The organism is Mesorhizobium sp. LSHC420B00, assembly GCF_000503055.1.
Taxonomy (GTDB): Bacteria; Pseudomonadota; Alphaproteobacteria; order Rhizobiales; family Rhizobiaceae; genus Mesorhizobium.
The window spans coordinates 1-55,456 of record NZ_AYVY01000008.1 but is presented as its reverse complement, the minus strand read 5'-3'; the positions used below and the strand labels follow the sequence as shown (position 1 = coordinate 55,456).

The 55,456-nt window shown below is 63.3% G+C and carries 59 protein-coding genes (1 of these 59 cut by a window edge); 31 read left to right on the top strand and 28 right to left on the bottom strand.

The features are described from left to right. Together X760_RS53475 and X760_RS53470 are read right to left on the bottom strand one after the other, a co-directional pair. Positions 1-270, bottom strand: the 5' end (the start) of a protein-coding gene (locus X760_RS53475; RefSeq protein WP_023718980.1) for a tripartite tricarboxylate transporter substrate-binding protein. 708 nt of this gene lie to the left of the window's left edge; only the first 270 of its 978 coding nucleotides appear in the window; it begins with the start codon at positions 268-270; its stop codon lies beyond the left edge, outside the window. 203 nt (positions 271-473) lie between these two features. Next, positions 474-1,013, bottom strand: coding sequence for a GNAT family N-acetyltransferase (locus tag X760_RS53470; protein ID WP_023718979.1), 540 nt, complete (start codon positions 1,011-1,013; stop codon positions 474-476). Positions 1,014-1,240: 227 nt separating this feature from the next. Between X760_RS53470 and X760_RS53465 the strand changes: the two genes are divergently transcribed. The 4 genes from X760_RS53465 (at position 1,241) to X760_RS53450 (ending at position 4,922) form a co-directional block, all read left to right on the top strand. Beyond that, a complete protein-coding gene (locus X760_RS53465) occupies positions 1,241-1,696 on the top strand; it encodes a DUF2214 family protein (protein ID WP_023718978.1) in 456 nt (151 codons plus the stop codon). Between the two features lie 183 nt (positions 1,697-1,879). Continuing rightward, positions 1,880-2,857, top strand: a complete 978-nt coding sequence (locus tag X760_RS53460; protein ID WP_023718977.1) for a tripartite tricarboxylate transporter substrate-binding protein — start codon at positions 1,880-1,882, stop codon at positions 2,855-2,857. Positions 2,858-2,933: 76 nt separating this feature from the next. Next, positions 2,934-3,401 carry a tripartite tricarboxylate transporter TctB family protein gene (locus tag X760_RS53455; protein ID WP_023718976.1) on the top strand — a complete coding sequence of 156 codons (468 nt, stop codon included), beginning with the start codon at positions 2,934-2,936 and terminating at the stop codon, positions 3,399-3,401. A gap of 9 nt (positions 3,402-3,410) precedes the next feature. After that, positions 3,411-4,922 (top strand): tripartite tricarboxylate transporter permease, encoded by a 1,512-nt coding sequence (locus tag X760_RS53450; protein ID WP_023718975.1) that lies wholly within the window; start codon positions 3,411-3,413, stop codon positions 4,920-4,922. 34 nt (positions 4,923-4,956) lie between these two features. On the opposite strand, the gene nth is transcribed toward X760_RS53450, so the two are convergent. After that, positions 4,957-5,778: an endonuclease III gene (nth, locus tag X760_RS53445; protein ID WP_023718974.1), complete on the bottom strand. Its 822-nt coding sequence runs from the start codon at positions 5,776-5,778 to the stop codon at positions 4,957-4,959. Between the two features lie 22 nt (positions 5,779-5,800). On the opposite strand from nth, the gene X760_RS53440 reads away from it, so the two are divergent. Further along, positions 5,801-6,295, top strand: coding sequence for a DUF2244 domain-containing protein (locus X760_RS53440; protein WP_023718973.1), 495 nt, complete (start codon positions 5,801-5,803; stop codon positions 6,293-6,295). 3 nt (positions 6,296-6,298) lie between these two features. Here X760_RS53440 and X760_RS53435 read toward each other — a convergent pair whose 3' ends face one another. Beyond that, positions 6,299-7,114, bottom strand: coding sequence for a class I SAM-dependent methyltransferase (locus X760_RS53435; protein ID WP_023718972.1), 816 nt, complete (start codon positions 7,112-7,114; stop codon positions 6,299-6,301). A 114-nt stretch (positions 7,115-7,228) separates the two neighbouring features. On the opposite strand from X760_RS53435, the gene X760_RS53430 reads away from it, so the two are divergent. The 6 genes from X760_RS53430 (at position 7,229) to X760_RS77205 (ending at position 12,233) form a co-directional block, all read left to right on the top strand. Next, the gene (locus X760_RS53430; RefSeq protein ID WP_023718971.1) at positions 7,229-8,122 is read left to right on the top strand and encodes a methylated-DNA--[protein]-cysteine S-methyltransferase; all 894 of its coding nucleotides are present in this window, start codon (positions 7,229-7,231) and stop codon (positions 8,120-8,122) included. Between the two features lie 112 nt (positions 8,123-8,234). Continuing rightward, positions 8,235-9,143 carry a ribokinase gene (locus X760_RS53425; protein WP_023718970.1) on the top strand — a complete coding sequence of 303 codons (909 nt, stop codon included), beginning with the start codon at positions 8,235-8,237 and terminating at the stop codon, positions 9,141-9,143. A gap of 6 nt (positions 9,144-9,149) precedes the next feature. Then, entirely contained in the window at positions 9,150-10,610 is a 1,461-nt protein-coding gene (locus tag X760_RS53420) for an amidase (RefSeq protein WP_023718969.1), read from the top strand. A 103-nt stretch (positions 10,611-10,713) separates the two neighbouring features. Next, entirely contained in the window at positions 10,714-11,328 is a 615-nt protein-coding gene (locus tag X760_RS53415) for a LysE family translocator (RefSeq protein WP_023718968.1), read from the top strand. 98 nt (positions 11,329-11,426) lie between these two features. Then, positions 11,427-11,747, top strand: a complete 321-nt coding sequence (locus X760_RS53410; protein ID WP_023718967.1) for a hypothetical protein — start codon at positions 11,427-11,429, stop codon at positions 11,745-11,747. A 249-nt stretch (positions 11,748-11,996) separates the two neighbouring features. Beyond that, the gene (locus X760_RS77205) at positions 11,997-12,233 is read left to right on the top strand and encodes a hypothetical protein (RefSeq protein ID WP_023718966.1); all 237 of its coding nucleotides are present in this window, start codon (positions 11,997-11,999) and stop codon (positions 12,231-12,233) included. A 6-nt stretch (positions 12,234-12,239) separates the two neighbouring features. On the opposite strand, the gene X760_RS53400 is transcribed toward X760_RS77205, so the two are convergent. Continuing rightward, positions 12,240-13,181 carry a nucleoside hydrolase gene (locus tag X760_RS53400; protein ID WP_023718965.1) on the bottom strand — a complete coding sequence of 314 codons (942 nt, stop codon included), beginning with the start codon at positions 13,179-13,181 and terminating at the stop codon, positions 12,240-12,242. 144 nt (positions 13,182-13,325) lie between these two features. On the opposite strand from X760_RS53400, the gene X760_RS53395 reads away from it, so the two are divergent. Together X760_RS53395 and X760_RS53390 are read left to right on the top strand one after the other, a co-directional pair. Beyond that, complete coding sequence (locus tag X760_RS53395; RefSeq protein ID WP_023718964.1) at positions 13,326-13,751, top strand: Hsp20 family protein; 426 nt, start codon at positions 13,326-13,328, stop codon at positions 13,749-13,751. A 63-nt stretch (positions 13,752-13,814) separates the two neighbouring features. Beyond that, the gene (locus X760_RS53390; protein ID WP_023718963.1) at positions 13,815-14,072 is read left to right on the top strand and encodes a DUF1150 family protein; all 258 of its coding nucleotides are present in this window, start codon (positions 13,815-13,817) and stop codon (positions 14,070-14,072) included. 71 nt (positions 14,073-14,143) lie between these two features. Here the strand turns inward: X760_RS53390 and ptsN are convergent, their stop codons facing one another. The 6 genes from ptsN to lptC all read right to left on the bottom strand — a co-directional run bounded on the left by ptsN (position 14,144) and on the right by lptC (position 19,395). Continuing rightward, on the bottom strand, positions 14,144-14,608 hold the full coding sequence (gene ptsN / locus X760_RS53385) for a PTS IIA-like nitrogen regulatory protein PtsN (protein ID WP_023718962.1): 465 nt from the start codon (positions 14,606-14,608) through the stop codon (positions 14,144-14,146). A 59-nt stretch (positions 14,609-14,667) separates the two neighbouring features. Beyond that, complete coding sequence (gene raiA, locus X760_RS53380) at positions 14,668-15,252, bottom strand: ribosome-associated translation inhibitor RaiA (protein ID WP_023718961.1); 585 nt, start codon at positions 15,250-15,252, stop codon at positions 14,668-14,670. Positions 15,253-15,541: 289 nt separating this feature from the next. Continuing rightward, a complete protein-coding gene (gene rpoN, locus X760_RS53375) occupies positions 15,542-17,068 on the bottom strand; it encodes an RNA polymerase factor sigma-54 (RefSeq protein ID WP_023718960.1) in 1,527 nt (508 codons plus the stop codon). A gap of 197 nt (positions 17,069-17,265) precedes the next feature. Then, positions 17,266-18,084 (bottom strand): LPS export ABC transporter ATP-binding protein, encoded by an 819-nt coding sequence (gene lptB / locus X760_RS53370; RefSeq protein ID WP_023718959.1) that lies wholly within the window; start codon positions 18,082-18,084, stop codon positions 17,266-17,268. Continuing rightward, complete coding sequence (locus tag X760_RS53365; RefSeq protein ID WP_023718958.1) at positions 18,084-18,695, bottom strand: LptA/OstA family protein; 612 nt, start codon at positions 18,693-18,695, stop codon at positions 18,084-18,086. Before X760_RS53365 ends, lptB begins: the two co-directional genes overlap by 1 nt. After that, complete coding sequence (lptC, locus tag X760_RS53360) at positions 18,682-19,395, bottom strand: LPS export ABC transporter periplasmic protein LptC (RefSeq protein WP_023718957.1); 714 nt, start codon at positions 19,393-19,395, stop codon at positions 18,682-18,684. Before lptC ends, X760_RS53365 begins: the two co-directional genes overlap by 14 nt. 305 nt (positions 19,396-19,700) lie before the next feature. On the opposite strand from lptC, the gene sppA reads away from it, so the two are divergent. The 4 genes from sppA (at position 19,701) to X760_RS53340 (ending at position 22,419) form a co-directional block, all read left to right on the top strand. Beyond that, the gene (sppA, locus tag X760_RS53355) at positions 19,701-20,657 is read left to right on the top strand and encodes a signal peptide peptidase SppA (protein WP_023718956.1); all 957 of its coding nucleotides are present in this window, start codon (positions 19,701-19,703) and stop codon (positions 20,655-20,657) included. A 78-nt stretch (positions 20,658-20,735) separates the two neighbouring features. After that, positions 20,736-21,020, top strand: a complete 285-nt coding sequence (locus X760_RS53350; protein ID WP_006200394.1) for an integration host factor subunit beta — start codon at positions 20,736-20,738, stop codon at positions 21,018-21,020. 49 nt (positions 21,021-21,069) lie between these two features. After that, entirely contained in the window at positions 21,070-21,402 is a 333-nt protein-coding gene (locus X760_RS53345; RefSeq protein WP_023718955.1) for a lipopolysaccharide assembly protein LapA domain-containing protein, read from the top strand. Positions 21,403-21,453: 51 nt separating this feature from the next. Continuing rightward, positions 21,454-22,419, top strand: a complete 966-nt coding sequence (locus X760_RS53340) for an ornithine cyclodeaminase family protein (RefSeq protein WP_023718954.1) — start codon at positions 21,454-21,456, stop codon at positions 22,417-22,419. Between the two features lie 98 nt (positions 22,420-22,517). Here X760_RS53340 and X760_RS0137850 read toward each other — a convergent pair whose 3' ends face one another. Both X760_RS0137850 and X760_RS53335 read right to left on the bottom strand, forming a co-directional pair. After that, a complete protein-coding gene (locus tag X760_RS0137850) occupies positions 22,518-22,886 on the bottom strand; it encodes a VOC family protein (RefSeq protein WP_031193999.1) in 369 nt (122 codons plus the stop codon). An 86-nt stretch (positions 22,887-22,972) separates the two neighbouring features. Then, on the bottom strand, positions 22,973-23,656 hold the full coding sequence (locus tag X760_RS53335; RefSeq protein ID WP_023718953.1) for a YafY family protein: 684 nt from the start codon (positions 23,654-23,656) through the stop codon (positions 22,973-22,975). A 124-nt stretch (positions 23,657-23,780) separates the two neighbouring features. On the opposite strand from X760_RS53335, the gene X760_RS53330 reads away from it, so the two are divergent. The 7 genes from X760_RS53330 (at position 23,781) to X760_RS53300 (ending at position 31,231) form a co-directional block, all read left to right on the top strand. Then, positions 23,781-24,266, top strand: a complete 486-nt coding sequence (locus X760_RS53330) for a DUF1772 domain-containing protein (RefSeq protein WP_023718952.1) — start codon at positions 23,781-23,783, stop codon at positions 24,264-24,266. 89 nt (positions 24,267-24,355) lie between these two features. Further along, positions 24,356-25,420, top strand: coding sequence for a class I SAM-dependent rRNA methyltransferase (locus tag X760_RS53325; protein ID WP_023718951.1), 1,065 nt, complete (start codon positions 24,356-24,358; stop codon positions 25,418-25,420). Next, positions 25,421-26,284, top strand: a complete 864-nt coding sequence (locus X760_RS53320; protein WP_023718950.1) for an RNA methyltransferase — start codon at positions 25,421-25,423, stop codon at positions 26,282-26,284. Between the two features lie 26 nt (positions 26,285-26,310). After that, positions 26,311-26,787 (top strand): signal peptidase II, encoded by a 477-nt coding sequence (lspA, locus tag X760_RS53315; protein ID WP_023718949.1) that lies wholly within the window; start codon positions 26,311-26,313, stop codon positions 26,785-26,787. Between the two features lie 52 nt (positions 26,788-26,839). Next, positions 26,840-27,829 carry an MDR family oxidoreductase gene (locus X760_RS53310; RefSeq protein WP_023718948.1) on the top strand — a complete coding sequence of 330 codons (990 nt, stop codon included), beginning with the start codon at positions 26,840-26,842 and terminating at the stop codon, positions 27,827-27,829. An 88-nt stretch (positions 27,830-27,917) separates the two neighbouring features. Further along, positions 27,918-30,206 carry a PAS domain-containing hybrid sensor histidine kinase/response regulator gene (locus X760_RS53305; protein WP_023718947.1) on the top strand — a complete coding sequence of 763 codons (2,289 nt, stop codon included), beginning with the start codon at positions 27,918-27,920 and terminating at the stop codon, positions 30,204-30,206. 149 nt (positions 30,207-30,355) lie between these two features. Continuing rightward, on the top strand, positions 30,356-31,231 hold the full coding sequence (locus tag X760_RS53300; protein ID WP_023675251.1) for a GNAT family N-acetyltransferase: 876 nt from the start codon (positions 30,356-30,358) through the stop codon (positions 31,229-31,231). A gap of 9 nt (positions 31,232-31,240) precedes the next feature. Here X760_RS53300 and X760_RS53295 read toward each other — a convergent pair whose 3' ends face one another. Continuing rightward, the gene (locus X760_RS53295; protein WP_023718946.1) at positions 31,241-31,873 is read right to left on the bottom strand and encodes a trimeric intracellular cation channel family protein; all 633 of its coding nucleotides are present in this window, start codon (positions 31,871-31,873) and stop codon (positions 31,241-31,243) included. Between the two features lie 75 nt (positions 31,874-31,948). Here X760_RS53295 and X760_RS73685 point away from each other — a divergent pair, with 75 nt between their 5' ends. Next, a complete protein-coding gene (locus tag X760_RS73685) occupies positions 31,949-32,599 on the top strand; it encodes a TetR/AcrR family transcriptional regulator (protein WP_084642653.1) in 651 nt (216 codons plus the stop codon). A 53-nt stretch (positions 32,600-32,652) separates the two neighbouring features. Then, the gene (locus X760_RS73680) at positions 32,653-33,432 is read left to right on the top strand and encodes a quercetin 2,3-dioxygenase (protein ID WP_023718944.1); all 780 of its coding nucleotides are present in this window, start codon (positions 32,653-32,655) and stop codon (positions 33,430-33,432) included. A 119-nt stretch (positions 33,433-33,551) separates the two neighbouring features. Here X760_RS73680 and grpE read toward each other — a convergent pair whose 3' ends face one another. Beyond that, complete coding sequence (gene grpE, locus X760_RS53285; protein ID WP_023675250.1) at positions 33,552-34,187, bottom strand: nucleotide exchange factor GrpE; 636 nt, start codon at positions 34,185-34,187, stop codon at positions 33,552-33,554. Between the two features lie 236 nt (positions 34,188-34,423). Here grpE and X760_RS53280 point away from each other — a divergent pair, with 236 nt between their 5' ends. Together X760_RS53280 and X760_RS53275 are read left to right on the top strand one after the other, a co-directional pair. Next, positions 34,424-34,627 (top strand): hypothetical protein, encoded by a 204-nt coding sequence (locus X760_RS53280; RefSeq protein ID WP_023718943.1) that lies wholly within the window; start codon positions 34,424-34,426, stop codon positions 34,625-34,627. Positions 34,628-34,748: 121 nt separating this feature from the next. After that, positions 34,749-35,771 carry a fatty acid desaturase gene (locus X760_RS53275; protein ID WP_023675248.1) on the top strand — a complete coding sequence of 341 codons (1,023 nt, stop codon included), beginning with the start codon at positions 34,749-34,751 and terminating at the stop codon, positions 35,769-35,771. Between the two features lie 146 nt (positions 35,772-35,917). Here the strand turns inward: X760_RS53275 and X760_RS53270 are convergent, their stop codons facing one another. From X760_RS53270 to cysG, 6 genes are all read right to left on the bottom strand, one after another. After that, positions 35,918-36,538, bottom strand: coding sequence for a DJ-1/PfpI family protein (locus X760_RS53270; RefSeq protein WP_023718942.1), 621 nt, complete (start codon positions 36,536-36,538; stop codon positions 35,918-35,920). 137 nt (positions 36,539-36,675) lie between these two features. Then, positions 36,676-37,212 (bottom strand): DUF934 domain-containing protein, encoded by a 537-nt coding sequence (locus X760_RS53265; RefSeq protein WP_023718941.1) that lies wholly within the window; start codon positions 37,210-37,212, stop codon positions 36,676-36,678. A gap of 215 nt (positions 37,213-37,427) precedes the next feature. Continuing rightward, positions 37,428-38,192, bottom strand: a complete 765-nt coding sequence (locus tag X760_RS53260; protein ID WP_023718940.1) for a phosphoadenylyl-sulfate reductase — start codon at positions 38,190-38,192, stop codon at positions 37,428-37,430. Then, positions 38,167-39,837: a nitrite/sulfite reductase gene (locus X760_RS53255; RefSeq protein WP_023718939.1), complete on the bottom strand. Its 1,671-nt coding sequence runs from the start codon at positions 39,835-39,837 to the stop codon at positions 38,167-38,169. Before X760_RS53255 ends, X760_RS53260 begins: the two co-directional genes overlap by 26 nt. A 73-nt stretch (positions 39,838-39,910) precedes the next feature. Beyond that, positions 39,911-40,216 (bottom strand): DUF2849 domain-containing protein, encoded by a 306-nt coding sequence (locus X760_RS53250; protein ID WP_023718938.1) that lies wholly within the window; start codon positions 40,214-40,216, stop codon positions 39,911-39,913. Next, positions 40,213-41,664 carry a siroheme synthase CysG gene (cysG, locus tag X760_RS53245; protein WP_023718937.1) on the bottom strand — a complete coding sequence of 484 codons (1,452 nt, stop codon included), beginning with the start codon at positions 41,662-41,664 and terminating at the stop codon, positions 40,213-40,215. The genes X760_RS53250 and cysG overlap by 4 nt, the downstream gene beginning before the upstream one ends. A 441-nt stretch (positions 41,665-42,105) precedes the next feature. Here cysG and X760_RS53240 point away from each other — a divergent pair, with 441 nt between their 5' ends. After that, a complete protein-coding gene (locus X760_RS53240) occupies positions 42,106-42,555 on the top strand; it encodes a host attachment family protein (RefSeq protein WP_023718936.1) in 450 nt (149 codons plus the stop codon). A gap of 420 nt (positions 42,556-42,975) precedes the next feature. Here the strand turns inward: X760_RS53240 and X760_RS53235 are convergent, their stop codons facing one another. Next, entirely contained in the window at positions 42,976-43,473 is a 498-nt protein-coding gene (locus X760_RS53235) for a GNAT family N-acetyltransferase (protein ID WP_023718935.1), read from the bottom strand. A 451-nt stretch (positions 43,474-43,924) separates the two neighbouring features. Between X760_RS53235 and X760_RS53230 the strand changes: the two genes are divergently transcribed. Beyond that, complete coding sequence (locus tag X760_RS53230) at positions 43,925-45,697, top strand: cation:proton antiporter (RefSeq protein WP_023718934.1); 1,773 nt, start codon at positions 43,925-43,927, stop codon at positions 45,695-45,697. A 114-nt stretch (positions 45,698-45,811) separates the two neighbouring features. On the opposite strand, the gene X760_RS53225 is transcribed toward X760_RS53230, so the two are convergent. From X760_RS53225 to X760_RS53200, 6 genes are all read right to left on the bottom strand, one after another. Next, complete coding sequence (locus tag X760_RS53225) at positions 45,812-46,564, bottom strand: SDR family oxidoreductase (RefSeq protein ID WP_023718933.1); 753 nt, start codon at positions 46,562-46,564, stop codon at positions 45,812-45,814. A gap of 163 nt (positions 46,565-46,727) precedes the next feature. Further along, positions 46,728-47,000: a hypothetical protein gene (locus tag X760_RS53220; RefSeq protein ID WP_023718932.1), complete on the bottom strand. Its 273-nt coding sequence runs from the start codon at positions 46,998-47,000 to the stop codon at positions 46,728-46,730. A gap of 3 nt (positions 47,001-47,003) precedes the next feature. Then, positions 47,004-49,256 carry a transglycosylase domain-containing protein gene (locus tag X760_RS53215; protein WP_023718931.1) on the bottom strand — a complete coding sequence of 751 codons (2,253 nt, stop codon included), beginning with the start codon at positions 49,254-49,256 and terminating at the stop codon, positions 47,004-47,006. A 290-nt stretch (positions 49,257-49,546) separates the two neighbouring features. Then, complete coding sequence (locus X760_RS53210) at positions 49,547-49,798, bottom strand: hypothetical protein (RefSeq protein ID WP_023718929.1); 252 nt, start codon at positions 49,796-49,798, stop codon at positions 49,547-49,549. Between the two features lie 43 nt (positions 49,799-49,841). Further along, positions 49,842-50,462, bottom strand: coding sequence for a ribonuclease D (locus X760_RS53205; protein WP_031193995.1), 621 nt, complete (start codon positions 50,460-50,462; stop codon positions 49,842-49,844). Positions 50,463-50,565: 103 nt separating this feature from the next. Further along, positions 50,566-51,951 carry a M20/M25/M40 family metallo-hydrolase gene (locus X760_RS53200; RefSeq protein WP_023718927.1) on the bottom strand — a complete coding sequence of 462 codons (1,386 nt, stop codon included), beginning with the start codon at positions 51,949-51,951 and terminating at the stop codon, positions 50,566-50,568. 445 nt (positions 51,952-52,396) lie between these two features. Here X760_RS53200 and polA point away from each other — a divergent pair, with 445 nt between their 5' ends. Next, complete coding sequence (gene polA, locus X760_RS53195) at positions 52,397-55,345, top strand: DNA polymerase I (protein ID WP_023718926.1); 2,949 nt, start codon at positions 52,397-52,399, stop codon at positions 55,343-55,345. The last annotated feature ends 111 nt before the right edge of the window (positions 55,346-55,456 follow it).

Genomic DNA, 55,456 nt, shown 5'->3' with positions numbered 1-55,456 from the left:
GCCCTTCCACTGGTTGACGAACTGCGGCAGGCCGACGGTGCCACCGGCGCCGCCGACATTGGTGATCTGCGAGCCGGAGATCAGCTTTTCACTACGCAGCACCTGGTCCATGGCGCGCGCCGTCTGGTCCCAGCCGCCGCCCGGCGCCGCCGGCACGAAAATCTGCAGCTGCGGTGCGTCCTGCGCGAAAGCGGGGATAAAATGCGATGCCGCGAGCCCGGCAGCACCTGCCGCCGCGGTGCTCATCAAGAAACTGCGTCTGTTCAGCATGGGATTCCTCCAAATCGCGACACCTCCTCCGGTGCCTGCCAGAAACGTAGCCTGAATTCAGACCCGCTCGATAAAATTCATGCAGAGTTTGCGTCATCCTGTCAAAGACAGAACACTCCCCATGCGCCACAATCGGCCCGTGCGATGTTCAGGCTGGCGAACTCGACGCCCGACGACGGCAGGCAGTGCCCAGACAGCATCCGTCAGGGCTGCCGCTGCAGCAGGATGGTCGGCTTGTCTTGATAGACGGTTCGCAGCACTTCGCCATAACCGCATTTTGCCGCGACGTTCAGCGAGCCGGTGTTTTCCGGATCGATGATGCAGACGGTCTTCGCGGCTGCAAATGCCTCATCGCCCCAGGCAAGCACCCGTGCGACGACTTCGCTGGCCAACCCCTGGCCATGCACGGCCGAAACCAGAGCCCATCCGGCCTCCGGAATGCCCTCGATCGACGGCGTCATGTCGCGTTTCAGATCGTGGAAGCCGGCCTCGCCGATGAAGCGGCTGGTCGCCTTTTCCTCGACCGCCCAGAAGCCGTAGCCCAGAAGCGACCACAGGCCGGCATGGCTCAGGAAACGCATCCAGCTTTCCTCCCGCGTGCGCGGCTTGCCGCCGATAAAACGGGTGACGACGGGATCGGCCCACATTGCGACATAGGCGTCGAAATCGTCCAGCCGGTGCGGTCGCAGGACCGTGCGAGAGGTCTCAATCACTGGGGCGACAATTGTCTGCGGACTGGTCATGGTCATGCCTCGGTTGTGTTGCCGGTGCCTAATGCCGGTCATCCAACGGTTAGGACAGCGACATGCATGAAATGGGGAATCAAAATCCGTTGCGTAAAACAAGAACCAAGGCTGTGTAGATCATCTTCCAGGCTGATGTGAATCCCGCCAAGCGGTGTTAGTTTTTCGCCAGTATTTGGTTCACTGCGTTCGGTTTCGGCGCTGCCGTCCGACAGAGGGGAAACAGCATGGACACCACCGACCTTGTGCTTGCCATCTTCCATCATCTGCTGGTGTTTTCGCTGGCAGGCATCATCGGCGCCGAATTCGTCCTGATCCGCAGCGACCTGTCCGCCGCGACGCTGAAGCGGCTTGTCGGTATCGATCGCCATTACGGCATCATTGCCATGCTGATCATCGTCGTCGGCATCGGCCGCGTCATCTATGGTCTCAAGGGCTGGGAATTCTACGTCTACAACTGGATGTTCTGGGCAAAGATGGCCGCTTTCGCAATTGTCGGCCTGTTGTCGATTATCCCGACCGTCCGATTCCTGTCCTGGAGCAGGCAGGCGAGCGCCAGTCCCGGCTTCCAGGTGCCTGCGGCGGAGCTAGCGTCCGTTCGCACCTATGTCCGCACCGAGGCATTCATCTTCCTGTTGATCCCGGTGTTCGCGGCGGCGATGGCGCGCGGCTACGGCTATTAAGATAGGTCGGAGGAAGGGCATCGCGCGGCCCGACCTTTCCACTCATTGCGCGGACAAACGTGCAGTTTGCCGTTTGAGGCGATTGTCATTTGTCGGGTTGCGCTAGTTATTGCTCCATCTACATTCGGTTTGAGAGGAACTCCGCGCAGCGGTTGGTAATTCGTATTCTGGGAGGAAATCACGATGAGAAAATTCGTCGCCGCGCTGGCTGCCGTTGCGGTCGCCATGCTTTACCCGTTGGCCGCGGGCGCGCAGACGTACCCCGAACGCACCATCACCGTTGTCGTGCCGTTTTCGGCCGGCGGCCCAACCGACACCGTCACGCGTCTTGTCGCGGAAGCCATGTCGAAGGACCTCGGCCAGCAGGTCATCGTCGAGAATGTCGGCGGCGCCGGCGGCACGCTAGGCGCCGGCCGCGTCGCGAATGCCGATCCTGACGGCTATACGCTGCTCCTGCATCACATCGGCATGGCGACCAGCGCGACGCTGTATAGGAACCTCGCCTACGACACGCTGAACGCGTTCGAATATATCGGTCTCGTCACAGAAGTGCCGATGACCATCGTCGGCCGCAAGGATCTCGAGCCGACCGATCTGAAGGGACTGGTCGACTATGCCAAGGCCAACAAGGACACCGTCACCGTCGCCAATGCCGGGATAGGCGCGGCCTCGCATCTGTGCGGCATGCTGTTCATGAGCGCCATCGGCACGCCGCTGGTCACCGTTCCCTACAAAGGCACTGGCCCGGCCATGACCGACCTTCTCGGCGGCCAGGTCGACATCATGTGCGACCAGACGACCAACACCACCAAGCAGATCCAGGGCGGCACGATCAAGGGCTATGCCGTAACCTCGGCGCAACGCCTCGACGTGCTTCCGGACGTGCCGACAACGACGGAAGCCGGCCTTCCGCAGGTGCAGGTCGGCATCTGGCACGGAATCTATGCACCCAAGGGCACGCCGGCCGAGATCACCGAGCGCCTGTCGAAATCGCTGCAGGTGGCGCTGAAGGATCAGAACGTCGTCGCCCGCTTTGCCGAACTCGGCACCAAGCCGTCGCCCGAGGCCGACGCCACGCCGGCCGCGCTCAAGGCCAAGCTGGAAAGTGAGATCGCGCGGTGGAAGCCTATCATCGAAGCGGCCGGCCAGTACGCCGACTAAAGCTTGAACGGGGCGCCACCAGCGCCCCGTTTTTACACGGCATGGGCAAGCCCGCGGCGCGGCCCGGGAGGACGTCATGAAACCGTTCGCAATCGACAGAACCAACGGCATTTGCGCAGCGCTGTTCATCTTCCTCGGCGCATTTTTCGCGCTGCAGTCGCTCGGCCTCGAAATCGGCACCGCCTTCCGTATGGGACCGGGCTATTTCCCGCTGGTGCTGGCGATCGTGCTGATCCTGCTTGGCGCCGTCATCCTCGTCCAAGCGGTGCGTTTCGAGAGCGACCCGATCGGCCACATCGCGTGGCGCGGCATGCTGTTCATTCTGCCCGCTCCGATCTTCTTCGGCCTGACGGTGCGCGGCCTCGGCTTTATCCCCTCGATCTTCCTGACGGCGCTAATCGCATCGTTCGGCAGCGGCCGTATGAAGCCGCTGACCGCGCTCGTGCTGTCGGCCGGCCTGACGCTGTTCGCATTCGTCGTCTTCAGCTACGCACTCGGCCTGCCGTTCCGGCGTTTCGGCCCGTGGCTGCCCCTATCATTGTGAGGAGATGAAATGGAACTCCTCAACAATCTCGCACTCGGCTTTTCGACGGCCACATCTTTGGCAAACCTCGGTTTCTGCCTGATCGGCGTCCTTCTCGGCACGCTGATTGGTGTCCTGCCCGGCATCGGCGCCACCGCAACCATTGCCATGCTGTTGCCGATCACCTTCCAGATCGGCGATCCGGTTTCCTCCCTCATCATGCTCGCCGGCATCTATTACGGCGCGCAGTATGGCGGTTCGACTACCGCAATCCTCATCAACATGCCCGGCGAATCTTCGTCGGCCGTCACCGCCATCGACGGCTACCAAATGGCCAGGAACGGTCGCGCCGGGGCGGCACTGGCGACCGCGGCGATAGGCTCGTTCTTTGCCGGCACGGTGTCGACCTTCCTCGTCGCCATCTTTGCCCCACCGCTGACGGCGATAGCGCTGAGATTCGGCGCAGCCGAGTATTTTTCGCTGATGATTGTCGGCCTGGTCTCGTCCGTCGCGCTCGCCCACGGCTCGATCGTCAAGGCACTGGCCATGGTCGTGCTCGGCCTGCTGCTCGGACTTGTCGGCACGGATATCTACACCGGCACGCCCCGCTTCACGCTCGGCATCCGCGAATATGCCGACGGGCTGAATTTCGTCGCAGTGGCGGTCGGTGTCTTCGGCGTCGCCGAGATACTGCGCAACCTCGAAAACGAGCATGAGCGTTCCGTGCTGATCCGAAAGATCTCCGGCCTTATGCCGACCCGCGAAGATTTTCGGCGCATGGCGGCCCCCATCGTGCGCGGAACAATCATCGGTTCGGCGCTCGGCATCCTGCCGGGAGGCGGCGCGATCCTTGCCGCCTTTGCCTCCTACACCGTCGAAAAACGTGTCTCGAAAAGTCCGGGGGAATTCGGCAAAGGCGCAATCGAAGGCGTCGCCGGACCGGAATCGGCCAACAATGCCGGCGCACAAACCTCCTTTATCCCGATGCTGACGCTCGGCATTCCGGCCAATCCGGTAATGGCGCTGATGATCGGCGCGATGATCATCCAGGGCATCGTACCCGGCCCCAATGTTGCGATCGAACAGCCTGCACTGTTTTGGGGTATCATCACCTCGATGTGGATCGGCAATCTGATGCTGATCGTCTTGAATCTGCCGCTAATCGGGCTTTGGGTGAAACTGCTTACGATCCCGTATTACGTGCTCTTCCCGATCATCATGGCGTTCTGCTCGATCGGCGTTTACAGCGTCAACACCAACGTCTACGACCTCTATGCAGTCGCACTCTTCGGCTTGCTTGGCTATCTCCTGACCAAGCTGCGCTGCGAACCCGCGCCGCTGCTGCTTGGCTTCGTGCTCGGCCCGCTGCTCGAGGAAAACCTGCGCCGCGCCATGATCCTCTCTCGCGGCGATCCGAGTACCTTCGTGACGAGACCGATCAGCGCCAGCCTGCTCCTCATCGCGCTCGCCGTGCTCGTCATCGTGTTTCTCCCCGCGGTCAGGAAGAAGCGCGAGGAGGTGTTTGTCGAAGAGAGCTCCTGAACGTGGATGGCGCCACATAGGAGGAACTTCAGAGTCACTTGGCTGGCACTGATTCAGTAGCCGCCTCTACTGGCCCGAGCGGCGCGATCTCGACCAGTGGTGCAGGCACGCTGGTCGTCTTTTCCTTGGCCTTGCAGATATCGGCGATGACGCAGGCAGGGCAATCCGGCTTACGCGCCTTGCAGACATAGCGGCCGTGCAGGATCAGCCAATGATGCGCATGTCGCATATATTCGTCCGGAATGATCTTCAGGAATCCTTGCTCGACCTGTTCCGGCGTCTTGCCCGGCGCCAGGCCGAGCCTGTTGCCGATGCGGAAGATGTGCGTGTCGACCGCCATCGTATGCTGGCCGAAGGCGACGTTGAGCACGACATTGGCGGTCTTGCGGCCGACACCCGGCAGCTCGACCAGTTGATCGCGATCATCGGGCACCTTGCCGCCGTGGTCGCGGATCAGGGCTTCCGACAACGCGATGACATTCTTGGCCTTGTTGCGCCACAGCCCGATAGTGCGGATATGGTCGCCGAGCCTGGTCTCGCCCAGCGCCAGCATTTTCTGCGGCGTGTCGGCGATCTTGAACAGCGCCCGCGTCGCCCTGTTGACGCCGGCGTCCGTCGCCTGCGCCGAAAGCACCACCGCCACCAGCAGCGTGAAGGCGTTGATATGTTCGAGTTCGCCTCTCGGGTCCGGCCGCTGAACGGAAAAGCGCCGGAAAATCTCATGCACCTCGGCCGGGCTGTAAAGCGCCCGCGACCTCGCCGGCCGCGGACGCGGCTTGGCGTTCGAGCCGTCGCGGCGGCCGGGCAACAGGTCTTTTTTTAGCGCCGAAGAGTTTTTGGACTTGGGGCTTGTCATTGCTTTCCTATAATATTCTGTAATGAGCGACACAAACGCCTCATTTCAGGCCGACGAGCCATTCTTCCAGGCGCTGCTGATACCGCACCGGTCGCTGGGCAAGACCGGCTTTGTCATCCTGATGGGCGCATTGCTGTTCGGGTGGCTGGTGACCGGAGCGTTTTTCCTGTCGCGCGGCGCCTGGCCGGTGTTCGGCTTCTTCGGCCTCGATGTTATTGCCATCTATATCGCCTTCCGCGCCAATTATCGTGCCGCTCGGGCTCGCGAGGAGGTGTCGGTGTCTCGCACCAGCCTCGATATCCGCAAGACTGCCCCGTCAGGCAAATCGGAAGCACATCGCTTCAATCCGTTCTGGGCACGCTTTTCGATCGCCCGCCACACCGAAATCGGCATCACCAGAATGGCGGTCGAGGCGCAAGGAAAAACAGTCTCGATCGGTGGCTTCCTCAACCCCGACGACCGCGAAAGTTTTGCCACCGCATTTTCGCGCGCTCTGGCGACCGCCAAGGCGCGCTGACGATCAAAACCGAAATCTCAACAGCCTGCCGACCCTCCGAAGAGCCGGAACGTGGCTCCAGAGGCGAAAGACCAGTCCGGCGAACCAGCTCACACGGGCGGCATGTTCGGGTTTGTACGCCATCGTTTCCTCGACCAACCGCAGGCCGGGCACTGACCGTTCCAAGTCGCGCGGATCGTTGATCGCCCAGTGGAGTTCGGCTCCGGTGGCGCGGAACGACCGGTTGAGGCGCACGAGCTTTAGACCCAGGTCGCTGTAGGCATCGCAGATAAATTCGCCGCTGGCCAGATGCGACACAAGCCGCGAAACCAGTCTTGGGCCCTCGTCAGCGGCAAGGTAGGGGGTCAGGCCCTCCGCCACGACCATCGCCGGGCGATCGCCGGGCACTTCATCCAACCAGCCAGGCTCCGTGACGGATGATCCGATCAGGTGGTAATGCTCGCGCATCGGGTAGAGCTTGCGCCTGAGCTCGATGACTTCGGCGTAGTCGACGTCGAACCAGTCGACGCCGGCTGGCGGGTCGATACGGAATATTCGTGTGTCCAGCCCGCAGCCGAGATGCAGTACAATGGCGTTCGGGTTGTTCGCCAGAAAAGCCGAAACCCAGTCGTCCAGCGTCTTGGCCCGGATCGCCAGACCGACGCCGAGATTGTTGTCGACCTTGAGCCGCGAGAAATCGTAGTCGATGCGGCGAACCGCCTCGTCCGCAAAGCGGTCTTTCAGCAGCGAGTTGGGAAGCCGGCTTTCCAGCGCCTTGCCGTAGACGGTGATCAGCAGCGTTTCTTTTTCCTTGGTCAGCTGCATCTTCTCGCCGGCCATGATTGTCCTCCCCATTCAAAGCCAACTCTATCTGGGTACATGCTGCGGGAAAGCAAGTTTCGGGTGGTGATCGGCGCCGCGAAGGACGATATTCGCACTCAAGGAGATACTACCATGAACGCCCAAATGCCTCTCAAAACGACAGCAATCCTTCAGAAAGACATCACGCCTGAAGGCGGCGACTACGAAATCGTCCGTCGTGCCATCGAAAAGATCAGCCTCGACTATCGCGACCAGCCTTCGTTGGAAGTGCTGGCCGAGGAGGTCGGCGAGACGCCGACCGGGCTGCAGAAGCTGTTCACCCGCTGGGCCGGCCTGTCGCCGAAGGCTTTTCTGCAGGCCGTCACCCTCGATCATGCGCGCAAACTGCTGGATTCCGGCATGCCGCTGCTGGAAACTTCGTTCGAACTCGGCATGTCCGGCCCAGGCCGGCTGCACGATCTGTTCGTCACCCATGAAGCGATGTCGCCGGGCGACTACAAGACCCGCGGCGCAGGGCTCACCATCCGCTACGGCTATCATATCTCGCCTTTCGGCATCGCTTTGATCATGGTGACGGACCGCGGCCTTGCCGGCCTCGCCTTCAACGACCCCGGCGGCGAGCGCGCGGCCTTTGCCGACATGTCCAGCCGCTGGCCGAATGCGACCTATGTCGAGGACATGGCGGCGACGGCGCCCTATGCCGCGCGCATCTTCGATCCGACGCTGTGGCGCGCCGACCAGCCGCTGCGCGTCGTCATGATCGGCACCGACTTCCAGGTCCGCGTCTGGGAGGCCTTGCTGCGCATTCCGATGGGCAAGGCCTGCACCTATTCCTCGATCGCCGCGCGCATCGGCGCACCGAGCGCCAGCCGGGCTGTCGGTGCCGCGGTCGGTGCCAATCCGATGTCCTTCGTCGTGCCGTGCCACCGGGCTCTCGGCAAGTCCGGCGCGCTCACCGGCTACCATTGGGGCCTGACGCGCAAACGCGCCATCCTCGGCTGGGAGGCGGGACAAGTCTCTTCTTGAATAGCCAACGAATGGAACGATAGGAGCGAAGGGCCCCGAGGGTGACAAGCAGCGATCTTACGGAGTAGCTTCCCGCGCAATTAGAGTGACATGCGCTAGCGGGAGGCACTTCTTGATCGTCGTCATCGGTTCCATCAATCTCGACCTCATCGCCAGTGTCGACCGCTTGCCCGGTCCCGGCGAAACGGTGCGCGGCTCCGGTTTCGCCACCGCCCCCGGCGGCAAGGGAGCCAACCAGGCGCTGGCCGCCGCCCGCGCCGGCGCCAAGGTGCGCATGGTCGGCGCGGTCGGCAAGGACAGCTTCGCCGGCGAGGCTTTGGCGCTGCTGCGCGACGGCAAGATCGACCTGTCCGGCGTCGGCGAGACCTTTGCCTCGACGGGTACCGCGTTGATCATGGTCGGCGCCGACGGCGAGAACGTGATCGCCGTCGTGGCGGGCGCCAATGATTCGGTCGTGCCGGGTGACCTTTCCAAGGCTTTCCTGAAAAACGGCGATGTCGTGCTGCTGCAGTTGGAGGTCCCGTTGCAAACGGTCGAGACAGCGCTTGACGCGGCAAGGACGGCCAACGCGGTCACCGTGCTCAACACCGCACCTTTCCACGGCGACGCGGCCGGCTTCCTCGGCAAGGCCGACTATCTCGTCGCCAACGAGACCGAGTTCGACCTCTATGGTGAGGCGCTGTCGTTGAGTGGCCGCGACCGCCCGGCACGGATGCGCGACTATGCCTCGAGAACTGGCCGCACCATCGTCGTCACGCTTGGCCCAGACGGCGTTCTCGCCGCGACGCCGGACGATCTCCTGATGGTTCCGGCGCTGAAGATCACTCCGCTCGACACGGTCGGCGCCGGCGACACGTTCTGCGGCTATTTTGCTGCCGGACTGGCGGCAGGCCTGCCGCTCGACCAGGCGCTTGCCCGCGCTGCCGCAGCCGGTTCGCTGGCCTGCCTGAAAGCCGGCGCCCAGCCTGCCATCCCGCTGGCCAGGGATGTCGACGCCGCCATGCCGACATCTGCCGGCTGAAGCGCGATGACAGCCACGCGCCCGACCACCAGGCATGCCGTGCCGCCCGCCGGCGACATCTGCCGCCTGTCCGCCGTGGAACTGGCCGACAGGATCAGGCGCCGGCAGCTTTCGGTGCGCGAAGTGATCGCTGCATTCCTGGACCGGATCGAGGCGGTGAACCCACAGGTCAACGCCATCGTTTCATTGCGTGAGCGTGCCGACATCCTGCGCGAGGCCGACGAGGCAGACGCTCATTTGGCGCGAGGAGCAGATACCGGATCGCTGTTCGGTCTGCCGATCGCGATCAAGGATCTTGCGCTGACAAAAGGCCTGAGAACCACCTTCGGCTCGCCGATCTTCGCCGATTTCGTGCCTGAGGAAGACGACTTCTTGGTCGAGCGTGTTCGGCAGGCCGGCGCCATCATCATCGGCAAGACCAACGTTCCCCAATTCGGGCTCGGCTCCAACACCTACAATACCGTGTTTGGACAGACGCTCAACGCGTTCGACCCAGCGCTGACCGCCGGCGGCTCGAGCGGCGGCGCGGCGGTCGCGCTGGCGCTCGACATGGTTCCCATTGCCGATGGCAGCGACTTCGGCGGTTCGCTGCGCAATCCCGCTGCCTACAACAATGTCTATGGCTTCCGCCCGTCGCAGGGATTGGTACCGGCCGGCCCTGATCTTGATGTGTTTCATGCGCAAATGGGCGTCGAAGGGCCGATGGGGCGTAACGTGCGCGACATCGCCCTGCTGCTCGACGTTCAGGCCGGCTATCATCCTCGCGCGCCGCTGTCGCATGATAAGCCAGGCTCGTTCCTCGAAGGGCTGGAATCGCGGGCGGCCGGCGGGCGCATCGCCTGGCTCGGCGATCTTGACGGTCATCTGCCGATTGAAGCAGGCATTCTACAGCTTTGCGAGGCAGCACTCGGCCGGTTAGCGGATCTATCCTTCGAGGCCGAGCCGCTGATGCCGGAATTCGAGTTCGAAGCGCTGTGGCAGGCCTTTGTAACGCTTCGCCAGGCGAGCAGCGGTTGTGCGCTCAAGGTGCATTACGACGATCCCTTGAAACGCCGCCTTCTCAAGCCGGAGGCCGTGTGGGAAGTGGAACATGCACTGGGCCTCACCGCACCGCAGATCCACGCCGCCACGGTGAGGCGCTCGTCATGGCACAAAACCCTGCTGTCGCTCTTCGATCGATTCGATCTCATCGCGCTGCCGACCGCGCAGGTCTTCCCTTTCGAGGTCTCCACCCACTGGCCAAGGGAAGTGGCCGGGCGTGCCATGGACAGCTATCATCGCTGGATGCAGGTTTCAGCGTTCGCCACGCTCGGCGGCTGCCCGGCGATCAATGTGCCGGTGGGCTTCGACCCCAAGGGCAGGCCGATGGGCATGCAATTGATCGGGCGGCCACGCGCTGACCTCTCGGTGCTGGGGGCGGCTGCCGCCTATGAGGCAACGCTACCATGGCAGGCCGGCGCCTGCTGAAATCAGCTCCGCATTGTCGGCGCCTCGCCGGCTTGCACGCAACTCATCGCCATGCATTGATCGCGACAGCGCGCCGCACGAGCGGCATTCTGCGGAGGGAAAAATGTCGCTGGAACTCTACGCCACCTACGTCGTCGCTTGCATCGTCATCATTCTTGTGCCGGGGCCGACGGTCACGCTGATCATCGCCAACAGCATCCGCCACGGCTCGCGCGCCGGCCTCGCCAATGTCGCCGGCACCCAGGCCGGGCTGGCCATCATCATCGCCATCGTCGGCATCGGGCTGACCTCGCTTATCGCCGGCATGGGCCACTGGTTCGAATGGGTCCGGCTGATCGGCGCCGCCTACCTGATCTGGATGGGCGTGCAGATGTTCCGCTCGAAAGGCAAGCTGAACGCCGACGGATCGGCTAAAAAGCCGCGCGGCGGCTTCTTCCTGCAGGGCCTGCTGGTGGCGATCAGCAATCCGAAGACGCTGGTGTTCTTCGGCGCCTTCTTTCCGCAGTTCATCGCCCCCGAAGGCAATTACGCGTTACAGATCGGCGTCATGGGTCTCACCGCCATGATCTTCGCCGCCGTCTCGGATTCGACCTACGCGTTGGCCGCCGGCCGCGCCGGACGCCTGCTCTCGGCCGGCCGCGTCAAGCTCTTGTCGCGAATCAGCGGCAGCTTCCTGGTGGGCGGCGGCCTGTGGCTGGCGTTTTCCAAGGCGAAGTAACAGCCGCGAGCCGGGACGCAAATAGCAATCTCCTGGAACAGGAAGCCCGATTGAAAGTCAGCCTTCTGTGCACCACATGAATCGACAGTTGGGGGTTCATGCCGGTGCCATGGACTTTTGTGGATGTGAAAAGGCACGCGATCGGCGTGATCCTGATTGTTGCTTTGTTTGCGGCGGTGTTGGCCCTCGATCCGCTCAAGTGGACGAATAACGCCAGCCCGATCCGCTCGGTGGACCCAATCGATGCAGCCGTCAAAAGTGCCCATTGGGGCAAAGGCCGAAGTGTCTACATGCTGGTCCTTGAAGACGGTTCATCTGTTTTCATCGACGACGATCGTCCGCGCCTGATCGGCTCGCACGTCGGCATCGAGCGCGTCACGCGCGACAATGGCTTTGTCTTCTACCGATTTCCAAATTGAACGGCGATCGATCAATGAAGCTGTTTTCGAAGGTAAACGAGTGACAGAGCTCTCTTCGAAGAAATCGCTCTTGAACAAAGCCCTTACGCTATTCAACTCTAAGTGATAGGGCCGACGAATCTTTCTCTTAGAAACCGCCTTCTTCTGCCTCGGGAAGAGTTTCGCGATACAGTCGTTGGCGTCGCTTTCTTTTGCTCATTCGCTCTTGTGGCCGCCGTGGCGATTGTAACAAGACAGAATAGCCCGATCATGGGCACGCAACGCATAGGAGGCATCGTCGAAGATGTTGCGACGATGCCTCTAAATCCGAAAGGTTCCGTCGGCCATGGACTTTATTATAGATATGAAGTCCGTCTCCATGACGGCAACGCACTGGTATTTATCGATGGTGAGGTGGAGACGCCCCACATGATCGGATCGGAAGTCTCGATCGAACAACAGCACCGCAATAACGGCACCAGCACCTACCGCCTGCTCAACGACTGAGCGGCGCTAAAGCCGTCCCAGCCTTTCCAGCAGCAGCGCGAAAAACGCATCATGGTCGATGTCGCGCATCACCACGGCGTTCTTCGGCCGCTTGGTCACTCCCCACCAGTCGATCACCGTCATGCCCATGGTGAGCTCCGAGGCAGTTTCCACGCTGACATTGCAGTTGCGGCCCTTGAACAGCTTCGGCTTCAACAGGTAGGCGATGACGCAAGGATCGTGCAGCGGGCCGCCATCGGTGCCGTATTTCTCCTCGTCGAAGCGTTCGAAGAATTCCAGCATGTCCGCAGTGGCCGTGCCGACCCTGGTGCCGAGCTTCCGGAAAGCCTTCGTGCGCTTGGCGGTGGTCAGCGCCTTGTGGGTAACGTCGAGCGGCATCATCACGATCGGAATGCCGGATTTGAACACGACATCGGCGGCATGCGGGTCGACATAGATGTTGAATTCGGCAGTCGGCGTGACGTTGCCGCCCTCGAAGAAGCCGCCGCCCATCAGCACGATCTCCCTGATGCGCGACGCGATCTTCGGCTCGCGGATCAGCGCCAGCGCAACATTGGTGAGCGGGCCGAGCGCGCAAAGCGTGATCGTGCCGCTCTCCTCCTTTATCAGCGTCTCGACGATGAAATCGACCGCATACTGGTCCTGCAGCTTCATCTTTGGTTCGGGCAGTTGCGGCCCGTTGAGGCCGGTCTTGCCATGCACCTCCTCGGCAGTGACCAGTTCACGCGCCAGCGGCCGGATGGCGCCTGCATAGACCTTGACATCCGGCCGGCCGGCCAACTCGCAGATCTTGCGGGCGTTTTTTTCGGTGAGTTTCAGCGGCACGTTGCCGGCCACCGCGGTGATGCCGACGATCTCCAGCTCGGCGCTGCCGAGCGCCAGCAATATGGCGACGGCATCGTCCTGGCCGGGGTCAGTGTCGATGATGATCCTGCGGGATTGGGGCATTTCAATTCCTTGTTTTGGCAAGTCTTTTTGGGCGGGACGTGTGACGGCTTGAAGTCTGCCGGGCGGCGGACCATATCAAGACCATCGGGAAAAATGCCATCCGGGTTTTTCCAGTTTATGTCGCTCTTGAGAGGACACTGTAACATGAGCCGAATGACGCCTTTTTCCAGCCCGCTTCTCCTCGGTTTCGATTCCATGGAAAAGACACTGGAGCGCTTGGCGAAGTCGGGTGACAGCTATCCTCCCTACAACATCGAGCGCCTCAGCGGTGCCGACGGCAAAACCGAAAGGCTGCGTATCACGCTCGCCGTCGCCGGTTTCGCGGAAAGCGATCTCGATGTCTCCACGGAGGAGAACCAGTTGGTCGTGCGCGGCCGTCAGAACGACGACACCGAGCGCGAATTCCTCCACCGCGGCATCGCCGCGCGCCAGTTCCAGCGCTGTTTCGTGCTGGCCGACGGCATGCGGGTGATTGCGGCGGAATTGAAGAACGGCCTTTTGTCGATCGATCTCGATCGGCCGGAGTCCGAACGGCTGGTACGAAAAATAAACATATCGGTGAAAGACTGAGTTTTGCCGATAGCTCTCATGTGGGATGGCCTTGAGCGGCGTCTCGCGGCAAGGAGGCTTGAAATGACCAGAACTGACGAAAATATCATCATGACCAGCGGCGAATTCGCTCATCTCGGCGAAGGTTCGGTCGCCTATCTCAGGAAAGTGTCGAGCGACGATCTGCGCGGCCGTTTCCCGGGCCTCGTCGAAATCGCGCCCGGGCTGGAACTGTGGGCCCTGTTTGCCGCCAACGGCCAGCCGATCCTGCTTTCGGACGCTCGCGACCGGGCGCTGGCCGGCGCCTTGGAAAACGATCTGACCCCCGTCGCTATCCACTAACAACACGGCGCGCCGATCTGGCTGAAACGGACAGGGCCGCTCACGGCGGCCCTTCAACGGGTCCAATCAACTCAGGCGGCGTGCGAGGCCTGTGTATCCGACAGCAGCGCGTGGATGGCCACGGCATCGCGCGTGCCCCTGATCTTGGCAACCGTGTCGGCATCGCGCAGCACCCGCGCGATGCGCGACAGCGCCTTGAGGTGGTCGGCGCCGGCACCTTCGGGGGCCAAAAGCAGAAACACCAGGTCGACCGGCTGATCGTCGAGGGCCTCGAAATCGACCGGTGTCTCCAGCCGGGCAAAAACTCCAGCGATCCGCTTCACCCCGGCCAGCTTGCCATGCGGAATGGCGATGCCGTTGCCGACGCCGGTCGAACCCAGCCGCTCGCGTTGCAGGATGGTGTCGAACACCTCCCGCTCCGGAATGCCGGAAATTGCCGCCGCCCTTTCAGACAGCAATTGCAGCAACTGCTTTTTGGAGTTCGCCTTCAACGCCGGCATGATTGCCGGAACGTTGACGAGATCGCTCAGATCCATGCTTGAAATCCCTTGTTCGCCTGCCGTCGCCAGTCCCCACGCTTGCGTGCGGCTGGTTTTTACCCCTGCGCGACCTTGGCCGTAGACGGGTCGATCCAGCCGATATTCCCGTCCGGCCGGCGATAGACGATGTTGAGATGGTCGTTTCCGGCATTGCGGAAGACCAGGACCGGGCTGTCCTTGGTGTCGAGCTCGATCACTGCTGACGCCACCGACATGGTCCGCAGCGTCATGGTCGATTCGGCGACGATGGCCGGCGCGAAATTCTCCGGTATCTCCTCCTCGTCATCGGCAAGCGGGGCCATCACCGTATAGGCGACGTCGGTGAGTTCGCCATTGCTATTGCCTGAATTGTGCGACTTCAGCCGGCGCTTGTAGCGCCTGAGGCGGGTTTCCAGACGGTCCGCCGCGGTATCGAAGGCAAGCGTCGGATCCTGGGCATCGCCGGTCGCCTGCAGCGAAGCACCGGAATCCAGCCGGATCATGCAATCGGCCGTGTAGCGCGATCCCGATTTGACGACTACGATTTGCCCTGAAAAGCCCCGATCGAAATATTTCCCGATCACTTCCCCGACACGGTCGTTGATGCGCGTACGGAACGCATCGCCGATATCCATGTGTTTTCCCGATATGCGCAGTGTCATCTGAAAACTGACCTTCCTTGCTCAGGCTTCAAACTGTCCCGAGTTTATACTCGTGGTCCGTGCGCACAAGCTTTGCGGCGTCACTTGCGCCGATTTTAAATCCGAACTTTCCGGTTGATCACAAGCCGCCTTCTTGGCCGTCCCGTGGCCTACGTCGTGACGGACCATCTCTCGTGCGGGCATCAGCGAACTCAAATCCACCCGCCAGCCCGTCTCATGCGGGCGGGCTTCTAGCCACTTCGTTGCCGCTTGTCAATGAACGCGAAAGCTGTGGAAATTCCGCCGGAGTTCAACGGCCGGCGCTGGCCAAAGCGCGTTTTTCGCGCCGCCGTTGCACCGAAGAGGGTATGTTCATGCCTTCCCGGTATTTGGCAACCGTGCGCCTGGCAATGTCGACGCCGCTTTCCCGCAGCATGTCCACGATGGCATCGTCGGAAAGCACATCGACGGCTTTCTCCTCGTCGATCAGCTGCTTTATGCGGTCGCGCACCGCTTCCGACGAATGCGCATCGCCGCCACCCGACGAAGCGATCGAGGCGGTAAAGAAATAGCGCAGCTCGAACACGCCGCGCGGCGTCAGCATGTATTTGTTTGCCGTGACCCGGCTGACCGTCGATTCGTGCATGCCGATAGCGTCCGCCACCGTGCGCAGGTTGAGCGGCTTCAGGTGCCGCACGCCGTGGACGAGAAAAGCGTCCTGCTGGCGCACGATCTCGGAGGCGACCTTCAGGATAGTCTTCGCCCGCTGGTCGAGGCTGCGCGTCAGCCAGTTGGCATTCTGCAGGCATTCGGCGAGGAAATCCTTTTCCGCCTGGTTTTTCGCATGCGGCGTGACCTGAGCGAAATAGATGTGATCGACCAGCACACGCGGTAGCGTCTCGGCATTGAGCTCGACCGTCCAGCTGCCGTCATTGGCTGCGCGCACCTCGACGTCGGCCACGATCGCATCGCTGGCACCGCGCGAAAACGCCATTCCCGGCCGCGGGTCGAGCGCCCGGATCTCGGCCAGCATGTCGAGCAGATCCTCCTCGTCGACACCGCAAATCCGCTTCAGCGTCTGGAAATCGCGCCGTGCCAGGAGTTCGAGATTGGCGATCAATGCCCTCATCGCCGGATCGAGCCGGTCGCGCACGGCAAGCTGCAGCGACAGGCATTCGGCGAGGTCGCGGGCGAAGATGCCGGCGGGCTCGAATGTCTGGCAAATCGCCAGCGCCCTTGCCACCGCCGTGGCGTCCGTGCCGAGGCGGGCCGCGATCTCGGCCATGTCCGCACGCATGTAGCCGGCCTCATCGACGCCGTCGGCAAGCTCGCTGGCGATCAGGCGCGCGGCCGGATCGGCGAAGGCGAGCGCCACCTGCTCGCCGACATGGTCGCGCAGCGTGATGGCAGCCGCCGCCATATCCGCGACGTCGAAGCCGTCGGAGGAAGAGGCGGAACTATTGCCGGACGCCGATTTCCATTGCGCCGTCAGGTCGGGGCCGAGCCGCTCGCTCGTTCCAGGATCGTCGGGAAACAGGTTTTCCAGCGACGTATCGAGCTTTTCCGAGATCGCCTCGGCGCTCCACGCCGTCTCCGCTTCGAACCAGTCGCCGTCGGCTGCCGGTTCCGATGCGGCGTCGCTCTTCTGCGCCTGGTCGCTGGCGGCGTCGTCCTGCGGTTCGGCGCGTTCCAGCAGGGGATTGCGTTCGATCTCGTCGTCGATGAAGCGTTCCAGCTCGAGGTGGGTGAACTGCAGCAGGCGGATCGACTGCATCAGCTGCGGCGTCATCACCAGCGACTGCGACTGTCGTAGCTGTAGTTTTGCCGCCAACGCCATGGTTCGGTTTCAACGCCCCGTCTACGCGCCCGCACTGCTGGAAAGAATTTTCCAGGCCAGCATAGAAACTGGCCCGGCTTTTGCTTGTCAAGGCGAGGTGCGGAAAAACTCGCCTGCCAGCGCGTTTTTCAGGCAGAAAATCGAAGAAAAAGCTGCCGGACTACGCCGGAAATCCCGTTCGAACCGGAATTTCGCATTTAGAGCGTAAATCCCTCGCCAAGATAAAGCCGCCGCACATCGGCATTTGCGACGATTTCGTCGGCTCGGCCATGGGTCAGCACCTGACCGGCATGGATGATGTAGGCGCGGTCGATCAGGCCAAGGGTCTCACGCACATTGTGGTCGGTGATCAGCACGCCGATGCCACGTGCCGTCAAGTGGCGCACGAGCTGCTGGATGTCGGCGACGGCGATCGGGTCGATGCCGGCGAACGGTTCGTCGAGCAGCATGTAGGCGGGGCGGGTTGCCAACGCACGGGCAATTTCGAGGCGCCGCCGCTCACCGCCGGAGAGCGACAGCGATGGAGCCTTGCGCAGATGGCTGATGTGGAATTCCTCGAGCAATTCGTCGAGCAGGCGCTCACGCTCCTTGCGGCTCTTTTCGACCACTTCGAGCACGGCCCGGATGTTTTGCTCGACGTTCAGGCCGCGAAAAATCGACGCTTCCTGCGGCAGATAGCCGATGCCGAGACGGGCGCGGCGATACATCGGCATCGACGTGACGTCGAAGCCGTCGATTTCGATGGTGCCTTCGTCGACCGGCACCAGCCCGGTCACCATGTAGAAACAGGTGGTCTTGCCGGCGCCATTGGGGCCGAGCAGCCCAACCGCCTCGCCGGCGCGCACGCCCAGCGTCACGCCGCTGACGACTTTGCGGCCCTTGTAGCTTTTGGTCAGCCCCTTGGCGATCAAGGTTCCCTTGAACTTTGCCGCTTCGACGGTGACCCTGGCCGGTGCCGCAAGTTTGCTGGCGGCGCGCCCTGGAAGACGCGCCAGCAGCGACGATATGCCGGTCATCAGGGTTTCGCTGCTCCAGACTTCGCCTGCGGCGTGATCGACATCATGACGCGGCCGCCGCAGGCGTCGACCTGGGCAAGGCCGCTCTTCATCTGCACGGTAAGCTTGCAGCCGACAAGCACGTTGTCGCCTTGCGAGAGCACGACCTTGCTGCCCGAAAGCACCAGCACCTCGGTCTTCATGTCGAAGGTGCCGCGGTCGCCGGTGGCAACCTGATTGTCCGATTTGATGTAGACCTTATCGTCGACCACGAGATGGTCGATGTTGGCGGATCCGGTCATCGCCGCGGCACCCGCCGGCTCGGCGCCTTTGGCGGCGGCTGCATCCCTGACGTAATAGACCGTCATTTTGCCGGCCTTGAGTACGGTTGGACCCTGGACGACGTTGACGTTGCCGGTGAAGACGGCGACGCTTTCCGCTTGGCGCACCTCGAGCTTGTCGCTTTCGATCTGGATCGGCTTGTCGCCCGACAGCCTGAGGCCGGACATTTGGCTGGTGGCGCTGGACTGCGCCAGCGACGAAGCCGTCCCCAGGGTGAGCCCCAATGGCAGCCCGAGGGTCAGCAACGCCGAAACCGCGGCGAGGCGCCGTGCCGAACTACTGAACCGCATTGGTCTCTCCGCTCTTTGCCTCTGCCGCCTTCAAACTGGCGGGATCGATGTCGACGCGCACCTTGTTCTCGAAAACCAGGACCTTGCCATTGTCCTGGACCGACATCGAATCCGCCCTGATCCGCGACCCGCCGCGGCTGACATCGACGGGTTCGCTTGTCTTCATAGTGCCTTCGCCCATGTCGAGATAGACTGATTTGAATTTTGCCACCACGCCATCCGTGGTCGATACCGTCACGTCGCTGGTCAGGCTGAACGTGTTGCCGTCGCGATCATAGGTGCCGCGCGCGGCATCGATGGCGGCCGTGTTGTCGGCCGCAATCGGCAGCCTGGCCTTGATGCCTTCCAGATCGATGATGCCTTGTTTGCTGACGTCCTGTATGGCGCGCAGGGCCGTCATCGAATAGGGCAGGTTCTGCTTGGTGAAGCCGTTGAGCTTGGGATTGGCCATCACCAGCTTGCCATTGGCAAAGGAGCCGCCGTCGGCCTGCACCTCGATTGCAGCGGGAGCCATGAGATAGGAATAGACCGGAAACGCGACCGCGATCAGGGCGGCGACCAGCGGCACGGCCAGCTTGAGGATCCGCACCCGGCGCGAATGACGCTGCGCGATGTCAAAGGCGTCGACCCGCGCCCGGCCTGCGGCCTTGGGAGCCAACTCCGTCTCGGTGTTGGTCGGTTCGATTGGTCCCGCTAACATGACTGCTTCTTCTAAACCCCTGCCCGCCAGGCCGCCCTATAGGTGGGGTGCCGGCACCCTCAAGCAAGCACAAGCCGAGGAAAACCGCAAAAATATGACAGCCGCCCCTATACAACGAAAATGGCCCCAGCGCAGCCTGAACCTCATACCAGATATGGGCGCACAGTGTTAGAGCCTGTGGAACGCGACAGATTGAAGCTTGCCCGAACGCCGAAGACGGCTTTGGCGAAGGCCGTCAGGAAACGGTAGCCGGGCGCGAATGGTTGCTTTAAAAGCATCTGCTCCCACCGACTACGAGGCTGACCATGGCATTGAGAGCCGACGACCTGATCGACCGCCGCCGCTTGCGCCGCAAGCTGACATTCTGGCGTGTTGCGGCGATTCTTGTCGCCGCAGCCGGGCTGATCGCCTTTTCCGCGTGGATTTATGGTGACGAATTCACCGGCGCGGCTGTCGACCACATCGCTAAGGTCAAGATCGAAGGTACCATCACCGAAGACGAAGAACTGATCAAGCGGCTGGAAGCCATCCGTCAGTCGCCGCGCGTCAAGGCTGTGATCCTGTCGATCGATTCACCCGGCGGCACCACCGTCGGTGGCGAGTCGATCTACGAGGCAGTGCGCAAGCTCGCCGCCGACAAGCCGGTGGTGGCCGAGGTCGGCACGCTCGCGGCGTCGGCGGGTTACATGATAGCCACCGCGGCCGACCATATTGTCGCACGCAAATCCTCGATCGTCGGCTCGATCGGCGTTCTGATCCAGTACCCGGACGTCAGCGGCCTCATGGACAAGCTCGGCGTCAAGCTGGAGGAGGTGAAATCCTCGCCCTTGAAGGCCTCGCCTTCCCCCTTCAAGCCGACCAATGACGATGAACGCGCCATGGTCCGCAAACTCATTCTCGACAGCTACGACTGGTTCGTCGGCATCGTCGCCGAGCGCCGCAACATGACCAAGCCGGAGGCGCTGGCGCTCGCGGACGGGTCGATCTTCACCGGCCGGCAGGCGGTCACCAACAGATTGATCGACGCGGTCGGCGGCGAGGCCGAAGCGATCGACTGGCTTGCAGGCAAGGGTGTCGATGCCAAGCTCAAGGTGGTGGAATGGAAGGACACGGAAAAACGCGGTGGTTTCCTGTTCTCCAAGGCGATGGCGCAGACCGTCGGCGCTGCGCTTGGCCTGCCTGGCCATGGCGGCGACGTCCTTCACGAAATTGGAGCGGACCGCTTGTTTCTTGACGGTCTCGTTTCCGTCTGGCACCCTTGAGGAGCCGCTTGGGAGTGAAAAAGCAAATAAAATCATTCTGATAATTTCGGCGGCACTGCTTTCACGGGGAGCCTTTTCATGATCAAATCCGAACTTGTGCAGATCATCGCCACGCGCAATCCGCATCTTTTCCTGCGCGATGTCGAAAACATTGTCGGCGCCATCTTCGATGAAATCACCGACGCGCTTGCCGAGGGCAACCGGGTCGAGTTGCGCGGCTTCGGCGCGTTTTCGGTGAAAAACCGCCCTGCCCGCACCGGCCGCAATCCGCGCACCGGCGAATCCGTAGAGGTCGAGGAGAAATGGGTGCCGTTCTTCAAGACCGGCAAGGAATTGCGTGAAAGGCTGAACGGAGGCAAATAGGCGCGGCGCCCGCCGACCCGTTGCTGCCTTTTCTTCCGAACGGAAAAACATGTTCAATCGCTTCATCCTCATCGTGGTTTTCGTGCCGCTGGCCGTCATCCTGATTGCGCTGGCCGTCGCCAACCGCGAACCGGTGGCCTTCACGCTCGATCCGTTCAATCCCGGCAATCCGGCGCTGACGCTGACCGTGCCGCTGTTCATTTTCCTGTTCCTGGCGCTGGCCATCGGCATGATCGTCGGCAGCCTGGCGACCTGGATCAAGCAGGGCCGCTACCGCAAGCTGGCGCGCCAGCGCGCCGCCGAGGCCGAGAACCTGCGTCTGGCAGTCAGCCGCGCGCCCACAGCGGCGCAGGGCCCGGCCTTGCCGAAGCCGATGAACTGAGCCGCGGCTCGGGCAGGAAGCGCAACCGGCCTATTTCTCCACGGAGCCATCATGCTGACCATTTCCGCCGCCGAGGTCGACCGCGCGCTGACCTTTCCCGGGCTGGTCGAGACATTGCGCGCCGCTTTTCGCGACGGCGCCGTGCAGCCGGTCAGGCATCATCACACGGTCGAGCGGCCCGACGGTGCCGCCTCGACGCTGCTTCTGATGCCGGCCTGGACCGACTTCAACGCCGGCACCTCGGCCGATGGCCATATCGGCGTCAAGATCGTCACCGTGTCGCCCGACAACAACGCCGTCGGCAAGCCTGCGGTGATGGGCCTCTACCTGTTGCTGGACGGCGCCACCGGCGAGCCTCAGGCCTTGATCGATGGCCAGCGGCTGACGCAGTGGCGCACCGCCTGCGCCTCGGCACTGGCCGCGTCCTATCTGGCCCGCGAAGACGCATCACGGCTGCTGGTGGTCGGCGCCGGCGCGCTGTCGCCATTCCTTGCAAAGGCGCATTCGGCGGTGCGGCCGATCAAGAACATCCGCATCTGGAACCGCACGCCGGCCAATGCCGAAAAGGTCGCGGCAAAATTGCGTGCCGAGGGTTTTGCGGCCGACGCCGCAGGCGATCTCGACGTCGAACTCGGCCAGGCCGATATCGTGTCATCGGCGACCATCACCACCGCGCCACTGATCAAAGGGGTACTCTTGAAACCGGGAACCCATGTCGATCTGGTTGGCGGCTTCACGCCGGCGATGCGCGAAAGCGACGACGACGCGATTGCACGCGCCCGCGTCTATGTCGACACCCGCGCCGGCGCCACCAAGGAAGCCGGCGACATCGTCCAGCCGCTGGCCTCCGGCGTGCTGAAGCCGCAAGCCATCGTCGCCGACCTCTATGAACTGGCACGCGGCCAGAAAAAAGGCCGGCAGGGCAATGACGAGATCACGCTGTTCAAGTCGGTCGGCGCGGCCCTCGAGGACCTGGCCGCCGGCATTGCCGTGTATCGCGCAAGCGTAGGGCAGTAGGGCAGTAGGGCAGTAGGGCAGTAGGGCAGTAGGAAACCGTGCTAATCGTGCGGCGCCGCGCCTAGTGCTACTTTGCTCTCGCCTACTGCCCTACTGCCTTACTCCTTTTGCCAATAAACCCGTAGCCGGTGGTTGTCCGGATCGAGCGCGACGAAGGTGCGGCCGAAATCCATGTCGGTCGGGCTCTGCAGGATGGTCAGCCCACGGTCGGCCCACTCGGCATGGGTGGTGTCGACAGCGCCAGGCGTATCCAACGCAAAGACGACCTCGGCGCCACCGCCTGCGGCCGCCGCGGCCGGCTCTACGGTATGACGCGACCAGAGGCCGAGTTTGAAGCCGTTGTCGAGCACGAACAACACGAAGGTCGGCGAGGTGTCGACCGGCTCGCGTCCGAGCAGCGCGCTGTAGAAGGCGCCGCTTTGCTCAGGCTTGTCGACATAGAGGATGACGAAATTGGGCGGTGTCATGAATTGCTCTCCAGATGGTTTCGACTGGAGCAGCATAGCGTGCACCACTGCCAGATTCTGGCAGCAGTCTTAACTGAGCGGCAGCCTTAGCTTGGCTTGTCGAGCGTCGCCCGCCATTCTTTGAGCAGCACCTGGCGACGGCGCGGATAACGCGTCTCGGTGGCGTTGAGGCCGGATATCCGATCGGCGCGAAAGTGCCTGAAATCCTGGCGCATCTCGCACCACGCCGCGACGACGCGCACCTTGTCGAAGAAGCCGAGTGCAAACGGCCAGACGGTGCGCTCGGAGGCAGCGCCGCCGGCATCGCGATAGACAAAGCTCAACTTGTGCTCCTCGCGGATGGCTTGCCGCACCACGCCGAGATCGATGCCTTCGGTGACCTCGGTGCGCGACCCGACCAGCAGCGTCGAGGCATCGAGCTCTTCGCGCAAATCGTCCGGCAGCACGGCGGCGATCTTGGCCAGCGCGTCGGTGGCGGCGTTGGCAAGCCGCCAGTCCGGCTGCTTGGCCACCCAGCGCGAACCGAGCACGATCGCCTCGATCTCCTCGTCGGTGAACATCAAGGGCGGCAGCATGAAGCCTGGCCTGAGCACGTAACCCAGCCCCGCCTCGCCCTCGATCGGTGCGCCCTGCCCCTGCAACGTGGCGATATCGCGATAGAGCGTGCGGATCGACACACCCATTTCGCCGGCAAGGCTGCGGCCGCTGACTGGCCGGCGATGCCGGCGCAGGATCTGGATCAAGTCGAGCAGGCGTTCGGCGCGGGACATGGATCGCAACCCGGTTTGGATGGATGCCCAATTTGGATGGACGATAGTGCGCCTGCGCTTTCGGCGGCAAGCAGGATGATCGCCGACCGGAACGTATGCGGCCTGACGCCGTTGTCTGGCCATTATGGATATACGCGGTCTTCTGTTGTTCTGGTCTGTTTTGACCGCCACCGTTGCTGCCCTAAGCCTCGGACCATCCTTCGCCCACGTACTGGAATCGGTGCCGCGGCTGACCAGATGGCCGCCTTCGCTCTGGCGAGAAACCACGGTCTTCAATGCTCAGTTCCAGTTCTTTTTGACTGTCGGCGCACCGCTGGACGTGGCGGCCGTCGCCTGTCCGGGGCTCCTCGCATGGATGCTGCGCGGCGACCGCCCGGCATTCTGGTGGGTGTTGGCCGCCACCATGCTTTATCTGATGGCGCTTGTCGCGTGGGTTGCGCTCGTCAAACCGGCAAACGATGTCCTGGCCACCTGGGTGCCTGGACCGATCCCGGGCAATTTCGAAGCTATCCGGAGCCGCTGGGAAGCCGGCCATATGGTCGTCACCGGCTTCAAGGCCGTCGGTTTCATCGCGCTCGCAGTCGGGCTGCTGTCGATCAGGCGTGGCTGATCCGTTCGCAAACGCCTGCAGCCCTTTTGTTGCGCCGGTCAATTCGCTGTGGCAGAAGCGGCGCAGCCGCCGTCCGGAGATGCGCCTTCTTGAAACCTTTTCGCGACAAACGCCGCGACAGCCGCCCGCCCGCGAAAAAAGGCGGGATAGAGCAGCCGCGGCGGCGCGACCCCAATCCAACCGCTGGTCCGGAGACGAAACCGCAGGACCGGTCCGAGCAGAAAGCAGCGCCGCGCCCACTTTCGCGCCGCGATGGCGCGCTGCCTGCCGAACATCTGCCGCTGATCCTCGAAGTCGGCGCCAATCAGGATTACGCGCTGCTCGACAGCGGCGCCGGAGAAAAGCTCGAGCAATACGGCCCCTACCGCATCGTTCGGCCGGAGGGCCAGGCGATCTGGCAAAAGGCATTGCCGGCCAGGGACTGGGAACGCGCCGATGCCATTTTCACCGGCGATACCGACGAGGAAGGCATCGGCCGCTGGCGCTTTCCGAAGACGCCGCTCGGCGAGACCTGGCCGATGAAGCATGACGGCATCGACTATCTCGGCCGCTTCACTTCGTTTCGCCATGTCGGTGTCTTTCCCGAGCAGGCCTCGCACTGGGACCACATGGCCGGGCTGATTGCGGCGGCAAAACGGCCGGTGAAGGTGCTGAACCTGTTCGGTTATACCGGTCTTGCCTCGCTGGTGGCGGCGCGTGCCGGCGCCGAGGTCACCCATGTCGATGCTTCCAAGAAGGCGATCGGCTGGGCGCGCGAAAACCAGGAGATGGCGGGCCTGTCGCAAAGGCCGATCCGCTGGATCCTCGACGATGCCGTGAAATTCGCCGAGCGCGAGGAGCGCCGCGGCAGCCGCTACGACATCATCCTGTTCGACCCGCCCGCCTATGGCCGCGGACCGAAGGGCGAGGTCTGGCATCTGTTCGAAGATTTGCCGGCGCTGACCGACATCTGCCGTGCGATCCTGACGCCGAAGCCGCTCGCTGTGGTGCTGACCGCCTATTCGATCCGCGCCTCTTTCTTCGCCATCCACGCCTTGATGCGCGACACCTTCGCCGGCATGGGCGGCACGGTCGAATCCGGCGAATTGATCATCCGCGAGAAATCCGCCGGCCGGGCGCTTTCGACCTCGCTGTTCTCGCGCTGGGTGGCCTGAATGAGTGCGTACGAACGGCACGCGGGCGCGCCAGGGCAGGTGAAGGAAGTCACCAGCCTCGCCAATCCGCTGGTCAAGGACATCAAGGCGCTCGCGCAGAAGAAATTCCGCGACCAGCAGAATGCCTTCATGGCCGAAGGCCTGAAGCTGGTCATCGACGCGCTCGATCTCGGCTGGTCTATCAGGACATTGGTTTTCGCCAAGGCCGGACGTGGCAATGCGGCGGTTGAAAAAGTTGCGGCGCGCACGGTTGCCGCCGGCGGCACCGTACTTGAAGTTTCGGAAAACGTGCTGGTCGCCATCACCCGCCGCGACAATCCGCAAATGGTCGTCGGCGTGTTCTCGCAGAAATTGCTGCCGCTGAAGGACATTCGCGCCCATGATGGCGACGTCTGGGTGGTGCTCGACCGCGTCCGCGACCCCGGCAACCTCGGCACCGTCATCCGCACGGTCGACGCCGTCGGCGCCAAAGGCGTCATCCTGGTCGGCGAGACCACCGATCCCTTTTCGGTCGAGACGGTACGCGCCACCATGGGCTCGATCTTCGCCGTGCCGGTCGCCAAGGCGTCGGCCGAGGCTTTTCTCGCCTGGCGAAAGAGCTTTCCCGGCCTCGTCGCCGGCACCCATCTTAAGGGTGCGGTCGATTACCGCTCGGTCGATTTTTCAAAAGGCCCGGTGCTTTTGATGATGGGCAACGAGCAGCAAGGCCTGCCTGACGAGCTTGCCGCAAGCTGCGACAAGCTGCTGCGGATACCGCAGGCAGGCCGCGCCGATTCGCTCAACCTTGCGGTGGCCACCGGCGTCATGCTGTTCGAGATCCGGCGCGGCGCGCTGAAGCTCGGCCCGGAGGATGCCCGATCGTGACATCCCAAACCGTGAAACTGCAAACCATGAAGTCCTGGAGCCCCTACGCTTTTCTGGTTGTCGCCGCGATAGCGCTCGACCAGTGGCTGAAATATCTGGTCGAGACCGGCCTTGCCTTCCAGGAAAGGCTCGATCTCCTGCCGTTCCTGGCGCTGTACCGCACCTACAACACCGGCATCGCGTTTTCGCTGTTTTCGTCCTTCGGCGACACCGGCCTGGTGGTCGTCGCGGTTCTGGTGGTCGCTTTCGTTCTCTATCTTGCGGCCCGCACGCCGCCCGGCCACCTGCTTGCCCGCGTCGGCTTCGCGCTGATCGTCGGCGGCGCGCTCGGCAATCTGATCGACCGCGCTGCCTATGGCCATGTCATCGACTATATTCTGTTTCACACGCCGGTCTGGTCCTTCGCGATCTTCAACCTCGCCGATGCCTTCATTTCGGTCGGTGCCGTGCTGGTCGTCTTCGATGAGCTCATTGGCTGGTGGCGCGGAACATCGAGCGATTGACCTCACTCGCCCGGCACCGCACATTTCTTATTTGCAAGCCCGAGGAGAAAAAATGCCCGAAGCCTTCAAAGCCATCCTCGTTTCGCGCGACGCCGAGAAAAACCAGTCGGTCGCGGTGACCGAGCTCACCGAGGCAGACCTGATGGAAGGCGACGTCACCGTCGCGGTGGAGGCGACGACGGTGAACTACAAGGACGGCCTTGCAATCACCGGCAAGGCGCCGGTGATCCGCCGCTGGCCGCTGGTGCCGGGCGTCGATTTCGCCGGCACCGTCATCTCGTCTTCCAATCCCGACTGGCGCGAGGGTGACAAGGTCATATTGAACGGCTGGGGCGTCGGCGAGACGCATTTCGGCGCCTTTGCCGGACGCGCCCGCGTCAAGGGCGACTGGCTGGTACCGCTGCCGGACGGCATGAGCCCGCATGATGCGATGGCGGTCGGCACCGCCGGCTACACCGCCATGCTTTGCGTCATCGCGCTGGAGCGCCACGGCATCGTGCCCGACCGCGGCCCTGTGGTGGTGACGGGCGCTGCCGGTGGCGTCGGGTCGGTCGCGGTCTCGATCCTGTCCAGCCTCGGCTATCACGTCATCGCCTCGACCGGCCGCAGTGCCGAAAGCCCCTATCTGACCGACCTCGGTGCCGCGGAAGTGATTTCACGCGACGAGCTTGCGCAGCCTGCAAAACCGCTAGCCAAGGAACGCTGGGCCGGCGGCATCGACGCTGTCGGCAGGCACACGCTGGCCAACGTCCTGTCGATGACCTCCTATGGCGGCGCCGTTGCCGCTTGCGGCCTCGCCGGCGGCATGGACCTGCCGGCAAGCGTCGCCCCGTTCATCCTGCGCGGCGTCTCGCTGCTCGGCATCGATTCGGTGATGGCGCCCAAGGCGGTCCGCATCGAGGCCTGGCGCCGCATCGGCACCGATCTCGATCACGCAAAGCTTGCCAGCCTGTCGACGAGCATCGGCTTCGACGGCATCATCGGCGCCGCGCATGACATCGTCGAGGGCAAGATCCGCGGCCGCGTGGTGGTGGACATGTGAGGCTCCAAAGGGAAAAAAAGAGCGCGACCGCTAAAATTCGAACGATCAACCACAACCTTCAATAAGCTCTGTCTGGCAGGAATTCCGTATGATTGCGGAACCCGGCATCAGAGAGGCGGAACCAGCCGAACGGGCCGACCGGGCGGCCCCCGAGGCGTCAGGGCGGCAGCTTGTCGCCGCGCCGCCGCTGGCGCCGGAATTGCCGGACGCCAACCGCCACGGCCTGCCCTTCCTGACTCTCGTCGCCATCGTCGTGCTGGCAGGCCTGTCGCATCTGACCGGAGCGCCGATCTTCATCACCATTGGCCTTTTGGCGACAGCCATCGCCGGGCTCGCCATGCATCTGCGCAACAGGCGCACCCAGCGTCGCGCGGTGGCCCTGCTCGATGCCACGACCGCCCGCAGTCGCGCCGAGATCGAGACGCTGGCCGACCGCATGTGGGAGATGCAGGAGAGCGAGGAGCGCTTTCGCGGTCTGATCGATGCACTCGGCGATCTCGTCGTCCACCGCGACCGCGACGGCCATATCGTCTACGCCAACAAGGTTTTCGCCGACCTTGTCGAAACCGACCAGCGCGACCTCGCCGGCAAGACCCTGGCGGAACTAGGCATCGATGTCGGCATCGTTCCCGACGCCGCCTTTTCCGACCATGAATGCCTGAGTTCCACTGATGTCGCCATTCGCACGCCGGACGGCCCACGCTGGTTCTCTTGGATCGAGCTGTCGGTGCGCGACAAGGACAGCGGCGCCGTTTCGCATCGCGCCATCGCCCGTGACATCACCGCCCGCAAACGCGCCGAATCCTCGCTGATCACCGCCCGCGAACGGGCCGAATATGCGAGCCAGGCCAAATCGCGCTTCCTCGCCACCGTCAGCCACGAGATACGCACGCCGATGAACGGCATCATGGGCATGGCCCGGCTTCTCGCCGACACCAGCCTTTCGCCCGAGCAGCGGACCTATGTCGGCGCCATCTCGACCTCGGCCAGCGCGCTGCTGGCGCTGATCGAGGACCTGCTCGACTATTCCAAGATCGAGGCCGGCCGCTTCGATCCCGAACCGCAACCGATGTCGGTGCGCGAGATCGCCGACAATGTCATCGAGCTTTTGGCGGCGCGGGCTTTTGCCAAGGATATCGGCCTCGGCTGCCATGTCGAACCCGACGTGCCGCAGCTGATCACCGCCGACCCCGGCAGGGTCAGGCAGGTGCTGCTCAACCTTATCGGCAATGCCGTCAAGTTCACCGACAGCGGCGGCGTCCTGGCAAGCATCGGCCGCGTCCGCACCGAAACCACCAACCGCATCCGCTTCACCATCACCGACACCGGCCCCGGTCTGCGCGAGGAGGACATGGAGCGCATCTTCGAGGACTTCGAACAGGCTGACGGCACCTCGACCCGTACGCATGGTGGTGCCGGCCTCGGTCTCGCGATTTCCAAGCGCCTGGTGACGGCGATGGGCGGCACTATCTCGGTGTCGAGCCGGCTTGGCCAGGGATCCGAATTCGTCTTCGAGATTCCCGCTATTTCCGCCGTCGAGGCGCTGCAGATCCGCCAGAACGCGCTGTTGGGCCGGCATGCGGTAATCGTGTCGAAGAACCTGGTCGAGGCCGAAGCCATCGCCCGCACCATTCGCGCCAATGGCGGAACGGTCGATCTGGCCGCCGCCGCCGCCCAGGCCGCCCCTTTCGCCGAGGGCTGCAACGTGCTTCTGGTCGATGCTGCCATGGAGCAAAGCGACGGCAGGCTGCTCAGGCGCCTGCGCCAGAGCGGATTTGTCGATTGCGAGGCGGTGACGCTGATCGCGCCGACCGACCGCGGCATGCTTGGCGAGTTCCGTGCCAACGGTTACGCCACCTTCCTGGCGAGGCCGGTGCGCGGCGAGACATTGCTGCGCGTGCTTTTGACCAGCCACGCACCGGTCATCGCCGAGCCGCAACCGCAAAAGCGCGGCGCGCAGGCTGGGCACGCCATTGGCGGCCGCCAGCAGGGCCTGTCGGTGCTGATCGCCGAGGACAACGACATCAACGCCATGCTGGCCCGCGCCACCCTCCTGAAGGCCGGGCATCGGGTGAAAGTGGTCGGCAACGGCAAGGCCGCGGTCGAGGCGGTCATCAGCACCGGCCATAAGCACCGCTACGACGTGGTGCTGATGGACCTGCATATGCCTGTCATGGACGGGCTGGACGCCATCGCCGCCATCCGCCGCCATGAGGAGGAGACCGCGGTTCCGCCGGTGCCGATCATGGTGCTGTCGGCCGACAGCCAGGAAAAGACCCGCCACGCCGTGCTCGCCCACGGTGCGAGCGGCTTCGTCACCAAGCCGCTCGACCCTGATGCCCTGGTTCATGCGGTTGAAGGGCAAGTGGCCGCTTGAGGCACAACATAGACGGTCGATAGATTACCCAGCCGACGAAGTATTGCCCGCAGAGCCGTATCACGGTACTGTCACAATCCTGTTGCACCTACACCGTATCCCCGTGCCAAGAGGGATGGCTCGAAGGAGAATCACTCGTGCATACAGTCATGCCGGAATGTGATGCTCGGCCGAACGCCAGCGGGCCTTTGCTCGTCGGCCGGAACGCCGATGCCGTCATAAAAGGCGCATCGCTCGGCCGCATCGGCAATCTCGAAGTGCGGCTCGCCCGCAACGAGGCCGAGATCGCCGCCGCGCAGGAAGTGCGCTACCGGGTGTTCTACGACGAGCTTGGTGCCAGGAAGGACCTGTTCCAGATGCAGGACCGCCGCGATGCCGACCGCTTCGATCCCCTCTGCGACCATCTGCTGGTCTTCGATACTTCGCTTTCCGGTCCCGAGCATCGCCGCATCGTCGGCACCTACCGCCTGCTGCGGCAGGAGATTGCCGCGGCGGCGGGCGGCTTCTATTCCGAAGGCGAATTCGAGTTGACCAAGCTGATCGCGCGACATCCCGGCCAGCGCTTCCTCGAGCTCGGCCGCTCCTGCGTTCTGCCGGAATACCGCTCCAAGCGCACCATCGAGGCGCTGTGGCAAGGCATCTGGGCCTATATCAATCATTACGGCATTGGCGTGATGACCGGCTGCGCGTCGTTCCACGGCACCGTGCCGGCGGCACATGCAGAGGCGCTGACCTATCTTGCCCACCACTGCCGGACGAATTCATCGTGGGACGTGCGTGCCGTCGCCGGGCGCTATTGTTCGATGGATCTGATGCCGATCGAAGCCGTTAACACCAAGGCGGCGATCGCCGCGATGCCGCCGCTGGTCAAGGGCTATCTGCGCGTCGGCGCGCGCATCGGCGACGGTTGCGTCATCGACCGTGAATTCTCGACGGTCGACGTGTTCGTGGTGATGCCGGTCAAGGAGATCGGTGCCCGCTACGTCAATTATTATGGCGGGGAAGCGCAGCGGTTTGCAGCCTGACACCTTAAATCAGGGAATATCTTCCGGACGCCGGCCAGGCTTGCTTTTGTAGGACGGAAAGGCCCAGCCGAATTTCAGCGCGCCGCCGCGTACGCAGAAAGCCGCCATGAAACCTGCCAGGCCCGACGCAAGCGGCGGCAGTCCGGCGAAATCGCCAAGTGTGTAGAGGCCGGCGCCGGCAAGCGCTGCGGTAACGTAGATTTCCGGTCTCAGGAGCACCGAAGGCTCGCCTGTCAACAGATCGCGCAGAATGCCGCCAAGGGTTGCGGTGAGCATGCCGGTGACGATCGAAACTGCAGGTGACCCGGTGATCGTCAGCCCCTTGGCCGCGCCAATCACCGAAAATGCGGCAAGACCTATGGCGTCGAGCCAGAGCAGCAATTTGTAGCGCGACTCGAAACGATGTGCGCTGAAGAAGACGACGACCGCCACCGCCGCACAGATTAGCACATAGTCGCGGTTTCCCACCCAGAACACGGGCACGTTGAGGATGACGTCGCGAAACGTTCCGCCCCCGATGCCGGCAACGCTAGCCAGAAACAGGTAACCGATAATGTCGAGCTGTTTGCGCGAGGCGGCCAGCGCACCGGTCGCCGCGAAGACGGCGACGCCGGCATAGTCGAGAAGCTCGATCGGGTTCATGGAGGGAATAATGAAATACCGAGTGGGGAATAGCGAGTGGCTCCTGCGAATCTGGATTGACTCCAGATAAATTAAATGATTGAATTGTTCATTCAATTATTTGGGTGGACGTCTATGTCCCCTCGCCGCTACAGCATGGCTTCCCGGACTGCCGCCTTCGCCAAGACGAGGCAGCGCATTCTCGACGCGACAATCAAGCTGCACACCCAGAACGGCATCTTTGGCACGACTTGGAAGGATATCGCTACGGAAGCCGATGTCGCCGTTGGCACCGTCTACAAGCATTTTCCTACTCTGGATGACCTGGTGCCGGCGTGCGGCGAATTGCTGATGGAGCGCCTGCGTCCTCCGTCGCCCGAAGCAGTGAGGGAGATAATCGGCGACGCGACCGATCCTGAAGAACGGCTACGCCGGGTCGCCAACGAGCTGTTCGCCTTCTACCAACGTGGCGGACGGCATCTCGAAAGCGACCTGCGCGAGCGCGAGCTTCCGGCCATGCGGGAATGGGAGGAATACCTGCGACACATGGTGGCCGGATTCGTGCGTGAGGCACTGGCGCACGACGGTCCGGGCGATGATGTCGTGCAGGCAATCAGCTTTCTATTCGACTTTCCGACGTTCAACGCCATGCGGATACGCGGTATGACGGTGGACCTCGCCGTCGAAACGGCAACGACAATGGCGCTCTGCTGGCTCAAAGGCAGAGGCCGGACGAGCACGTCTTGAGCGAACAGAATGCGGGAGGCGAAACAAAGGTCAGATGGCAAAGGGAGGAAGTCATGGACACGAATGTCGTTGAAATCACTGAATTTGCATTGAAGCCCGGATTCACCGAGCAGATGTTCCTGCAGACTAGGGATGAAGTGAATGACGAGGTGCGAAAGCTCAGGGGTTTCCTCAACCGTCGCCTGCTCAAATCCGCAGGCGGCTGGACGGAGATATTCGAATGGGCGGACATGGACAGCGCCAAGGCGGCTGGCGAGGTCTGGTCCTCCCTGCCCGGCATCAAAAACTATTGCTCGATGGTGAATTCCGCCTCGATCAAGGTCGGCTACCATTCTGTGGCGGCCGTGGCTGGCGGCGAAGCTGGCAGGAGCACTCCCCACGCCTTTTGCAGTCACGCCTTGGAAGGAGAGGCGCGCTGGTGGCTTGGCTCGCTAGCGGTGATCAAGGCGACAGCGGTCCAGACCGCGGGCCAGTTCACGCTGATCGAAGTGCTCGAGAGCGAAGGTGAGGCGCCGCTGCATGTGCACCATCGCGAGGACGAGTCATTCCTGGTGATTGAAGGCGAGATCGAGTTCGAGATCGGCGGTAAGGCGATTATGGCTGGACCCGGTTCGTTTCTCTTTGGGCCACGCGATGTGCCGCACCGCTATACGGTCAAGCGTGGGCCGGCCCGGATGCTGTTCTTCTTCACGCCTGGCGGTTTCGAGGAACTTCTGAGGGCGACCAGTGTGCCCACCGCCGACAGGCGCATTCCTCCGGACGGCGAAGGAATGCCGGACATGGAGACATTCCCCGACGTGGTCCGCCGCTATGGCTGTGAACTGCTGAGCTGAGGGCAGGAAAGCCTGCACGGCGAACTGTTTGATCGCCCTGAAATCGGATAGGTTGGGGGCGGTCGATCATCCCTCACGCTTTGATGGCGGTTGCTGGCTAACGGAGCCCTACTCCCAGTTCACGCATCCTTCTCAGCCTGCTCGTTCACCGGCCCCGGCTCCACCGGCGCTTCGCTTGCCACATGCTTGGGGCCGCCCTTGGCGACGCCGACCATGGCCGGCCGCAGCACGCGCTCGCCGATCGAATAGCCGGGCTGCACGACCTGGACGACCGTGTTGGCCGGCACGTCGGGATTGGGCACCTCGAACATCGCCTGGTGGAAATTCGGATCGAATTTCTCCCCCTCGGGCTCGAGCTTCTTCACGCCGTGGCGCTCCAGCGCCGACAGCATGGCGCGCTCGGTGATCTCGACGCCGTCGATCAGCGCCTTGAAGCCGGCATCACCCGACGCCTTGGCCTCCTCCGGGATGGCATCCAGCGCACGGCGCAGATTGTCTGATACCGACAGCATGTCGCGGGCAAAATTGGCGACCGCATAGGCGCGCGCATCGTGGACGTCTCGGGCGGTGCGGCGGCGCAAATTCTCCATGTCGGCCGCCACGCGCAGCGCGCGATCCTTCAGCTCTTCGTTTTCCTTCAGAAGCCGCACAAGCGCTTCATAGTCGCCGTCGACGCCGCCTTCCCTTGGCTCCGCGGCAGCCTCGGTCTTCTCGGCTTCATCGGGCGCGCGTTCGTCTTTTGCCTGGTCGCTCATCGCCGTTTCCCGTCATTTTCAAATGGTGTGGATTTGCGCCCGATATCGAGGTTTAGCGGCCAAAAATCAAGGGGCAAGCGATACTGCAGCCGCTGTTGCGGCTCGATGGCGGACGGCGCAAACCTTTCGATTTAATTCAAACTTTACCGTAACCGCCGGCTTTGCTTGCCAGGCTACTACAATGCGGGAACCATTCCTCCCTTGGAAGAGTTTCGAAGCCGACACAGGATTTTGAGATGATGCCCCGCAGGAACGGCGAAAAACGCAACGGGCTCGCCGCCGATATCCGGCGCCAGCTCGGCACCGAAGCGACCAAGCGCTTTCTGCGCACCTTGCCGGCCTTCCGCACCGAGTCCGATATTCCCGACCGTCTGAAGGAATTGCTCGACCGCCTGGACGGCGTGGAAGCCAAGGTGGTCGCAGGCGGGCGCCGTCGGTAGCGCGCCGTTGCCAGGGACGCGACCGGCAATTGTGGCCGGTTGCCATCGCGCGACGTTTACGCGCAGTAACTTTGCGTGATCTCCGTCTTGCGGCAGCGCCCTGCTCCGCCTATGTTTCATGATGAACATGATTTCCCCCGAAGCTGTGGCAAACAGCAAGCGCGCCTGGTTGAAAATCCTGTCGCGCTATAAAAAGCCCGACAGACGTCGCAGCGCTGTCGAACTCGCCATCACCCTCATCCCTTTCGCCACGTTATGGGCGCTGTCCTCGGCCGCCTATGCCTATGGCCATTGGTGGGGTCTGGTCCTCATCCTTCCGGCCGCCGGCTTTCTGGTGCGGATCTTTATGATCCAGCACGATTGCGGTCACGGCTCCTTCTTTGCCAATCGCTATGCCGACGACTGGATCGGCCGCGTCCTTGGCGTGCTGACGCTGACGCCCTACGATTGCTGGCGCCGCGCCCACGCAACCCATCACGCCAGCGCCGGCAATCTCGACGAGCGCGGCACCGGCGACATCAAGACACTGACCGTCGCCGAATACCGGCAACTGTCGTGGCGGGGCCGGCTCGCCTATCGCCTCTATCGCCATCCGCTGGTGATGTTCGGCCTTGGCCCGATATGGATTTTCATTTTCGAGCAGAGACTGCCCTTGGGCATGATGCGGGGCGGCCTCACCCCTTGGGTGTCGTCGATGTCCACCAACCTCGCCATCGCCGTCATCGCCGCTCTGCTCATCTGGTTCGTCGGCCCCGGCGCGTTCCTGGTCGTGCATCTGCCGATCGTCATTCTCGCCGGATCGGCCGGCATCTGGCTGTTCTACGTCCAGCATCAGTTCGAGGAAACGGAGTGGACAAAGGACTCCGAGTGGGAATTCCAGCACGCTGCCCTGCACGGCTCGTCCTATTACGACCTGCCGCCGGTTCTGAACTGGATCACCGGCAATATCGGCGTCCACCATGTGCACCACCTCTCGGCCAAAGTGCCGTGTTACCGGCTTCCGGAAGTGCTGAGGGACTATCCGGAGTTGCGTGAGATCGGCCGCGTCACGCTTCTCGACAGCCTGCGCTGCGTCAAGCTGGCGCTATGGGACGAGAGCCGCAGCAAGCTGGTCTCGTTCCGCGAAGCGCGGATGGCCGTGTAGACGCACCGCCGCACCTAAAGCGCGTCGCGCTCGACCGGCCTCATGCGACGCGCTTTAAGTTCTTGTTTATGCATGCCGTTATCGCAAAACCGCTGCACACTTTTGCGCGACATGCATTAGGGGCGCGGCGGCTCCAAATTCCGAGCTTAAGCCGCCTGGCGTTGGTCGCGCATCAGGATCTCTCCCTGGCGGATCTCGGTGCCCAGCACTTTCAGACATTCGCGCATGAAGGCGGCAAGGCCCGGCCAGCCCTTGGCCGACACCAGATTGCCGTCGACATGGGCACCGGTCGGCGCAACATCGATATAGATGCCCCCGGCCAGCGTGACTTCCGGCTCGCAATATTGCAGCGCCGCGACTTCCCTGCCGCGCACCACGCCGTCGACCGCGATCAGGATCTGCACGCCGTGGCAGATGGTGAAGATCGGCTTGCCGGCCTCATGGAAATGCCGCACCAGCGCCTGCACGCGCTTGTCGATGCGGATATATTCCGGCCCGCGCCCGCCCGCCGCGTAGACGGCGTCGTATTCGGCCGGGTTGACCTCGGAAAACGTCTTGTTGAGGATGTAGTCGTGGCCGAGCTTTTCCGTATAGGTCTGGTGGCCTTCGAAGTCGTGCAACGAGGTCTTCAGGATGTCGCCGGCCTTCTTGTCGGGGCAAACGACATGGACCGTATTGCCCACCGCATGCATCGCCTGTTCAAAGACGAAAATCTCGTATTCCTCGCTGAACTCGCCAACGAGCATCAATATCTTCTTGCCAGCCATACCCGGTTCCTCCCTTCTGGCCACATTTATTCGGATCGCGAAATAATGGACCTATCCTAAGACGGGGACGGGCAAAATAAAAGATCGAATCGGCAATGTGGTCTGACCAGATCGTGCTTCTGGTCCCCTGGAGCAGATCAGCTGGCGCGCACCCGCCGCCAGGAATATTTCGGGCCTTTGGCCTCCGGCTTCACCGCCGGCTGGTAGAACAGCGGCAGTCCGCCGGTGCGGCCTTGCTCGAGCCGCTTCAGCAGCACCGGGTGCGAGATCTCGAATTCGTCGAAGCCGAGGCGCAGCATGTGCGGCAGCTGGTCGATAAGCACCTGCCCGGTGGCGCGCATGGCGCCGGTGAAATGGTAACGGCTGCGCAGCAATTCGCCCTTGGAGAACGAGCGGCCGTCATTGAACGCCGGGAAGGCCAGCGCCACCAGCGACAGCTGGTCGAGCAGGCCGGCGATCTTCTCGAGCTGATCGCCGGGCTGCAGCAGCACGCCGATGCGTTCCTTCGCCGACCGCCGCACCTCCCGATCGAGGCCGAGAAACGCCTGCAGCGGCAGGATGAAGCGGCCATTGCCGACCAGCGCCTCGGCGCTTTCGGCATGAACCCACTCGTCCTCGCAAAAACCATTCGGCGTCCACAGCCGGGTGGCGTTTTCCGCTATCAATTCGCTCATCAAGAAATTCCCAAGTCCACAAGGTTCTAAAGTGCAAAACACCTCAGGGGGTGTTGAGATTCAGGTCAGGCCGAGCCGGAGCCGAAGGCGGGCGCGAAGCGACCAAACTGCGTGGCTTCCGAGAACCGGAGCGGAGCGTACTTTTGGGTACGTGAGCGCCGGAAGCGCAGGAAGCCGCCGTTTGCAGGCCGGCATCACCTGAATATCAATATATCCTAAAGTGAGGCATCGGTCAGCGACTTCTCCAGCCCCGACAAATGGATGCCGCATTCGGTCTTGGCGTGCCCGGCCCAGCGGCCACTGCGCGCGTCGTCGCCCGGCTGCACCGGCTGCGTGCAAGGGAAACAGCCGATCGACAGATAGCCATAGGCGACGAGCGGGTTTTCACGCAGCGCATGTGCGCGCATGTAGCTGGCCTGGTCTGATGTCGTCCAGTGCGCCAGCGGATTGATGCGGATGCGCGAGCCGACCGCCTCGAACACCGGAAGCGCTGCCCGGGTCGCGGCCTGGAAGCGCTTGCGTCCGGTGAACCAGGCGCGGAACGGCTCGACGCCGCGCGCCAGCGGCTCGACCTTGCGCACGTCGCAGCAGGCGTCGGTATCGGTCTCGTTCAGATTGCCGGTCGGGTCGATCCTTGCCAGCGCCGCATCGTCGGGCCTGATCACCCGGATATCGGTCAACCCGAAATCGGCGACCAGCGCGTCACGATAGCCGAGCGTTTCCTCGAAATGCTTGCCGGTGTCGAGAAAGATCACCGGCAGCGTGCGGTCGATCTCCGCGATCATGTGCAGCAGCACCGCCGAATCCGCGCCGAAGGACGAGACGGCGGCGATTTCGCCGTGAAAGAATTCCCGGGCCGACCGCTCGATAATCTCCAGCGGCTTTAGATGGCCATAGAGCGCGTCGAGACCCGCCGCTTCGGCGGCGATGCCGGCCTCGACGTCGATGATCCGGTCAAGCGGCCTTGGTTTCGCCAGCATAGAGCGCCTCCTTGAACGGCGCGGGACCGACACGGCGGTAGGCGTCGATAAATCTTTCGTTTCTGTCCAGCCGAAGCCCGAGATAGGTCTCGACGATCTGCTCGATGGCATCGGTGATCTCTTCCGAACTGAAGCCGCGGCCGATGATCTCGCCGACCGAGGTGTTCTCGTCGGCCGAGCCGCCGAGCGTCACCTGGTAGAGCTCGGCGCCTTTCTTCTCGACGCCGAGGATGCCGATATGGCCGACATGGTGATGGCCGCAGGCATTGATGCACCCGGAAATCTTCAGCTTCAATTCGCCGATCTCGCGCTGGCGCTCCAGCGAGGCGAAGCGCCGCGAGATTTCCTGTGCCACGGGAATCGAACGCGCTGTCGCCAGCGCGCAATAATCGAGGCCGGGGCAGGAGATGATGTCGCTGATCAGGTTGGAATTGGCCGTCGCCAGCCCGATATCGACAAGCGCGTCATAGACCGCCTTGAGGTCGGCACGCGCGACATGCGGCAGGATCAGGTTCTGCTCGTGACTGACGCGCAGCTCGTCGAAGGAATATTTTTCGGCAATGTCTGCGACCGCTTCCATCTGGCTGTCGGAGGCGTCGCCGGGCGTCTCGCCAATGCCCTTGAGCGAGATGGTCACCGCCGCGTAGTCGGGATGGCGATGGGTGACCACATTCTGGTCCAGCCATTCGGAAAAGCTCTTCGAGTCGAGTCGGGCAAGCTTGACCGCCTCGTCGCCTTCCGGCCGATCGACAAGCGCCGGCGGCGCGAAATAGGCGTCGATGGCGCGGATGTCTTCTTCCGGCAGCCTCAGCTCGGCGTCCTTCAACTCCTGCCATTCGGCCTCGACCTGGCGGGTGATCTCCTCGACGCCGGTCTCGTGGACCAGGATCTTGATGCGCGCCTTGAACTTGTTGTCGCGACGGCCGTAGAGGTTGTAAACGCGCAGGATCGCCGTGCAGTAGGACAACAGATCCGCTTCGGGCAGGAAGTCGCGGATCTTCTTGGCCACCATCGGCGTGCGGCCCTGGCCGCCGCCGACATAGACGGCGAAACCAAGCTCGCCGGCGGCGTTCTTCTTCAGATGCAGGCCGATGTCATGCGTCTGGATGGCGGCGCGGTCGCGCTCGGCGCCGGTCACCGCGATCTTGAATTTTCGCGGCAGGAACGAAAACTCCGGATGCACCGACGACCATTGCCGCAGGATTTCGGCATAGGGGCGCGGATCGGCAACCTCGTCGGCGGCGGCGCCGGCGAAGTGGTCGGCGGTGACGTTGCGAATGCAGTTGCCACTGGTCTGGATGGCGTGCATCTCGACGCTTGCCAGGTCCGCCAGGATCGCCGGGATGTCCGACAACGCCGGCCAGTTGAACTGGATGTTCTGGCGGGTCGTGAAATGCCCATAACCCTTGTCGTATTTGCGTGCGATGTGGCCGAGCATACGCAGTTGCTTGCTGTTCAGCGTGCCGTAGGGCACGGCGATGCGCAGCATATAGGCATGCAGCTGTAGATAGACGCCGTTCATCAGCCGAAGCGGCCGGAACTGGTCCTCGGTGATCTCGCCGGCAAGCCGCCGTGCGACCTGGTCGCTGAACTCGGCGACGCGGGCCTTGACGAAATCGTGGTCGAACTCATCGTAACGGTACATTTTCAGGTCTTTCCGGGCGCGTCCGCCCGTTATTTTCTTCGTTCGAGCACGATCGGGATCATGCTTGTGTCATCTATGCCGCGCGTGCGGCCTGCGGACGGGCCTGCTTGCCCAGATCGTGGCGGGTGGTCGGGCCGGCGGCACGGATCTTTTCGCGCAGCCGGACCGCCTCGACAGTGCCGTTGACCACAGTCACGTCGATCAGATTGACGTCGACCACCTCATTGTCGGCGGAGGCCTTGGCGCCGATCGCCTCCAGCCGGTCCTCGGCCGCCTTGTCATGGGCGATGTCGGCATGGTCGATGATCTCGGCCCAGCCGCCATTGGCGTACCAGACGGCTATGCCGTCGGCGAGACGGTTCGCGGTCAGCACTTTCATTGGTTCACTCCTTCCGCGGCAGCAGGGGCCACGCTGTCCTGCCTGTGTGCGGCCAGCGGCTCGGACCGTTCGAAATTGGCGCCGGCGACGGCGTCGCCGATGATCGTCATCACCGGGCCGCTGAGGTCGGCGCGCGCCTCCAGCGACGGCAGGTCGGCGAGCGTGCCGTGGAAACGGCGGCGGTTGGCAAGACTGGCATTCTCGACCACGGCGACGGCCGTGTCCGGCGACAGGCCGGCTTCGATCAGCCGGCCGGCGACCTCGGCGGCGACCGAGCGCCCCATATAGACGGCGACCGTCGCGCCCGAAATGGCGAGCTTTGCCCAATCGGGCAGCGAATTTCTCTTGAGGTCGTGGCCGGTGGTGAACACCATCGACGACGACACGCCGCGCAACGTCAGCGGCAGTTCGAAATCGGCGGCGGCGGCGAAGGCCGCGGTGACGCCCGGAACCACTTCGTAGGCGACGCCGGCATCGCGAAGTGCCGCCATCTCCTCGCCGGCCCGGCCGAACACCAGCGGGTCGCCGGACTTCAGCCGCACGACGCGCTTGCCGGCGTGGCCAAGCTCGACCAGCAGCGCATTGATCTCGGCCTGGCTCTTGGAATGGCAGCCCTTGCGCTTGCCGACCGGCAGGCGTTCGGCATCGCGGCGGCCCATGGCGACGATGGCCTCCGGCACCAGCGCGTCATGGACGATCACGTCGGCTTCCATCAGCAGGCGATGGGCGCGCAGCGTCAAAAGGTCCTCGGCGCCGGGACCGGCGCCTACAAGCGCGATATGGCCCGATGCCGGTTCGTTCGAAAGCAGCAGGCCGACGGCGGCATCATGCGCCTGCGAAAGCTCGCCGGCCTCCACGGCACGGGCCGGCGCGCCGCCAAAGAAATCGCTCCAGAAGCGGCGGCGGGCATTGCCCTTCGGCAGCAGCTTTTCGGCGGCGCCGCGAAACGACGCGGCAAGTGCCGCGAGCGGCCCGAGCGAGGGCGACAGCATGCGGTCGATGCGGCTGCGCAGCATCTGCGCAAGCACCGGGCCGGCACCTTCCGTGCCGATGGCAATGGCGACCGGCGCGCGGTTGACCAGTGCCGGCGTGAAGAAATCGCAGAGCTCCGGCCGGTCGACGGCATTGACCGGAATGCCCAGCCGGCGCGCATCCCCGGCAACGCGGCGGTCGAGCGCCTCATCGCCGCTGGCGGCAAACACCATCACCGCACCATTGAGATGTGCTGCATTATAGGCGTCGGCAATGTGGGTGGCGCCCGTCTCGGCGATGCAGGCCAGCAGATCGGCGCTTGCGGCATCGCTGACGATGCGCAGCACAGCGCTCGACTGAGCGAGCAGCCGCGCCTTGGCCAGCGCTTCCTCGCCGCCGCCGACGATGGCGACGGCTTCGCCCTCGACCCGCATGAAGACGGGAAAGGCATTGAGCTTAGGCTTGGCTTGCGGCATGACGAGCGGAATCCTGGAACCGTTTGCCAGTTCTACGCGGGGCCGCGAAAAACCAGAAGGCACCCACTCGCGCATCGCTTCGTAGCAGGCAATCTCTTTTCTGCAAGCATAACGGCCAAGAGAAAAATATTCCACATTCAGATGCGGAGCGGATTGAAGCTGCTGTTGCGGCCCTTGATCCGCTGCCTTTCTAGCGGCTTGCCGAGCCAGCCACAAAACAGATTTTTCCAATTTCTACCAATTTAGTAGATTAAAGCCGCCGCATGCCAGCCGAGCCATCAAAGACAGCCTGGCGCTCTCGCCGGCTCCTGTCGGAGATACCGGGTCCGAGTACCGGAACATTCACGCCTCGGCACGCGTTTGCTCTATAGGGCCAAGCCCGGTCATGCCCCTGCGGCAAAGGCCCGGCTATGGGCTTGAAAAATCAAAAAGGAGCGCCCCATGAGCAACGTCAGACTGAAACGCGGACTGTGGATCGTGGTGGCAGATGGCGAAAAGGCGCTGTTCCTCGAGAACCGTGGAGACGTCCAATATCCCGACCTTCAGGTCGTGCACGAGATGGAGCAGGAAAATCCGGCAACCCGAGAGCAAGGCACGGACCGCCCCGGCCGCTACAGCGACGGCCCTTCCGTCCACCGCAGTGCGGTCGAGGACACCGATTGGCACCGCCTCGGCAAGGAGCGTTTTGCCGACGAGATTGCCGACCGGCTCTACAAGCTCGCGCATCGCGGCACCTTCAAGGAGATCGTGCTGATCGCACCGCCGCCAGTGCTGGGCGACATGCGCCGGAAACTGCACAAGGAGGTCACCGACAAGATAACGGCCGAAATTCCAAAGACGCTGACCAACCACAGCATACCCGATATCGAGAGCCTGCTGCAGGCGACCTGATCGGGCATCGGCGGTGCGTACATTCCTTATTGATCGTGAGGCTGAAGCAGCCCAGGGCAATCGCATCAGGTTTGTGCTGCCCCTCACCCTTACCCATTCCGGGGCGAGCCGCTTGTCTCGCCCGTCCTTCGGACCCCCGTGAAAGACGGGGAGAGGGGGTTGCCAGCGTTGCGTCCAAGCCCCTTCTCCCTGTCACTTACGGGGAGAAGGTGCCGGTAGGCGGATGAGGGGCAGCGTTCCGCCCTCCCACCCCGACGCAAGGGTGAGGAGAGAAACACAAGGCGGCACGTTCACCCTCCAAGCCTCGCTCCGGAAGATGTCGAAATGGGCCTCCTTCGCCACGTTCCAATCGGTTCAAAGCTGACCGGGGGCCGGATCACGGCGACAAAACGTACTGTCGGTCGGGATGCGCCAGCATCGTCATTGACCGTCGAGCATCACGGCCATGCAGATGGTGTCGACATAGCGACCATCAATGCAAACACTACGCCTGAGGACACCTTCCGTAACGAAACCAGTTTTCTCATACAGCGTTATGGCCCGGCTATTATCGGCGTGGACCGAGAGTTCAACGCGAACGAAGTTTTCTTGCCGAGCCTTTTCTAAGGCGGCGGTGATAAGGCGACGGCCCAATCCTTGTCCACGATAATCGGGTATGATTCCTATCGCTAAACTTCCGCGATGAGCGTGAGATGGAAAGAAATGGCGGGTGATGTCGCACCATCCCACAACGCGGTCTCCTTCCGTCGCCACGATATGCGGGTTTCGCTGCTTAATCATATTCAAAACGAAATCGCGTGTCTCAGGAAGCGGGAACGCTTCAAGCATGGTCAGGTATTTTCGCTCCCGCGCGACAACGTCGAGAGCCGCATGGAAACTCTCAATGTGCTCTGCGGCTGTATTGGCGATTTCAACCATACTTCCTCCAAGGTTCTCCGCTTTCCCAAAGTCTTTGTCGAAGATTGTCTCATCCGCAAGCGCCCGGCTTCAAAAACGCCTGTGGCGCAGTAGGAGGCTGCCACGATCTGACAGGACACGGGTTGGCGAATCGTGCCTGATGCGTCGCACCCATCTTCCATCCCGAGGACCGCTTCGGTCTGCTAACGGATGAATCTCAGTTCTATCAATGCACAATTAGCAGCGTCTGCCTGCGCGAACGGGATAAGCCCTTTTCCGTATCAATCGCCTGCCTAGAGCAGGCCGCGCCGGGTGGCAACGCTTACCGGCTCTCTGCCTTTTGCTTCTTTGCCATCGATTTCATGGGGATTGCGGGTTGTCTCGCGACTGTCCGAGCCCCCATACTGCCGAGGCGGCGGCTTTCGGGCGGCGCACGTCCGACATGGCAATTCCTGAAGGCGCTCCATAGACAATGCCGCATGACACGCCCCTTATCGCCACCATCGTTGCCGGTCTGGGGCTGGCTTTCGTCTTCGGCGCACTTGCCAACCGTTTTCGCGTGCCGCCGCTGGTAGGCTATCTCATCGCCGGCGTTCTGGTTGGACCGAACACGCCGGGTTTCGTTGCCGATGCCGGCCTCGCCAATGAACTGGCCGAGATCGGCGTCATCCTGCTGATGTTCGGCGTCGGCCTGCATTTCTCGCTGAAGGACCTGTTGTCGGTCCGCGCCATCGCCGTGCCCGGCGCCATCGTGCAGATCGGCTTCGCGACAGCCCTTGGCGCCGGCCTCGCCTGGATGCTCGGCTGGTCGATGGGCGCCGGGCTGGTCTTCGGCCTGGCGCTTTCCGTGGCCTCGACCGTGGTGCTGTTGCGCGCGCTGCAGGAGCGGCGGCTGATCGAGACCGAGCGTGGCCGCATCGCTGTCGGCTGGCTGATCGTCGAGGATCTGGCGATGGTGCTGGCGCTGGTGCTTTTGCCGGCATTGGCCGGCGTGCTCGGCGGCCAGGAGCAGGTGGAGGTGCGCTCCGGCGGTCTGCTGTCGCTGCCGGCGAGCTACGGCGTCTGGGGCGTCGTCGGCATCACACTGGCCAAGGTCGCGGCCTTTGTCGTGGTCATGCTGGTGGTCGGCCGCCGGCTTATCCCCTGGATCCTGCACTACGTCGCCCATACCGGATCGCGCGAACTGTTCCGGCTGGCGGTGCTTGCGATTGCGCTTGGCGTCGCCTTCGGCGCGGCCAAGCTGTTCGGCGTGTCGCTGGCTCTCGGCGCTTTCTTCGCCGGCATGATCATGAGCGAATCCGAACTCAGCCATCGGGCGGCCGAGGAATCGCTGCCGCTGCGCGACGCCTTTTCCGTGCTGTTCTTCGTTTCGGTCGGCATGCTGTTCGACCCGTTCAGCCTGATCAGCAATGGCTGGCCGATCCTGGCGACGCTGGCCATCATCGTTATCGGCAAGTCGCTGGCAGCCTTCGTCATCGTCGTCGTTTTCCGCTATCCGGTCGCAACGGCATTGATGATTTCGGCAAGCCTTGCCCAGATCGGCGAATTCTCGTTCATCCTGGCCGAACTCGGCGTCGGGCTGAAACTGCTGCCCGAACAAGGTCGCGACCTCATCCTCGCCGGCGCCATCCTGTCGATCGTCCTCAATCCGCTGATGTTTCTTGCCGCCGACCGGATGAAACCCTGGCTGGAAGCACGCGCCGGCAGGACGGCGCCGTCCGGCGAAGCAAGGCCGATCGGCCCGGCGACCGAACCCGGCCAGGTGGCTTCGGTCGCGGCGCCCGCGAAGGAGGATGGCCCGCCGCCCAGGACGAGGCTGACCGGCCACACCATCCTGATCGGCTACGGCCGCGTCGGCAGCCTCGTCGGCGCGTCGCTGAAGCAGGCCGCCCTGCCCTTCCTCGTCATCGAGGATGCCGACAAGACGTTGGCGAAGCTCAAGGCCGAAGGCGTCGAAACCGTGGCCGGCAACGCGGCGAATGGCGACGTGTTCGCCGCATCCAATGCCGAGGGCGCGAAGCGGCTGATCCTGGCCATCCCCAACGCCTTCGAGGCCGGGCAGGTCGTGCTGCGCGCCCGCGCCGCCAATCAGACAATCGAGATCATCGCCCGCGCCCATTCCGATGCCGAGGTCGAGCACCTCAAGGGCCTTGGTGCCGACACCGTCATCATGGGTGAACGCGAGATCGCCCGCGGGATCGTCGAGGAGGTTTTGGCAGCACCGAAAGCGCCCACGGCAGCCTAAGCCTGCGCTGCCCCGCCAGCGTAGCGGTCAAGCCCCTTCTCCCCGTTCTTCACGGGGAGAAGGTCCCGGCAGGGGGATGAGGGGCAGCGTCAACGATTGATCAAAACCAACCGCTCAAACGTGCTGGCCGCCGTTGATGTGGATTTCCGAGCCGGTCACGTAGGACGCCTGCTGCGAGCACAGGAAGAAGATGATGTCGGCGACTTCCGCGGTGGTGCCGAGCCGCCTCAGCGGAATGGTCTCGACGATTTTTTCCGTGCCCGGCGACAGGATCGCGGTGTCGATCTCGCCCGGCGCAATGGCGTTGACGCGAATGCCGTGCGGACCGAAATCATGCGCCATCTCGCGCGTCAGCGAGCCGAGTGCCGCCTTCGAGGTCGCGTAGGCGGTGCCGGCGAAAGGATGCACGCGGGTGCCGGCGATCGAGGTGACGTTGACGATCGAACCCTTGGCTGACGCCAGCTCCTTGAACAGGCCCCGCGCCAGCATGATCGGCGCGAAGAAATTCACCTGGAAGACGTCGCGCCAGACATGCATCGGCGTGTCGATCGAGTTCATGCGGCTGTTGCCGTCCTTGAGCTTCGGCGAGATGCCGGCATTGTTGACCAGCGCGTGCAACTGCCCGCCATGGGCCTCGAGCCGGTGGCGGATCTCGGAGATGGCGATGCCGACATCTTCCTGGTCGGCGAGATCGACCTTGATGTGGTCTTCCGGGCCGGCCGGCCACGGGCAGTCCTCGGCAAAGGCCTGACGCGAGCAGGTGATGACGCGCCAGCCTTCGCGTGAAAAGCGCTTGACCGTGGCATGGCCGATGCCACGGCTGGCGCCGGTCAGCACGATGGTTTTTCTGGTGTCGGGTTCAGCCATGTCGCGGTCTCCGGCGCGTGATCTAACCGAATATGGTTACAATGACGAGAGGCCGCCAGAAGATCACAGGGCCGGTTGCGTGGCTGCTGGCAACCGTTCAATAGCAGGTCGGACACTGCACATACAGGCCGAGATTGAGAACAAAGACCAGAGCCGCCAACGTTCAGATAACCCCTAAGAACGCGCCACGCGAGCGCCCGGCCAGACGCGCAACGCCCCAGGCCACCCCATAAGGCAACAAAAGACCCATGATGACGGAGCCGTATACCGCTCCGATTCTTTCCTGATCGAGGTATGCCGGATTGGGGAAATAGAGATACGGCAGATGCCGAATGACCACGACACAAACGGTCATCCCGAGCAGCAAGAGCCACTGCCACGTGCTTAGACGCTTGTATCCTTTGACGTCAGCCGGCTTGGCCGGTTCACCGGACATCGCCTAACCTCCGCCCAGAATGTCCAGGATCGAGGTCTGCCGCTTCTTGACCGGGCCGCCAACTTCGCCGGGCGGCACCGGATGCTTGATCGATCCGGTGGCACTGTCGACGCCCGGCATGGCAAGGCCGCCGGCATCGACCGTCTCAGCAGGGCGCACGGGACGCGAAGCGGGCTGCGTAGCTGCCGCAGGCGGCGCCGATTGGCCAACGGACGCGACCGGCGCCGGCGGTGCCGTGTCGGCCGGTATCTCGTCCGGGACGACGGTGTCGGGCGGCGTCGATTTCCAGGTTCCGGGCAGCGGCCGCACCGGCACGCCCTCATGCGCGGCGACCATGAACTCGTGCCAGGCCTGCGCGGGCAAGGCGCCGCCGGTGACCTTCTTCATCGCGCTGCCGTCATCATTGCCGAACCAGACGCCGGTGGTGAGGTTGGCGGTATAGCCGATGAACCAGGCGTCGCGCGAGTTCTGGCTGGTGCCGGTCTTGCCGGCCGCCGGCCAGGCGAACGCCGCCTTCCTGGCCGTGCCGATCTCGACCGTGCCGGTCATCATCGAGTTCATCATGCCGACGACATCGGGCTTGACGACGCGCGGCGCACCGCCGCCATTGTTTTCGTAGAGCACCTTGCCGTCGCTCGTCGTGACCCGGCGGATGAAATGGATGTCCGGCTTGTAACCGCCATTGGCGAAGGGAACATAGGCCGAGGTCAGTTCCAGCGGCGTCACTTCCGAGGTGCCCAGCGCAATCGAAGTGTTGGCCGTCAGCTCTGACTGGATGCCCATGCGGTGCGCCGCCTCGACTACCGCGTTCGGCCCTACTTCCATAGTCAACTGCGCGGCCACCGAGTTCAGCGATTTTGCCAGCGCCGTCGCCAGCGTCACCTTGCCGAAATATTTGCCGCCGTAATTGTCGGGCGTCCAGTTGCCGATCTTGATCGGCGCGTCATTGCGCACGCTGTCCGGCGTACGGCCGGATTCCAGCGCCGCCATATAGACGAACGGCTTGAACGCCGAGCCCGGCTGGCGGCGCGCTTCCGAGGCGCGGTCGAACTGGCTGGTCGAATAATCATAGCCGCCGACCATGGCGCGCACCGCGCCGGAATTGTCGATCGACACCAGCGCGCCCTGGCTGACATTGAGCTTCTTGCCGCTCTGGTCGATCAGCCGGCGGATCGATTGCTCGGCGAGCTTCTGCAGCGTCAGATCGACGGTCGTGTCGACGACGATGTCGCGGCGCACGTCACCGATCAGGTCGGGCAGTTCTTCCATGATCGTATCGGCGACATAGTTTTCCGAGCCGGTCCAGTAGGACGGCGCGCGCGTCGCCGGCGCGCTCATCGCCGTGGTCATCTCCTTGGCGCTTATCTTGCCCTCGTCGCGCATCGCGGCGAGCACCAGCTGCGAGCGCTGCTCGGCCGCCTTCGGGTCGCGTGCCGGCGACAGCCGCGACGGCGCCTTGAGCAGACCGGCGAGAAGTGCCGCCTCCGACAGCGTGACGTCGCGCGCGCTCTTGCCGAAATAGCGGCGCGAGGCCGCTTCGACGCCATAGGCGCCCGAGCCGAAATAGACCCGGTTGAGGTACATTTCGAGGATCTGGTCCTTCGTATGCTTGTGCTCGAGCCACAGCGCCAAAAGCACTTCCTGCACCTTGCGCTCCAGCGTGCGGTCCGGCGTCAGGAACAGGTTCTTGGCCAGCTGCTGGGTCAGCGTCGAGCCGCCCTGCGAAAAATGCCCGCCGAGCACATTGGTCATCATTGCCCGGGAAAGGCCGATCGGGTCGATGCCGAAATGCGAATAGAAGCGGCGGTCTTCGATGGCGATGACGGCCTCGGGAATATAGGGCGACATTTCGTGCAGGCCGACGGCCTCGCCGCCGCTCATGCCGCGATTGCCAAGCAGCTGGCCGTCGACCGAGACGATCTTGATGTTGGGGGCGCGGTCGGGAATGGCCCAGGTGGTGGCCGCCGGCATTTTCGCGCCGTAATAGACGACGATGCCGGCAGTGGCGATACCGCCCCAGATGGCCAGCACGAAGCACCAGTAGAACAGCCGGCCAAGCACGCCGAACGCGCCGCGCCGGCCTTTGCCGCGCCCGCCGCGTGACGGCTTGGCCTTGGTCGATTTGCGCTTTGCGGCGGCTTTGCGGTTGTTCGGCACGACGCGGTCCTCCTCGCTCACCGAAAAACCGGCCGAGGATCTCGCCCCCGGCGATGCCTCGAAGCTGGGCTCGATGCGGCTGTCTTTCCGGTTCGCCATGCGCTGTGCTGTCTTCCCCATGCCTATGGCGTTCGGGTTGAAGACTAGATGCGGCGATTTAAGGGCGGGTTAAGTCGGGAAAAATCGAAGTAAACTGTATTCAATCACTTGCGAAGCACGCGCGGCCCGCGACAGCGCCAAAGCCGAAACGAAAAACCCGCCTCGGCGGGCGGGTCGTTGGCGCCAATGAGCACCATAGTGGAATTAGTAGCATAGCTGCCGGCACAAAGCAAGAACAAAATACGCTTCGCCTCAGAATAATCACTTCAGGTCGGCGGTTGCGACAACCCTCAGTCGTCCGCGTCCGGGTCGTCGGAGGCCGGCCGCCAGCTGATCGGTTCGATCTTCTTTTGCGTATGGCCGTCCGTATAGGCCCACCAGCCGGCGTCGCTTTCGTCCCAGTCGCCGCCGGCCGCCTTCAGCCGGTCGAGCGAACGGTATTGCGCGATGCTCTCGTTAATCACGCCGTCGCTGTCCTGCCAGTAGACGGTGACCTTGGAGCCGTCCTTCGGTGCCGTTTCGATTGGTTTTCGCGCAGCCATTTCAATTCCTCCCGGCCGATGGCGTTAAAGTGCCAGAGGGCCATTAGCTGTGGGCGAAGATATCCTCTTCATCCCAGCCCATCAGGTCGAGTTTCGCACGCGTCGGCAGGAAGCGGAAGCAGGCATCGGCCTCCCTGGTCCGGTTGTCGCGCGCCAGCCGCGCGCTCAGCACGTCGCGCAGCCGGTGCAGGTAGAGCACGTCGGAGGCGGCATATTCGAGCTGCTCGGGCGACAGCGTCTCGGCCGCCCAGTCCGAGGATTGCTGCGCCTTCGACAGGCCGACCCCGAGAAGCTCGAAGCAGATGTCCTTCAGCCCGTGCCGGTCGGTGTAGGTGCGCGTCAGCCGCGACGCGATCTTGGTGCAGAACACCGGCTCCGGCATGACGCCAAAGGCGTTGTAGAGTACGGCGAGATCGAAGCGGCCGTAGTGGAAGAGCTTGGTGATGCTGCGATTCTTCAGCAGGCTGACGAGGTTCGGCGCCTTCCTCTGGCCGGGCGCGATCTGGATGACGTCGGCCGAGCCGTCGCCCGGTGAGATCTGCACGACGCAGAGCCGGTCGCGATGCGGGTTCAGCCCGAGCGTCTCGGTGTCGATAGCGACCGCCCCGACATCGTAATGCAGCAGGCCGGGCAAATCGTTTTTGTGGAAACGTATGTCGCTCATCGTCTTCTCCCGTCGCGGCCCCGTGCAGCGATACGCGACGGGCCGTGCCCGTCCTTGCCGTGATCCGGTGAAAAATCAACACAAAGTTGATTGTGACGCAATTTCAGCGTGTCAGCGCCTCGAGAATGCGCGCCCAGGAGCGCTGGCCCTTGTGGAAAGAGCTCATCTCGTACTTCTCGTTCGGCGAGTGGATGCGGTCGTCGTCAAGACCGAAACCGACCAGCAGCGATTCCATGCCGAGATAGGTCTGGAAATCGCCGACCACCGGGATCGAGCCGCCGCTGCCGGTCACCACCGCCGGCTTCGGCCACTCGTCGGACAGCGCCTGCTTGGCCTTGGCGAGAAAGGGCGAGTCGTAGGAAAGCTGGATCGCCGGCGAGGCGCCGTGCGGATGGAATTCGACCGAGCAGTCGGCCGGAACGCGCTGCCTGACGAATGCCTGGAAGGCGGCGCGGATTTTTGCCGGATCCTGTTTGTGGACGAGGCGGAAGGAGACTTTTGCCGAGGCTTGCGCGGCGATCACCGTCTTGAAGCCCTTGCCGGTATAGCCGCCGATGATGCCGTTGAACTCGGCCGTCGGGCGCGCCCAGGTCAGTTCGAGCACCGAGCGGCCCTTTTCGCCGGACGGAATCGACAGGCCGATCGGGCCGAGGAAGGTCTCGGCGGTCTCGCCCAGCGACAGCCACGACTGCAATATCTGCGAGGGCGTTTCCTCGACGCCGTCATAGAAACCCGGAATGGTGACGTGACCATCCTCATCGTGGATGTCGGCCAGGATTTTTGCCAGGATGCGGATCGGATTGGCGGCCGCACCGCCATAGAGCCCGGAATGCAGGTCGCGGTCGGCGGCCGTCACCGTGATCTCCTCGCCGACCAGCCCGCGCAGCGAGACGCAGATCGAGGGCGTATCGCGGTCCCACATGCCGGTGTCGCAGACCAGCGCGAAATCGGCCTTGAGCTCATCCGCATTCGGTTCGAGAAACGGTTTCAGCGACGGCGATCCGGACTCCTCCTCGCCCTCGAACAGGATCGTGATGCGGCACGGCAATCCGCCATACACCTGCTTCCACGCGCGACAAGCCTCGACGAAAGTCATCAGCTGACCCTTGTCGTCGGCCGCGCCGCGGCCGGTGATCACCTTGTGGCCGGGCTCGATCTCCTTGACCGCCGGTGCGAACGGGTCGCTTTCCCACAGCTCGACCGGATCGACCGGCTGGACGTCGTAATGGCCGTAAAACAACAAATGCGGCGCGCCTGCCGGCCCGTCGTGATGCGCGACCACCATCGGATGCCCCGGCGTGTCGCGCACGCTGGCGTCGAAGCCGATCAGCTTGAGCTCGGCGACCAGCCATTCAGCGGCCTTGCGGCAGTCGGCCGCGTAGTCCGGATCGGTGGAGATCGACTTGATGCCGAGCAGGCCGAACAGGCGTTCCAGGCTCTGGTCGAAGTTCTTGTCGAGGCGGTCGAGGACAGGGGAAACTGCGGACATAGGCGGGCCTTTCGATTCTGGCGGCGAATCTAGAGCCCATGCGGCCAAACGAAAAGCCCGCGACCGTTGGGCCACGGGCAGGATCGGGTCGAAAGGCAAAAAAATGCCGCCGTGGTGGAGGGGGAACCACGGCGGCCTTACTCGAAACGATGCGGCAGCCCGGAGAGGGGGGATAGGCTGCCGCAAGTGTCCGGGATAGGCGGGGGACGGGCCTTGCTCCGGACTTCGGCGAAAACTGCCGATGGCATTTATCTGTGTCTGCGAACGTGGCGATTCAAGGGCACAAAAATTACACTTTCGTAACATAGGCGTGAGCGAACAAAGCTCCGGCCAAGCCCTCATGGGTCGGCCGATCTCGCGCCATTTGTCAGGGTGTTGCCGGAACGCTTGCCACAAGCCGCCTTTGGCATGGACCGCGGCGCTGCGCCGCGCTATCCCTCGTGCCATGAAAAAAGGCGATCATCTCTTCCTTATCGACGGCTCCGGCTACATCTTCCGCGCCTATCACGCACTGCCGCCGCTGACGCGCAAGTCCGACGGGCTGCCGACCAGTGCCGTGCTCGGCTTCTGCAACATGGTCTGGAAGCTGACGCAGGACGCCCGCAACACCGATGTCGGCATCGTGCCGACGCATTTCGCCGTGATCTTCGACTATTCGTCGAAAACCTTCCGCAACGACCTCTACCCCGAATACAAGGCCAACCGCTCGGCGCCGCCGGAAGATTTGATCCCGCAATTCGGCCTGATTCGTCAGGCGACCAGGGCCTTCAACCTGCCATGCATCGAAACGGAAGGCTACGAGGCCGACGACCTGATCGCCACCTATTGCCGGCTTGCCTGCGAAGCCGGCGCCGACACCACCATCATCTCTTCCGACAAGGATTTGATGCAACTGGTTGGCCCAACGGTTGCCATGTACGACCCGATGAAGGACCGCCAGATCGGCGTTCCCGAGGTGATCGAGAAGTGGGGCGTGCCGCCGCAGAAAATGATCGACCTGCAGGCGCTGACCGGCGATTCGGTCGACAATGTGCCAGGCGTGCCCGGCATCGGGCCGAAGACGGCGGCGCAATTGCTCGAACAGTTCGGCGACCTCGATACGCTGCTCGCCCGCGCCGGCGAGATCAAGCAGGACAAGCGGCGCGAATCGATCATCGCCAACGCCGACAAGGCGCGCATTTCGCGTGATCTGGTGACGCTGAAGAACGACGTGCCGGTGACCGAAGGGCTTGACGAATTCGTGTTGCACGCGCCGGACGGTCCCAGGCTGATCGGCTTTCTCAAGACCATGGAATTCTCGACGCTGACCCGCCGCGTCGCCGAAGCGACCGGAACCGACGCGGGCGACGTTGCGGCCACTGCCGTGACGATAGAGCGTGCCGATACCGCGCATGGCCCCGATATGGGTTTTGGCGTGCCCGCGGCCGCCGAGAGCGCACCGCCGTCGGACGAAGCGGCACTCGAAGCCCCGGCCGCAGCCAGGCAAGGCGACACCCCATCGCTGCTTTCGGCGCTTCGCCTGGAGGCTGCGACCGCCCGCAAGATCGACACCGGCGCCTACGCCTGCATCCGCGACGCCGCGACGCTGAAGGCCTGGATCGCCGAGGCGATGGAGAGAGGCATCGTCGCCTTCGACGTTAAGGCCTCCTCGCCCGATCCGATGCGGGCCGAACTGATCGGCCTTGCCATGGCCGTCGCGCCTGGCCATGCCGCTTACGTGCCGCTTGCCCATAAAAACGGCAATGGCGACCTGCTCGGCGGCGGCGCGGTCGACAACCAGATCTCGATCCGCGACGCACTAGCGTTGCTCAAGCCGCTGCTCGAGGACAAATCTGTCCTCAAGATCGTGCACGACATGAAATACCGCCTCGTCGTCATGAGCCGTCATGGCATCGAGATCGGCCCCTATGACGACACCATGCTGATCTCCTACGTGCTCGAGGCCGGCACCCATGGTGGCCATGGCCTGGAGGCGCTGGCCGATAAATGGCTCGGCCACGCGACCATTCCGCTGAAGGAACTGGCCGGTTCGGGAAGAAACTTCGTCGGCCTCGATCAGGCCGACCTCGGCAAGGCGACGGCTTACGGCGCCGAGCACGCCGACGTCGCGCTCAGGCTCTGGCAGGTGCTGAAGCCACGCCTTGCCGCCAAGGGCCTGGTCTCGGTCTATGAACGGCTGGAACGGCCGCTGGTGCCAGTCCTGGCACGGATGGAACAACGCGGCATCTCCGTCGACCGGCAGATCCTGTCGCGGCTCTCCGGCGAACTGGCACAAGGTGCGGCGCGGCTCGAGGACGAGATCTACCAGCTGGTCGGCGAGCACATCAACATCGGCTCGCCAAAACAGCTTGGCGACATCCTGTTCGGCAGGATGGGCCTGCCCGGCGGTGCGAAAACCAAGACCGGCCAGTGGTCGACCTCGGCGCAGCTTCTCGAAGACCTCGCCGCCGAAGGCCACGAATTGCCGCGTAAGATCGTCGACTGGCGCCAGCTGACCAAGCTGAAATCGACCTATACCGATGCGCTGCCCGGCTTCATCCATCCCGACACCAAGCGCGTCCACACTTCCTACGCGCTTGCCGCGACGACGACCGGACGGCTGTCGTCCTCGGATCCCAATCTGCAGAACATCCCGGTGCGCACCGTCGAGGGGCGAAAGATCAGGACGGCCTTCATCGCCGACAAGGGCAACAAGCTGGTTTCCGCCGACTACAGCCAGATCGAATTGCGCGTGCTCGCCCATGTCGCCGAAATCCCGCAGCTCAAGCAGGCCTTCGCCGACGGCGCCGACATCCACGCCATCACCGCCTCGGAAATGTTCAACGTGCCGGTCGAGGGCATGCCTTCGGAAGTGCGCCGCCGTGCCAAGGCGATCAATTTCGGCATCATCTACGGCATTTCGGCCTTTGGCCTCGCCAACCAGCTGTCGATCGCACGCGAAGAAGCCGGTGACTACATCAAGAAATATTTCGAGCGCTTCCCCGGCATCCGCGACTATATCGACGCCACCAAGGCCTATGCGCGCGAGCACGGCTTCGTCGAGACCATCTTCGGCCGCCGCATCCACTACCCGGAGATCAGATCGTCAAACCCCTCGATCCGGGCGTTCAACGAGCGCGCCTCGATCAACGCACGCCTGCAGGGCACCGCCGCCGACATCATCCGTCGCGCCATGATCCGCATGGACGAGGCGCTGGAGAAGGCGAAGCTTTCCGCCCGCATGCTGCTGCAGGTGCATGACGAACTGGTCTTCGAGACGGCCGAAGCCGAGGTCGAGGCGACGATTCCCGTCGTCTGCCACGTCATGGAGAACGCCGCCATGCCGGCGGTATCGATGTCGGTGCCGCTGCACGTCGACGCCCGCGCCGCCAACAACTGGGAAGAGGCGCATTAACGTCCCGTCTGCAGCCGGCTAAGTCGCGATCCTTCCCACCCCCCTCTGTCCTGCCGGACATCTCCCCCGCAAGGGCAGGGCTATCGCATATGAGTGATGGCATTGATGAGA

Coding starts and splice junctions, on each gene's coding strand:
- X760_RS53450 (WP_023718975.1), top strand. CDS start 3,411: ATGGAACTCCTCAACAATCTCGCACTCGGCTTTTCGACGGCCACATCT.
- X760_RS73685 (WP_084642653.1), top strand. CDS start 31,949: ATGATTGAATTGTTCATTCAATTATTTGGGTGGACGTCTATGTCCCCT.
- X760_RS53470 (WP_023718979.1), bottom strand. CDS start 1,013: ATGACCAGTCCGCAGACAATTGTCGCCCCAGTGATTGAGACCTCTCGC.
- X760_RS53275 (WP_023675248.1), top strand. CDS start 34,749: ATGAACATGATTTCCCCCGAAGCTGTGGCAAACAGCAAGCGCGCCTGG.
- X760_RS53350 (WP_006200394.1), top strand. CDS start 20,736: ATGATCAAATCCGAACTTGTGCAGATCATCGCCACGCGCAATCCGCAT.
- X760_RS53460 (WP_023718977.1), top strand. CDS start 1,880: ATGAGAAAATTCGTCGCCGCGCTGGCTGCCGTTGCGGTCGCCATGCTT.
- X760_RS53295 (WP_023718946.1), bottom strand. CDS start 31,873: ATGAACCCGATCGAGCTTCTCGACTATGCCGGCGTCGCCGTCTTCGCG.
- rpoN (WP_023718960.1), bottom strand. CDS start 17,068: ATGGCGTTGGCGGCAAAACTACAGCTACGACAGTCGCAGTCGCTGGTG.
- X760_RS53270 (WP_023718942.1), bottom strand. CDS start 36,538: ATGGCTGGCAAGAAGATATTGATGCTCGTTGGCGAGTTCAGCGAGGAA.
- polA (WP_023718926.1), top strand. CDS start 52,397: ATGAAAAAAGGCGATCATCTCTTCCTTATCGACGGCTCCGGCTACATC.
- X760_RS53395 (WP_023718964.1), top strand. CDS start 13,326: ATGAGCCGAATGACGCCTTTTTCCAGCCCGCTTCTCCTCGGTTTCGAT.
- X760_RS53440 (WP_023718973.1), top strand. CDS start 5,801: ATGAGCGACACAAACGCCTCATTTCAGGCCGACGAGCCATTCTTCCAG.
- X760_RS77205 (WP_023718966.1), top strand. CDS start 11,997: ATGGGCACGCAACGCATAGGAGGCATCGTCGAAGATGTTGCGACGATG.
- nth (WP_023718974.1), bottom strand. CDS start 5,778: ATGACAAGCCCCAAGTCCAAAAACTCTTCGGCGCTAAAAAAAGACCTG.
- X760_RS53335 (WP_023718953.1), bottom strand. CDS start 23,656: ATGTCCCGCGCCGAACGCCTGCTCGACTTGATCCAGATCCTGCGCCGG.
- X760_RS53225 (WP_023718933.1), bottom strand. CDS start 46,564: ATGGCTGAACCCGACACCAGAAAAACCATCGTGCTGACCGGCGCCAGC.
- lspA (WP_023718949.1), top strand. CDS start 26,311: ATGAAGTCCTGGAGCCCCTACGCTTTTCTGGTTGTCGCCGCGATAGCG.
- X760_RS53410 (WP_023718967.1), top strand. CDS start 11,427: ATGCCGGTGCCATGGACTTTTGTGGATGTGAAAAGGCACGCGATCGGC.
- X760_RS53205 (WP_031193995.1), bottom strand. CDS start 50,462: ATGAGCGACATACGTTTCCACAAAAACGATTTGCCCGGCCTGCTGCAT.
- X760_RS53345 (WP_023718955.1), top strand. CDS start 21,070: ATGTTCAATCGCTTCATCCTCATCGTGGTTTTCGTGCCGCTGGCCGTC.
- X760_RS53465 (WP_023718978.1), top strand. CDS start 1,241: ATGGACACCACCGACCTTGTGCTTGCCATCTTCCATCATCTGCTGGTG.
- X760_RS53390 (WP_023718963.1), top strand. CDS start 13,815: ATGACCAGAACTGACGAAAATATCATCATGACCAGCGGCGAATTCGCT.
- lptB (WP_023718959.1), bottom strand. CDS start 18,084: ATGACCGGCATATCGTCGCTGCTGGCGCGTCTTCCAGGGCGCGCCGCC.
- X760_RS53340 (WP_023718954.1), top strand. CDS start 21,454: ATGCTGACCATTTCCGCCGCCGAGGTCGACCGCGCGCTGACCTTTCCC.
- X760_RS53320 (WP_023718950.1), top strand. CDS start 25,421: ATGAGTGCGTACGAACGGCACGCGGGCGCGCCAGGGCAGGTGAAGGAA.
- X760_RS53280 (WP_023718943.1), top strand. CDS start 34,424: ATGATGCCCCGCAGGAACGGCGAAAAACGCAACGGGCTCGCCGCCGAT.
- X760_RS53200 (WP_023718927.1), bottom strand. CDS start 51,951: ATGTCCGCAGTTTCCCCTGTCCTCGACCGCCTCGACAAGAACTTCGAC.
- lptC (WP_023718957.1), bottom strand. CDS start 19,395: ATGTTAGCGGGACCAATCGAACCGACCAACACCGAGACGGAGTTGGCT.
- X760_RS73680 (WP_023718944.1), top strand. CDS start 32,653: ATGGACACGAATGTCGTTGAAATCACTGAATTTGCATTGAAGCCCGGA.
- X760_RS53240 (WP_023718936.1), top strand. CDS start 42,106: ATGAGCAACGTCAGACTGAAACGCGGACTGTGGATCGTGGTGGCAGAT.
- X760_RS53220 (WP_023718932.1), bottom strand. CDS start 47,000: ATGTCCGGTGAACCGGCCAAGCCGGCTGACGTCAAAGGATACAAGCGT.
- X760_RS53260 (WP_023718940.1), bottom strand. CDS start 38,192: ATGCTGGCGAAACCAAGGCCGCTTGACCGGATCATCGACGTCGAGGCC.
- X760_RS53400 (WP_023718965.1), bottom strand. CDS start 13,181: ATGCCCCAATCCCGCAGGATCATCATCGACACTGACCCCGGCCAGGAC.
- X760_RS53415 (WP_023718968.1), top strand. CDS start 10,714: ATGTCGCTGGAACTCTACGCCACCTACGTCGTCGCTTGCATCGTCATC.
- grpE (WP_023675250.1), bottom strand. CDS start 34,187: ATGAGCGACCAGGCAAAAGACGAACGCGCGCCCGATGAAGCCGAGAAG.
- cysG (WP_023718937.1), bottom strand. CDS start 41,664: ATGCCGCAAGCCAAGCCTAAGCTCAATGCCTTTCCCGTCTTCATGCGG.
- sppA (WP_023718956.1), top strand. CDS start 19,701: ATGGCATTGAGAGCCGACGACCTGATCGACCGCCGCCGCTTGCGCCGC.
- X760_RS53455 (WP_023718976.1), top strand. CDS start 2,934: ATGAAACCGTTCGCAATCGACAGAACCAACGGCATTTGCGCAGCGCTG.
- X760_RS53305 (WP_023718947.1), top strand. CDS start 27,918: ATGATTGCGGAACCCGGCATCAGAGAGGCGGAACCAGCCGAACGGGCC.
- X760_RS53430 (WP_023718971.1), top strand. CDS start 7,229: ATGAACGCCCAAATGCCTCTCAAAACGACAGCAATCCTTCAGAAAGAC.
- X760_RS53310 (WP_023718948.1), top strand. CDS start 26,840: ATGCCCGAAGCCTTCAAAGCCATCCTCGTTTCGCGCGACGCCGAGAAA.
- X760_RS53330 (WP_023718952.1), top strand. CDS start 23,781: ATGGATATACGCGGTCTTCTGTTGTTCTGGTCTGTTTTGACCGCCACC.
- X760_RS53250 (WP_023718938.1), bottom strand. CDS start 40,216: ATGAAAGTGCTGACCGCGAACCGTCTCGCCGACGGCATAGCCGTCTGG.
- X760_RS53300 (WP_023675251.1), top strand. CDS start 30,356: ATGCCGGAATGTGATGCTCGGCCGAACGCCAGCGGGCCTTTGCTCGTC.
- X760_RS53215 (WP_023718931.1), bottom strand. CDS start 49,256: ATGGCGAACCGGAAAGACAGCCGCATCGAGCCCAGCTTCGAGGCATCG.
- ptsN (WP_023718962.1), bottom strand. CDS start 14,608: ATGGATCTGAGCGATCTCGTCAACGTTCCGGCAATCATGCCGGCGTTG.
- X760_RS53230 (WP_023718934.1), top strand. CDS start 43,925: ATGCCGCATGACACGCCCCTTATCGCCACCATCGTTGCCGGTCTGGGG.
- X760_RS53365 (WP_023718958.1), bottom strand. CDS start 18,695: ATGCGGTTCAGTAGTTCGGCACGGCGCCTCGCCGCGGTTTCGGCGTTG.
- X760_RS53435 (WP_023718972.1), bottom strand. CDS start 7,114: ATGGCCGGCGAGAAGATGCAGCTGACCAAGGAAAAAGAAACGCTGCTG.
- X760_RS53255 (WP_023718939.1), bottom strand. CDS start 39,837: ATGTACCGTTACGATGAGTTCGACCACGATTTCGTCAAGGCCCGCGTC.
- X760_RS53265 (WP_023718941.1), bottom strand. CDS start 37,212: ATGAGCGAATTGATAGCGGAAAACGCCACCCGGCTGTGGACGCCGAAT.
- X760_RS53420 (WP_023718969.1), top strand. CDS start 9,150: ATGACAGCCACGCGCCCGACCACCAGGCATGCCGTGCCGCCCGCCGGC.
- X760_RS0137850 (WP_031193999.1), bottom strand. CDS start 22,886: ATGACACCGCCCAATTTCGTCATCCTCTATGTCGACAAGCCTGAGCAA.
- X760_RS53210 (WP_023718929.1), bottom strand. CDS start 49,798: ATGGCTGCGCGAAAACCAATCGAAACGGCACCGAAGGACGGCTCCAAG.
- X760_RS53235 (WP_023718935.1), bottom strand. CDS start 43,473: ATGGTTGAAATCGCCAATACAGCCGCAGAGCACATTGAGAGTTTCCAT.
- raiA (WP_023718961.1), bottom strand. CDS start 15,252: ATGACACTGCGCATATCGGGAAAACACATGGATATCGGCGATGCGTTC.